Source organism: Psychrobacter sp. HII-4 (assembly GCF_904846595.1).
Lineage (GTDB): Bacteria > Pseudomonadota > Gammaproteobacteria > Pseudomonadales > Moraxellaceae > Psychrobacter > Psychrobacter celer.
Genome location: NZ_CAJHBJ010000020.1, coordinates 1 through 50,822, shown reverse-complemented (window position 1 = coordinate 50,822; position 50,822 = coordinate 1). Strand labels below are relative to the sequence as shown.

Below are 50,822 nucleotides of genomic sequence, written 5' to 3'. Positions count from 1 at the left end.
CTTCATTGACTTCGATATAGTGGCAACCTGCGTTCGCGCATTTATAATCCAGTTGCCGCTTAATCTCAAACCAACCAGCATCATAGACGGATTTGGCCAGTTTGGATGAAGTGAATGATGTTGATTTGATTTTACCAACAACGATTAAGCTGTTGGCTTTGACTAATTTATTGGTGAATTTATGGATCAAATCTTGACGGGTATTTTTGATCTTGGCGTGTATCGCACGGACTCGCTTTTTGTTTTTAGCTCTTTGGGCAATGGCCAGTTTTTCGGCGTATTGATGGGTGACTTTGATTTGTAGCTGATCGCCATTACTACTGACTGCTGAATCCTTGCAGCCTAAATCAATACCGACTTGGCCAGTACCGCACTTAGTCTTTGGAAACTCTTTGACGGTGACACAGGCGTACCAGTGACCCCGTGCGTCTTGCACCAACTCACAAGTGTTGATGTTGTAGAGGGCTAGGTTATAGCTATCCCACAGATCAATGATTAGCTTTTCACCCTTAGCAAGGCTTAGCTGAATAGTAGATTTAAGGCTTTTCTTGCCTGACTGACGGGTTGCTAAGTGCTTAATCGCGGTCTTTTTAAAGGGAATCCAGCCCAAGCTTCTTCTCTTGGCTTTTGGGTTGTTGGTGCGCCAGTTGAGTTTGGCTTTGTTAAACTGTTTTCGGCTTTTGGCGTGAACCTCACTAATCGCTTGCAGGGTTTGACTGTGCAAGTTTAAATACTCGCCACTGCCTTTGGTATAAGTAGCCAAGTCATAAGCTGAAAAGAATTGACCTGTACGCTTAAGATGTTTAAAACTTAGCTCATTGACGTAATTCCAGACAAAATTAACTGCACCAGCCAAGATATTGAGCTGAGTGGCGTGTTTGTCTTTGATGCGTAGTTTGAGCGTTTTCATGGATTAATTATGATATTAATGCAGCTGGGTATCAAGGCATTCGCAATATTGTACGACAATAGCTGACGCCTGATATCCACGCCCTAGAAGGACGTGGTTTTACGGCGCTGGATGATAAAGTAGCCGCTCGCATAGGGTGCCCCTCACGCACCCTACTCACTATCCTTTATTTATCAGTTTATTAACCCACCTTATCCCACATTTTACTCAAACGCTTAGGTGACACCGCCATACGAGTTTTCATCGGTTGGGCAAACAGTTGAATGCGATACTCCTCGACCATCCAGCGATATTCACTGATGGCCGCATCGCTGGCACGGTTTGCCAGTCGCTCCATGTGCACATCGAGCGCATAAACACCGTCGAGATCAGCCTCGAGGTTGTGCTCCAGACGTTCGATACGAATCTCTAGCGCCTCAAGATAGCGCGGATACTGCTGCCACTGACTGTAATCCATCCGATAAACAAAATCAGACAAATGCAAGTCCTCAAGCTGGTCTTCGATATCATCGATAGACTCGCCAAATATCTCCCGATCCAGCATGAGTAAGCTCTGACGAATACGTTGCCAGCGCGTATAGACGTTTTTGAGGGTTTTGATGACACTCTGACCCGTCAATAAAAAATTGCTAACCACAGCCTCGAGCGTCTTTGCATACTCCTCTGTGGTAAAGGGTAGCTCTTCGCTCAGTTCAACTGCCACATCATCGGCGCTCTCAGGCAAATCCTCACTATGATCAAATAAGACATAATGCTCCTCAAGCGTGGCATCAAGTGTCGCATCAATCACAATGGTCTTTAGGGCTTCCATATCACCCAGCGGGGCAAAGGCCAATTTAAATATCTTATCGATTTGACTGGTCAGCTGCTTTCTTTTGGCACCCAGCTTGCCTTTGATCAAAGTCAAAACCCCGATACGATGCGCCTGCAGTGCGGCATTGACATCAGTGTATTGATGAATCGATACCGCCTCACCCGCCTCATCTGCGACCAAGGCAGCAAATTGCTTCATCACTACGCCTGCGCTATGATGGTTTTTACTAAAGGCAAAGTGCTCAGGGAAGTCCGTGTGTGCGCCTTGCTGCTCATTGACCGCTTGACGGGTCTCTTGAGCATGACGAATCTGTAGCGTTTGTAGGTCGCGTCCTTTTTCGATGATGCGATTTTTGTCATCGACCACACAGATTTGTGGCTGCAAATAACGATCAATGCTGGCCGGATTAAAGCTCGCTTCGCTCACCGACATAATGCCGCGGCGGTGTAGCGCTTGACACAGCTGCTTGAGCAGCCCCTGTCCGCCTTCGGGCTGTAGCTCATCAAAGAGACTGTCTGCCGTGTCAGGAATCGGTACGATCTGCCGGCGGATGTCTTTTGGTAATGATTTTAGTAGTTGTAACACCAGCTCATAGCGCCAACCGGGCACGCCCCACAGCAGCTCAATGGCATCAAGCTGCGGCAATGCGACAAGCGGCACGCGAATGGTCACGCCATCGTCATCGCTTGATGGATCAAAGACATAACGTAGCGGCAGCTTTAAATCACCCAGCTTCCACACTTCTGGGAAGTCGCCTGTGGTCGGCGCTTGACTGTTGAGCACGTCATCATCGGTAAAAAACAGATATTTACTATCATTTTTTTCTACCTCAGCGCGCCAGTCCTCAAAGGCTTTGCGACTAGCGACATGCTCAGGGATTTTTTTGTCATAAAACTGATACAGCGCCTCTTCGTCGACGAGTAAATCGCGGCGACGCAATTTGTCTTCGATACGCTCAACATGGGCGATTTTGTCCATATTGTGCTGCAAAAACGGCGCTTGCCGACCCAAATTACCCGTTACTAAACCGTCACGGATAAATATCTCCCGCGACTCTGCCAAATTGACCTGCTCATAGTTAGTCAGCTGCTTACTAACAATAATCAGCCCAAACAAACTAATCTGCGCGTAAGCTTTAACGCGGCCTGTCTTTTTGGACCAATGCGGCTCAAAATAATGGTACTTCAGTAAGTTGCCCGCCGCGGAGATGATCCACTCAGGTTCAATCTTGGCAACAGTACGCATAAACACTTGCGAGGTCTCAACCATCTCAAAGGCCATGACCCAAGGCGGTACTTGTTTAAACACAGTACTGGCTGGGAATATTTTGGCTTTTTGCTGGCGTGCTGCTAAGTACTCACCGCGATTTTCTGTCTTATGCGCGATGGTCGAGAGCAGCCCCGTCAATAGTGCACGATGCAGATTGGCATATTTGACCGCTTTGACCTCCTCATCTTCCACACTGGTAGGGTCACTACTACCCGCCCCTTTTTTACCGCCTTTATCATCTGCAAGATTAAGATCCGTGACCATCTGCAGCAACTGCCGATGAGTCTGACTCCATTCACGCACGCGCGGGAAGCTCAGATAATGTTTTTTGGCAAACTGTTTGCGCTGATTACCAGATAATTTATTGCCGTCTTCGCCTTTTTCAAACAGCGCTTTCCATAGACTTAAATAAAACAAAAAGTCAGAATCATCTTGACGAAACTCAGCATGCTTTTGATCCGCTTGCTGGCGTTTATTGGCGGGGCGCTCGCGCGGATCTTGTACGGCAAGAGCGGCGACAACAATGAGCATCTCACGGATACAATCAAAGTCGCTACCTGCCACCAGCATACGTGCCAGCCTTGGATCGATAGGCATACGCGCCATCTTTTGCCCGATACGAGTCAGACGCAGATGATCCAAAGTTTGTTTGCGTTTGGGTAGGTTAGCTTTGTCATTTTTGGCGGTAATTGCGCCAAGCTCGTCAAGCAATTTATGACCATCAGTCACCAAACGGCTATCGGGCGGCTCGATAAATTCAAAACTCTGGACGCTACCTAAACGCAGGTTTGCCATCTGCAATATAACGGATGCAAGATTGGTTCGCAGTATCTCAGGCTCGGTAAACTCAGGGCGACCGCTAAAGTCCTCCTCAGAATACAGACGAATACAAACGCCCGGTGCAACACGACCACAGCGACCTTTACGCTGATTGGCAGCCGCTTGTGAGATCGCTTCAATCGGCAAACGCTGTACGCGCGAGCGATAAGAGTAGCGTGATATGCGCGCAAAGCCCAAGTCAATCACGTAGCGAATACCGGGTACCGTTAGAGCGGTCTCGGCAACGTTAGTGGCGATGACGATACGGCGTCCGCGACCAGAGGGCTGAAAGATGCGCTGCTGCTCTTCATAAGTTTGACGTGCAAACAGCGGTAGCACTTCGGTATGCTTAGGTCCATGACGAACCAGTACATCTTGCAGTTCTCGAATCTCAGCTTCGGTTGCGGCAAAGATTAATATATCTGCTTGATCGGCATGGCCTTTGCTTTGTGCGTCGGTGAAGCACTCATCCACTGCGGCAACGACTGCTCGCGGTAGATTCTCTTCGAAGTCGTCATAGCTGTCGTCATCTGAGCTAGTTACTGGCTCATCAGTGAGCGGACGATAACGCACTTCAACGGGGAAGCTGCGACCCTCAACGTTAAAAATCGGCGCAGGGACTTTTCGTTTGAGCTTGTTATCATAATGACTAAAGTACTCGCTAAAACGCTGGGTGTCGAGTGTCGCTGAGGTAATAATGACTTTGAGATCAGGGCGTTTGGGTAGCAGTTTTTTTAGATAACCCATAATAAAATCAATGTTTAGACTACGCTCATGCGCCTCATCGATGATGATAGTATCGTATTTACTCAAAAATCGATCATGACCGAGTTCGGCCAATAAGATACCATCGGTCATCAGCTTCACGACCGATTGCGCTGATCCTTGCTCATTAAAGCGAATCTTAAAGCTAACTGTATGACCAAGCTGCTCGCCAAGCTCCTCGGCGATACGGTTGGCCACACTACGTGCTGCGAGCCTACGCGGTTGGGTATGCCCTATTTGCCCTGTGATGCCGCGACCTGCCAGCATCGCAAGCTTCGGCAATTGCGTGGTTTTACCAGACCCTGTCTCACCTGCGACGATGATGACTTGGTTGTCAATGATGGCTTGCACGATGTCATCAGCGCGCTGACTGACAGGCAAATCTAGGTTTAAGGTGGCTGGCAAATTGTCTGGGATACTATCGATACGCGCTTGCACCGCTTGCTGTGAGCGGGTTTTTATTTTTTCGTATTGCGCCCGCTTTTTGCTCAGGATGTCTGCCGCTTTAGGCGAGTCATTTTTGTTAGCGTTGCTATTGGCTGCTTTGTTTTTGGTCACAGCGGCTCGTGCCAGCTCGCGCTCCAAACGCCCAAGGTAGTAGCTGTCTTTGGCAAGGACGGGTAGATCAGAAGTATCGACTTGACTCATCGTACCGGTAGCGGCCTGCGCTGCTGTACTTTTGACATCTAATTGAGAGGGGGTGTTTGTTTGCGGTTTAATGTGTTGCGACTTTTCAGTTTGATTCGGCATATTTGCTTAGGCTATTTATTATTTAAAAGTGCTTAGATTATGAGGGTTATGCAGGTACGATTCAAGCGGCTTGTCGTACTTGCCTAGCCTTCAGAATAACTTACTCAATTTGCCGCTTGCCGATTATTGATACTATGTTGAGGTGAAAAACAAAAACCCGATGTCCAATAGTCATGGAAACATCGGGTTTTGTCTGTACTGGTATGTCTTAGTCGGACATATTTGAGGCTATATTAAGAAAAAATACGCCCACAATCCAACAACGACGGTGGCAATGATGTTGAGTATTACCCCTGTGCGGACCATCTCAGATTGTTTGATCAACCCAGTACCAAAAACAATGGCGTTTGGCGGTGTCGCAACAGGTAGCATAAAGGCACAAGATGCGCCAATACCGATGACCAGCACCAGCACCTCATGCGGCAGACCCATTTGCTCAGCAATTGCTGCAAATACTGGCACCAGCAGCGCAGCTGACGCGGTGTTTGAGGCAAACTCAGTCAAAAAGATAATAAAGGCTGACACCGCAATCATCACCAAGATCAGCGGCGCAGAAGACAGCGCACTTGCCACCGTCTCACCCAGCACCAATGATGCGCCCGATACTTTTAAGATCGTCGATAGCGCAATACCGCCACCAAACAGCATGAGCACACCCCAATCGGTATTGTCCGAGACTTGCTTCCATGATACCAGACCCAGACTGACCACCGCGGCGGCGGCTGACAAAGCAATGATAGCATCGGTATCAGTGATATCGAGCGCTGCACCAATTTTTTTAGAAAATATCCAGCTAAAGGCAGTGATAATAAAGACGATAATCGTCACAACTCGCGGCTTGTTCCACGCGATTGGCGCTTCATCGAGTACAGTGATTGTGCGGTTGAGGTTGGGTTTTAAAAACACATACATCGCCCCCAAGAGCAGCGGCAATAACATTACCATCATGGGTACACCAAACTTCATCCAATCTACAAAGGCGATGTTGAGCGCTTTTGCCGCAATAGCATTAGGCGGCGAGCCCACGATAGTACCCAAGCCCCCAAGGCTGGCTGAGTATGCGATACCCAGCAGCACAAAAACAAAAGTGCCGCGGTCTTTTTCGCGATCCACTTGCGTGAGAATACCCAGCGCCAGTGGCAGCATCATCGCCGCTGTAGCAGTATTAGATATCCACATCGACAAAAACGCGGTCACGGCAAATATCAAAAACACCGCCGTACTCAGCTTACCACCTGACATCGACAAGATCTTTAGGGCGATTTTTTTGTCTAGCTGTTGTACATGTAAGGCGGCCGCCAGTGCAAAACCACCAAAAAACAAATAAATAGTCGGGCTGGCAAAGCTTTGTAAGCCAATCTTGGCATCAAACTCAGGTATGCCAACCAGCGCCCCGACCACGACGACCAGCAAGGCGGTGATAGTCACGTGTACTGCCTCTGTCAACCACAGCACACCGATAAAAAACAGCACCGCAAGGCCTTTATTGGCATTGACTTCAAAGGGTAAAACGTTATAGATAATCATAGCGATAATGGCGGCGATGGCGACCACTATCAGCCCTTTACCCGTCCCCTTCGGAAAGGTGTCGGTAAATAAATACTCGTTGCCATCATCAGGAAGATGGCTGTCTAGTTTTTGCTTTGACATAAAATGTCCTTATTGATCCAAAGACAGTGTAAAAAAAACCCTAAAGATAAACCAAAGAGAGAGTATAAATTGTGATAACTGGCGGGTTATCAGCAAAAAACAGGCTGTCATCATAGCAGATATATCGTAAAAAACGCGCCTGACAAAGCACTTGATTGACCTGTATCAATACTCGTTTATAAGAATGCTTTAAACTCAATTACTTATCTAAGCAACATTTTTCGTCATCGATGTCGCTGCTAGCAAATACCGTTTTGCCAAGTAGCAAGGATCATGCGCTTTAGTTATGAGTCTTTAGTTACAAACCACCAGTTACACATCGTCACTAAACACACGTACACACTATATGTACAACACCACCATGCTCTTTCATACTAGGCCATGTCTTCAATCAAATTGACAATAACTATTAGGAGCATTTCATGACAGATGACAATAAAACAAACTCGACCACAAAAATGGCTCGTAAAGATATCAATCAAGATGGCCTTGACGAAAAAGACCAGCAGCGTACCGACGACTCTGCTCTAGACATGATGCAAGGCATGCATGAGCACGAAGATCATAACGAAGAAAGCGATAAGTAATTCGCTGGTTTTTCAAATATGTTTCTAGTTTCAATATAAGCGCATTGCCGTTGACAATGCGCTATTTATGTATTGTTTGCTATAAGCGCTCATTGGAATGATGAGCGCTTTCTTTTATGAGCACGTGTCCTAGACTTTTTCTTAAGATACGCTCTTTTTTTAGTTTATCTTTATTTTAATTATCTTTTCTCCGGCAAGCGGTCTGAGACATAGTTATAAATAAACGCCGCGCTAAGTACGATGCTAATGGGTACAAACAGTGCATCATAACCGACCTTTGCAAATAAAAACGCCCCAAGCGCACTACCACCACAAAAGCAGTACCAGATAATCGCTTGAAACCCTAAGGTAGGCTTGCTGATGGCACGACCTGCCAGCCAGTTTCCGATGGCCGCACCCATATCTGAGGTAAGACCTGTCAAATGAGTCGTGCGAATGACTGCCCCACTATAAGTCGCTACCATGGCATTTTGTAAACCGCAGGCCATCGCTGCCGCCAGTTGCCCTAAGTAGTCATGCTGCTGATATAGCCAATAACTGAGCAGCAGTAGTGCCGCCTCGATATATAACGCGCGGCCATAACGTCGCCCAAGCTTTAGGGACGTCTGCCCGATCACATAACCGCTTAATATTGCACCTGCCAAAAACGACAGTAGCAGCGCCCCGATATACAAGATACTACGAGCATCCATGTAAGCGATCGCAGCGGCAAACAGACTCACATTACCCGTGACGTGCGAGACAGAAAGACGAGCAAAGCCCATCAGCGCCGCTGTATTGACGCAGCCGGCACTAAACGCTAAAATCGCGCCGCCCCATAATATCCACTTTGGTAGTTTGGTGATCATATTTGTCGTTTTATGGCTTAGGGCCAAAAAGCCTTTATTATAACCAAAAAAGACAGCCCATAGGCTGCCTTCTGTCTTTGCTAAATAATATCACTGAATATAGTTAGCTGAATGTAAAACTGTTATGGATTTAAACGCGCTACTGGTATAAATTTTTACTTGCGTGCTGCGTTCCCAGAGGCTGCGCAAAATTCATCCCAGTAGCGCTATGACATTTTTAGAGTGTATCGACTATATGTCAGATCACGCACTTATCTTGAGCGGCTACTTTGACTCATCAGCCATCATTAGCTGCTCGCTGATGGCCACGGTATTAAACCCAGCATCCACAAACATAATTTCACCGGTGATACCTGAAGCCCATGGTGATAGCAAGAACAACGCTGCGTTACCGACCTCTGTTTGGGTGATATTGCGTTGTAGCGGCGCTATCTTTTCGCTGATATCGAGCATTTTTCTAAAAGATTTGATACCGCTGGCGGCCAGCGTACGGATAGGCCCTGCTGATATAGCGTTGACACGGATGCCTTCACCGCCCATCGATGTCGCTAGATAACGCACACTGGCCTCCAAGCTTGCCTTGGCCATTCCCATGACATTATAGTTTGGCAATACTGAGATACTACCTTCATAAGTCAGTGTCAGCATCGAGCCATGACGCATGGCCAGTAGCGACCGCGCCTCTTTGGCCAATGCTACAAAACTGTAGCTTGAGATATCGTGCGCGATTTGACTGCCCTCACGAGTGGTGGCGCTAACAAAATCGCCATCGAGCTGATCCATTGGCGCAAAGCCAATAGCATGTACGACGCCATCGATACCATCGCCCCAATGTGCGGTGATTTGCTCAAAGCAAGCGGCGATAGAGTCATCTGAGGCGACATCACACTCTAACACCAAGTCTGCCTCAAATGCTTCGGCTGCCATATCTACCCGTTTTTTGATTTTCTCATTTGGATAAGTCAAAATCAATGAAGCGCCTTCACGGTGCAACGCTTCTGCGATCGCCCATGCGATAGAGAGTTTACTTGCGATGCCAGTTACGACAAATCGTTGTCCTTGCAGTAGCATAATATTTCCTTTTGAATCGTTCGAGAGTATAAATGCTCATTATAAGTATGATAAAAAGATGACTCATTATACACGAATTGATTTAAGTAAACAGTCGTAAACTGTAATTACTGATACAGATGCTGGTATCCTCTATGTTATGGTGATGCCTGATGTCGATAAAACGCGCAACTCTGGCCACAGTAGTATGAAGTTAAGCCTTTTTCAAGTATAATCACAGCCCTTCCCAGCTTGCACAATTTTTATAAAAATCCCTTACAACCCTTGCTCGTAATCGAGTGCTTGTAACTGAGGATTTAGCGTTAAGCTACACCCACATTTTGGATGGCTGCCAAACTTATGAGTAATACCCCCATCATCACTCCAGATTATAAAGAAAATATCGACTCTTATCGTCAATTGATTGACTCAACTGGCGAAGACTTAAATCGCCCAGGCTTACTAGACACGCCTGCGCGAGCAGCAAAGGCGTTTTCTTATTTGACGCAAGGCTATCATCAAAGCTTAGAAGAAGTCGTCAATGACGCGGTATTCCCATCGACCAATCGCGAGCTTGTATTGGTGCAAAACATCGAGTTTTACTCGCTGTGTGAGCATCATATGCTACCGTTTCATGGCGTGGCGCATATCGGTTATTTACCAAATGGTCATGTGCTGGGTCTGTCAAAGTTTGCGCGCATCGTCGATATGTTTGCTCGCCGCTTGCAAATCCAAGAAAACCTAAGCGAGCAAGTCGCCCAAACCATCATGGATGTGACAGGGTGTCGCGGGGTAGCTGTGGTAATGGATGCCTCACATATGTGTATGATGATGCGCGGCGTCAACAAACAGCAGTCAACCACCCGTAGTACCGCCATGCTGGGTGAGTATCTTCACGACAATCAAGCACGTAATGAATTTTTGGACGCGGTGCCCAAGCGTCGGCCGGCGTTTTAATATCGCAAGCAATCAAGCCTAACATCTAAACCCAGATAAACGCCCAAACAAAACCCAAAAAGGATACTGCGTTCAGTATCCTTTTTTGTCACTTTTCGTCAGCCTTAGACGCTCGGCTGCATCTGAGCGATCCAGTCGCCGTGCAAGCCTGTGCTTTAAACAAGAGCGCCCTAAGCGACCGCATTCGCCGTCTTGGCAGCAGCACTATGCTGTTCACTGGCGTGTTTGATCCTTGTTAAGATGTCTTTGATTTCGGCAGGTGACAGATAGGTCGGCACCGCATAAGTATCACTGACTTCTTTTGCCGCCGCTTTTGCGATGTCATCAAAATCACTGCTTTGCATGCCTCTTACCGCTGGGTCGATGTGTAAGCTAGCAATCAAGTCGCGCACTTGCGCGATTAGATGATCGGCGATCTCAGCATCACTATTACCAGCGTTGCCTTGCCTGATCATTCCTGTCTGCTTGGCCAGCTTGGCCAGTCTTTTTTTGCTTGCTTGACGATTGACGTCTAGCACATAAGGCAAGACGATGGCATTGGCACGACCATGAGGAATACCATAATACGCCCCTAGCTGGTGCGCGATGGCATGGACATAGCCAAGACCCGCTTTGTTAAAGGCGATACCGCCATAATGTGCAGCTATCCCCATCTCTTCGCGAGCCTGCAGGTCTTCCCCATTTTCATAGGCGATTGGCAGATACTGCATCACCGCTTTGGTGGCAGAAGCGGCATAATAGTCGGTCTCAACGCTAGCATTAGCGCTCATCCACGCCTCTAAGGCATGCGTCAAAACGTCAATACCAGTATCCGCAGTGATATGCTTAGGCATCCCTTTCATAATCACAGGATCGATAGCGGCTGCTAGGGGTACCATTCTGGGGTCAATCGACAGCGCTTTTTGGTGAGTGTTGTCATCAGACACCACCGCACCTAGGGTCGCCTCTGAACCAGTACCAGCAGTGGTAGGAATACAATAAAGCGGTACAGAGGGCTTTTTAGCTTTTAAAAGGCCGATTAATTGCTCAGGCTGGCATTTATTACCTTGGGCCATGGCGATCATTTTGGCCGCATCGATGACCGAACCGCCGCCGATAGCAATGATCGAATCGCACTTGGCGGCGACAGATTGGCGCAATCCTTCTTTAACCACAGCAAACGTTGGGTCTGGCGTGATACCATCATAGATATGGTAGCGGATATTTTTCTCATCCAGATAGTCGGTGACTTTGGCAGGGATGCCCAGCTTATTAAGCACAGCATCTGTGACGATAAAGACATGAGCGTTGCCTTCATTTATCAGCATATCGCACAGCTCCTCACATGAGGTCTCACCGATAAACAACATCGGTCTTCTAATCGGCACAACATAAGAAAATGCTTTTAGCACTTTGGCACGAGTCTTGGCGACCGCCAGATAGCCTGCATGCTGTAAACCATTGGTATTGATCAATTGAGAGAGACGACTTGGGTGTTTCATGGGTACAAAAATCCTTTTTTATGATGTCTTTAAACCATGCCAGATACCCTATCACTGCTGTATCAAGCAAACGACTGTTTAAATTTATTGTACCACTGCCGTTTTTGTGATGTCGCATTTACTGTGAACTGCCTTGTTCTATTTTTCACGTTATTCTGCTTTTTACGTTGTCATATTGTCACACCATCACGGCCAAACCTGTCGCAAACGCGCTTAGCCGCTATCCTTAGCCAGCCAGTGCTCGTTGTCTCGTCCAAAAAACCAAATCATCACTATAGGTGCCAAAATAATTAGCCAAATACCATAAAAGGTCAAAAACCCCGATAAGTCATGTTCACTTAAACGGCTATAAAAACCATGAGCCGCCGCCGCTACGGCAATGACATAGACCAAGTCAAACAATAGCTCAAGCGTGGTCGAAGGCCTGTTTGGCTCATTCATTGGTATCACGCGCTCGAATGGGTTTTATTTTGAGCCTACTTATCATCTATGGTGTTCCAGGTTTTATAAATTCGTATAGTTATTTTATTCTGACTGCTTAGACTAAAGCATACTCGCCTGCAATAATTGCTTGGCATACGGATGCTTTGGATTATCAAAACTAGCTTCGGTCGCTCCAGACTCGATGCACGTGCCTTCTTTTAGTACCATAATATGCTGGCATAAAGCGCGCACAACCTTTAGATCATGACTGATAAACACGTAACTGATGTGCAATTTTTCTTGAATTTCCCGTAGCAAATTGACCACCGTAACCTGCGTGGTGCTATCAAGTGCAGACGTTGGCTCATCAAGTATCAATAAACTTGGCTGCATCACAAGCGCACGAGCAAGCGCCACTCGCTGACGCTGACCGCCTGATAGCTCATGCGGATAACGTTGGGCAAACTCAGCAGGCAGGTGCACGGTCGCCAGACTATCCAGCACCGCCTGCTGACGGGCGACCTTAGACACGCCTTGTACCAACAGCCCTTCTTCAACTATCTGCATCACCGTCATACGCGGATTGATACTGGCAAAGGGGTCTTGAAATACCATCTGAATCTGCGAACGGAATTTTCGCAGCTCACTCCTAGACAGTACCGCGATATCTTGGCCGTTCACCAAAATCTGACCACTGATGCGTGCTTGATGACTTAGTAATTGACTCAGCGCCAGGGCAATGGTGGTTTTGCCAGAGCCGGACTCGCCAACGATGCCGAGCGCCTGCCCTTTTTGCAGCGTCATATCGACGTTTTTTACTGCATCAAACCAGCGCTTGACGCCGCCAAACAGACTTTTTTCAACCGGAAACTGTACTTGTAAATGACTGACTTGCAATACGGTTGGCCGCTGACTTTCATTCTCAGATAGATCTAATGCTTGCCCAAAGTCTTGCTCGATAAGGGTGCGAGTATAGTCAGCTGCTGGCTGATTAAACACCTCGGCAGTCTTCCCCTGCTCAATCGTTTGACCTTGGCGCATGACGATGACGTTATCGCTATAGCGTTTGACCAAATTAAGATCATGGCTGATGAGTATCATCGCCATCTGATGCTGCCGCTTGAGACTATCTAGCAGCTCAAGAATCTCATGCTGCAGAGTGACATCCAGCGCAGTGGTCGGCTCATCAGCGATTAAGATATCAGGCTGCTGCGCCAATGCCATGGCGATCATTACCCGCTGGCGTTGGCCACCTGACAACTCATGTGGATAGCGATGCAGCTTGTCAGCAGGGTTAGTGATATTGACATCACTTAGCAAAGCGATGCTCCTGTCTTGCCAGTGCTTTTTGGGTACGCCGCTTAGACGCAACGACTCGGCAATTTGCTTAGCAACGGTGTGCAGCGGGTTTAGCGCTGTCATCGGCTCTTGAAACACCATGGCGATGCGCTGACCACGGATAGCGCGCAGCGCTGCATCACGTGTTTTATGATTACTTATCGGCAATGTCGTCATTTCTGCCGCGTCTGCCAACTGCACTTCACCTGTGACGCTCAAGCTATTTGGCAGCAAGCCCAACAGTGCAAGACTGGCGATCGACTTACCAGAGCCTGACTCGCCGACGATAGCCAATGTCTCCCCTTGTCGCAGCTCGTACGTTAGCTTATCGACCAAAACGATATCTGCGTCAGTGACGATACTAAGTTTATCTACTACCAGCATGAGCTTGTTTTGTGTATTGCTATGATTGTCACCTAAAAGGCTGCTTTGCTCAGTAGTAGTTATCATATTGGCGTTTATCATCTTATCAGTTGTCATATCACGAGCGCCTCGGATCAAAGGCATCACGCAACGCTTCGCCAATAAAGATGAGCAAGGATAAGATAAAAGTCAGACTAAAAAATCCTGATAAAGCCAGCCAAGGCGCATCAAGGTTGTTTTTGCCTTGTACCATCAGCTCGCCAAGTGACGGCGAGCCAGGCGGTAAGCCATACCCTAAAAAATCTAGCGCGGTTAAGGCAATGATATTGGCCGTTAGGATAAACGGCAACTGCGATAAGCTAGAGGCCAAGGCATTGGGCAAGATGTGCCTCATCATAATGCGGCTGTCCGACACCCCAAGGTTACGAGCAGCGCGGACATAATCAAAGTTACGCGCCCGTAAAAACTCGGCGCGTACCAAACCAACCAATCCCATCCAGCCAAATAGCAGCATCATGGCAAACAGCATAAAGATGCTGGGACTAAACAAGCTGACCAAAATAATAATCATAAACAGCTGCGGCATCCCGCCCCACACTTCCATAAAGCGCTGCCCTGCCAAATCTACCCAGCCACCGTAATAGCCTTGTATCGCCCCTACAATAATACCAATCATCGCCCCCGCCAGCGTCAAAGCGATACCAAATAACAACGACACCCGCATGCCATAAAGTATGCGCGCCAGCACATCACGACCCAAATCATCCGTACCCAGCCAGTTTTGGCTATTGGGCGGCGCAGGATAAGGCAGACCCAGCGCAACATTTGGCGTCTGATCAGCAAAGGGAATGGGCGGCATCACATAAAAGCCTTGCTCATTAATCAGCGTTTGCACCGCAGGGTCTTTATAATTGGTTTCGGTCTCAAACACACCGCCAAACGTCGTCTCAGGATAGGCCTTTAGCACGGGAAAATAGTAATCGCCTTGATACTGCACCAGTAGCGGCTTGTCATTGGCAATAACGTTAGCGGCCATACAGAGGATGAACACTAAGCTGAAAATAATAAGAGAGATTAAACCTAAGCGATTACTACGAAAGCGATCGAGCCGCGCCTGCCAAATCGGATTTAGGCGTTTGGCTTTTGATTTAGTTAAAGCAGGTGGCGGCGTAGCAGTAGAATAATTAGACATTAGCGACCCTCAAAATCAATACGAGGGTCTATCAGATGATAGCTCAGATCACTGATAAGCTGTAATAGTAGACCAACTAAGGTAAAGATAAACAGCGTGCCAAATATCACTGGATAATCACGCTGTTGAATGGCCTCAAAGCCAAGCAGTCCTAAACCATCGAGTTTAAAGATGATTTCAATAAGAAAATTACCGGCAAAGAAAATCCCAACGATGGCCGCGGGGATACCAGCGATAATAATCAGCATCGCGTTACGAAACACATGACCGTACAGTACTTGACGCGCGCCTAAGCCTTTGGCACGTGCGGTGAGCACATACTGCTTACCCAGCTCCTCTAAAAAGCTAAACTTGGTCAAATAAGTCAAGCCGGCAAAACCGCCAACGGTACTTGCTAATAGCGGCAGTGCCAAATGCCAAAAGTAGTCTTTCACTTTACCCAAAGTACTTAACTGATCAAAATTCTCGGAGGTCAGTCCCTGCAGCGGAAAGATATTCCAGTAGCTGCCACCCGCAAAAAACACCAACAGTATGACGGCAAATACAAACACAGGTATCGCATGGCCAATAGCGAGTAGCATAGCAGTGGCTTTATCAATCCCCGAGCCGTGATGCATGGCTTTGTAGATGCCAAGTGGGATAGCAATCATATATATCAGCAGCGTACTCCACAGCCCAAGCGAGATAGATACTGGCAGCTTTTCTATAATCAGATCGGTCACTGTCTGGCCCTTAAAAAACGACTCACCAAAATCTAACTGGGCGTAGTTCTTTAGCATCAGCCAAAAGCGCTCAGGCGCTGACTTATCAAAGCCATATTGCGCATTGATTGCGGCCACCATCTCCTCAGATAGGCCGCGCGTGCCTTGGTAGGTACTATCATTGCCGCCTGCACTACCCGCGCCGATACTGCCGCCGAGCGCATTGTCTTTTGCGCCTTGCTCAATCAATGCCAGCTGCTGCTCTACAGGACCGCCTGGCGCCGCTTGTACAATCACAAAGTTCGCCAACAATATCAAAAATAGCGTCGGTAATATCAGCAGCAATCTTTTTAAGATATAACGACCCATATGTCAGCTTCCTAAAATAATTAGAAGTTGTTTTTCAGCTCACGTAGCGCGGCAAATACCGTCAGTGACTTATCATCATCGATCGCCATCTTGGCCTTGACACCTGCGATCACACTCGGCTCTTGTGTGCGCAAAAACACATTAACAGTGCGCTCATGCGCTAAGGTCACCGGCAATGTTGGGGTGCCTTGGGCGGTTTTTTCTTCTGCTTGCGCCAATGCTTGCTGCATCGCTTCATTAGCAGGCTCGATAGAGAGACCAAAGCGTAGATTGCTGGCAGTATATTCATGCGCTGGATACAGCAGTGTCTCGGCAGGCAGTCCGTTTAAACGCTTAAAACTCTCATGCAGCTGCTCTATCGTTCCTGTAAACACGCGGCCGCAGCCAGCACTAAACAAGGTATCTCCGCAAAAACAATGCTTTTGACCATCGATATCTAAGACATAAGCCACGTGACTTGCCGTATGACCCGACACGTCCCATACTTGCGCCGCGCAGCCCCAGGCACTGACCGTGCTACCATCCTTGATGGTCTGGTCTTCATCGACCGTATGCTCGCCATGGGCCACCAGATGCGTCATCGGATAAGACTCTTGTAGCTCTGCCACACCGCCGATATGATCATGATGATGGTGGGTGGTCCAGATAGACGTCAGCTCCAGCTCATTGTCTTCTAGATAAGCAACGACAGGCTCAGCTTGACCCGGATCAATGACGATGGCTTGCTTGTTATTTTCATTAATGAGCGCCCAGATATAGTTGTCATTAAACGCTTTAATCGGGTGAATACGAATACTCATATCAAATCCTTACCAGTAGTTATAGGTGTTGCTTATCTTTTTATTCAAGTATTGAGAATGGCTATTTTTGATAAACGATACATTAGATATTGGGTGCCCAAGCCATCGTTTATTTTTTCAAGTAGTTATTAACGCGCGCTTCGGCTGCTTTATCCACCCACCAGTAGTCGATTCCGACTGCATTGGTCGGCAGTGTGCCATTATGGCGATACTGATTCCAGTAGGCAACATTGGTACTAGATTTGCCATATAGCGGGACCATATAGTGACCTGCGCGTAGCAGACGATCAAGGACGTGCGTATATAAGACAATCTCGTCACGACTTTCGGCGTCGCCTAATTGCTCTATCACCTCATCTATCGCCGCGTTTTTGATACCTGCCGTGTTTCGGTTGCCCGTCTCATCGGCAGCGCTACTACCCCAAAACCCTACTTGCTCAGCACCAGGCGATAAGCTTTGGGCAAATACATCGACCACCATATCATAATCAAAACGGCGCATTCGCTCGTAATATTGTGGGCCATCGACTTGCCGCAAGGTCGCATCGAACCCTAGGCGCTTGAGATTACGAATATAAGGCAGCAATACACGCCCCATGGTCTCGCCCGTCATCAACATCTCAATCCGAGCACGCTTGCCATTAGGCTGATATAGCTGCATATCGTCATAATAAAAACCCGCATCGAGCAATAGCTGTCTGGCTTGTAATAACCCTTCGCGATTGAAGCCACTAGCATCGCTGGTGGGAAGTTGCCATCTCGCCAATACTGCACGGCGCTGAATCGGCTCAAGTGTCGGCAGTAGTGGTTTTAGCACCCGCATCTCGGTAGGCGATGGCATGCCCGTAGCGGCAAGCTCCGAGCCATGAAAAAAGCTTTGCAGGCGCTCATACTGCCCATGAAACAGTGTCTTATTCATCCATTCAAAATCATAAGCGGCGCTCAGTGCTTGGCGCACGCGAATGTCTTGAAACAATGGCCGGCGCAAATTCATCACCAGTGCCTGCATAGGTACTGGGTTTTGACTACTGATAGTTTCTTTTTTAATGAGCCCTGCTTTTACCGCTGGGAAGCGATAACCGGTCGCCCAGTTAGAGGCTTTATTTTCTGGGCGAAAGCGATATTGTCCAGACTTAAACCCTTCAAAGGCAATCTCATCACTTTGGTAATAGACAAACTTAATCCTATCAAAGTTATAGCGACCGCGATTGACCATCAAATCTCGCCCCCAGTAATTGGGATCACGAACATAGCTCACCGAGCGTCCCGCATCGACGCGGCCAAGCTTATAAGGCCCACTGCCCATGAGCGGCGTTAGGCTGATTTTTTCAAAGTCGGTATCGATAGAGGATTTGGCAAACACTGGAAACTGTCCGACTGTTAATAGAATCTCTTTATTATCATCGGAAGTAAAGACAAACTTGACTCGCCGCTTATCGACAATTTGGATGTCTTTGATGTCTCCCAAATAGCTACGAATATACATCGGGCCTTTATTTAATATGGCGTCATAAGTGGCTTTGACATCGGCGCTAGTGACCTCTGTGCCATCCCAAAAACGCGCCGCAGGGTTAATATGATAGATAATCCAGCTGGTGTCCTCAGGGTCGTAGGTAACTTTGCTGGCCAGCTGCGGATACATGGTAAAGGCTTCATCTAATGATCCGGTCATCAACGTGTCGTACAGATAATCGGTACCGACCATCGCCACCCCCGTGGTCATCCATTTATTGGCCGCATTAAAGGTGCCGCGCGCATCGAGTGACAGCGTGCCGCCTTTGGGCGCATTTGGATTGGCATAGGGCATATATGGGGCGTCGGCATATTCAGTGGTGCTATTATGACCAAGCGCTGTCGTGGTGACAGGCGCTGCCATAGCTATCGGCAGCCAGCCGATGACCAGAGCAAACAAAACGGTTTTTGGCAGCGCTTTTTTGGGCATCATGGGGTATCAACAGACCTCTTTACTTACCGTACCTATCATCGAAAAAACGTGAGCACTATAGCCATAACACGTAAAAACCACTGCCAAGCTCTGCCCTCGAAAAATTTTATCATAACAAACTTAGGTTTTTTCACCTAATGATTTGCTGGATTGATGTCGTCATGCTCGAGGCTTTTTTGATAATACAGCGCAGTGATGAGGTGGGTTTACATCAGTAGAGGCACGGTTTTAGGTATACAGTAGGTTTGCCCAGCGGTTTTTTGACTGACAATAAAAACGCCTGCACATAAAAAAGACGCCGCTTATAAAAGTGGCGTCTTTTTTGTCTTTTAGTGTTTGCGTGATAGCGTTTGAACTATAGCGATCGCTTGATTAAGCATGCTTTTTTTCAAAGGCAATCATAAAATCCACCAGCTGCTGTACCCAATCAAGCGGTACGGCATTATAAATACTAGCGCGCATACCACCGACATCGCGGTGACCTTTTAGGTTCAATAGTCCTGCGGCCTCTGACTCTTCTAAAAACACCTTATCCAGACTGCTGTCTGCCAAGGTAAAAGGCACGTTCATGATAGAGCGATGCTCAGGGGCAACGGGGTTGTTATAAAAACTGCTGTCGTCAATGGTTTTATAGAGCAAGTCGGCTTTTTGCTGGTTGATCTTGCCGATCGCAGCCACGCCGCCCTGCGCCTCTAACCAATCAAACACCAATCCTGCCAAGTACCATGAGTACGTCGCTGGGGTGTTTGACATCGACGCTTTTTCGACTTGGTGCTCATAGTTCATAAGCATAGGGCACCACTCACTGGCACGGCCAAGCAAGTCTTCACGGATGATGACAATGATAAGACCTGCCGGACCGATGTTTTTTTGGGCGCCGGCGTAAATCATGCCAAACTTTGACACATCTATCGGCTGCGACAAAATGCAAGAAGACATATCGGCAATAATAGGCGCGTCGACTTGTGGTGGCTCAAATATCTGTAGACCGTGAATGGTTTCGTTGGCACAGTAGTGAAAATACGCCGCATTGTCGCTTAGGTTCCACTCGCTTTGGGCTGGCACATCAGTAAAATTACTGTCTTTGCCAGTAGCGACCTCATTGACTGCGCCCAACCCCAATGTTTCATAGCGTTTGGCTTCTTTGACCGCTTTACCTGACCAAGCGCCCGTCGTTAGATAGTCACCGCGCCCACCATTTAATAAATTCAGAGGAATCGCCGAAAACTGTAAGCTGGCACCGCCTTGCAAAAACAGCACTTTATAGTTATCTGGGATCTCCATCAATGCCCGTAACTTGCTCTCAGCCTTTTCTGTGATAGCGACATAGTCTTTACTACGATGGCTCATCTCCATCACTGAAAGGCCGCGCCCTTGCCAGTCAAGCAGCTCGCTTTGTGCACGCTCTAAGACGGTGGTGGGCATGGTCGCAGGACCCGCACAGAAGTTTGGCAGACGATGCGCGGCAGCGTTTGGATTGGTAGAAGCGTTGGATGTGTGAATGGATTCTGGGGTTGTAGACATGGTTATTATCCTAAATTGATGAGGTCATCATTGTTGGTTAACAGCTAAGCTGATTAACGATTAAAGCGCCTAGGGCGAATTTTTAAAGGCATTGTCAGTCTGGCAGTTTTCTTATTATCTCAAATGCTCAGTTATGTTTATTTACGAGACAGACTTTGCTATCTGTTGCCAAAACTGCCGCTTCAGACGGCTATCGGCGAGCATTTCATCCAAAGTTGGGAGCGTAGTTAGGGCAGGATGCGTCAGCCCGTTAGGCAAAGCCGTCAAAGCTGCCACTTGCACATCTTCACTACGCCCAATCTTAAAAACATAGCCTGCTAAGCTGGCATTGGCAAGCTCGGCGGTATCCATGCCCGCACAGATCGGAAACGCCGTGGTCTCACAAGTCATCGATAACGCTTGGGTGATGTTTTGCCACAGCTTTTGGCTGTCCCCGCTGAGGGTTTGCATGTCCACCAGTATGACCCAGTTGCCGTAGCGTCCACCTTGTAAACTAAACGGCAACACCTTTTTGTTGCTCTCATCAGCATATTTATCTGCTGATGCATGTATCGCTGATGGCGCAGCAGTGGTTGTTTTTACGGCGTCAACGAGTGGTGCCACCACCTGCGCGACGGTTGGTAGAGCAGGCTCGCCATCCAAATAAGCATCATCGTGATAAGAAGACGTATCGCTCGTGTCTAAATGATTTGACGAGCCATCATCGACGCGGTGGGGATGGCGGTCATTGACGGGGCTTTGGGTATTCCACGCTGCATCGCTGTCGCTAACATCGCTGACAGGACTGCGCTGCGAAGAGGCAAGAGAGACGCTAGGACTTGAGAGGTTTGACGGACTTTCGCTAATGGCGGGGATATCAGCCATGCTTAGCGTCGCAGCACCTGGGCGCACCCACTGATTAATACCCATCATCGCTAGGATTTGGCGCTGCTGCACACGGCGCTGTAGTACAATTTGCGGATCTTGGATATCACTCATGCGGTTCTGCTGTCTTATTTTTTAATTGAAAGCGGGCGATGTTAAAAAAGCTGGCGAACGCCTAACCAATGCTCTGCCAGCATCATCAGGCAGTCGTATTCATCTTGACTGATTATCGTATCGTGTAACATGACAGTATGCAATGTACTTAGCCATCGTCGATACTCATTATAATCTATTTGGCCGCTATCCTGTTGTCTCTTGCCACAATTATTATCTTCCGCCTTATGAGTACTCGCTGTATCAGCATGGTCCGCGTGATACGCTGGCACCATACAGACCACCGCTAACAGCTGGCTACTATTTAAGTGGGATGCGGTCATTAATAGCCACTGTAGATTTGCATCGCTGACGGCATTTAAGTCAATATCAATCAAACGGGCATGCCGCCTCACATCCACAATGTAGTGTGCAGCACTCTCCCATGCTGGCAGCCTATGGCGATGGGCGTTTTTGGACAGCCGATACGCCAGTAGTATCAGCACCGACCTCCTCACGGTATCCAGACCAGAAAACACCTGACCTGATGGGTCAAGCTGCGCGCCTATATCCTCCATACCCGCCTGCAATAGCGTCTGCCAGCCGGACGGCTTATCGGTATTTTTGTCATTTAACACCGCAAAAAGCGTTGGCAATAACCGCTGTAAATGTAGTGCTTGCCATAATGACACGATAGACACTTCTTGTGGCTTGGTGCATGCCACTTGATCAGATACTGATAATGGTGTATCTGTGCCAGACACAAGGTCTGCTGAGATATTCTGAGCAAAGTCGAAGGTCAAATCCACTGCCAGCTGGCGAGCAAAAAGCTGTAGTAAACCGCACTGATAGCGAGCGAGCATGATACGGCTGCTTTGTTGCTGCTGATAATGCTGATGGGCGTGGTGGTCATAACTGCGCTCGTTTTGCAGGCGCTGTGCGTTAATTGTCTGTGCCGATAAGTCTTGCTGATGCAGCTGCTTTATCGCAAAAACCAGCACCGCACTGTCTAAGCGCCGATCCAAATTGGCCACCGCTGTCAGCAGTTTAGCATCTATCGTATGCGGTAAGATGGGCAGGTTGTTACGACTGTCATGATTGCTATCTACAGTGGATGCTGCGCTTTCCTCGCCTTGATCTTGTTGCGTATTACTTTGCGATACTTCATCCCCGATAATCCCCTCCCAAACGTCGTGCAAATCATATTTCATCGTCGTCGTCAGCAAGCGCCGTTGATGGCATAACATGATGGCTTCAATCAAAGCTTGCGCGCCCAATGGGTGATGACTGTGATCCAGCACGTACTGCGGCAGGCAAACCTGATGCAAATCGTCGCTATCGATCCATGGTTTTTTTGGTAAATCGCTATCGGGTTTTGCCATCCATGGCTTTAGTAGCTGACAGGCACCTACATCCTCTGCTGATACTTGCAAGCGGCCATCAATCACGACATCTTCTTTTATGGTAAAGGGCAGCCCCGACTCTGCCTCTAAGGCATTATTAGGCTCATTGATCAAAACATCGACATTTTCTTTGATGTTTTCTTCAGCATTTTTGTCTTTTTTGGTGGCAGTAGCAGGGAGGTTATTAACAATTGGTTTTTTATCTTTACTTAGGCTATTTGCTTGGACTTCGCCCCAATCACCTAGGCGACGCTGCGCATATATCTGTTTTATTTTTTGCTGGTTTAAGCGTTTTTCACGGGCAACTTGCACAGCAAAGTCATGATAGGCTTTGGCATTGACGGCACTCATGCGCTCGCTTAAGCTTGGGTGGGTAGCAAACCACGATACATCCCCTAAGTCCGCGCCGCTACTGGCAAAGAAAAAATGACTCAGACCATTGATATCAGCGATGTTGGTTAAGCGTGAGCCTACTGTGTCTTGATGAATCGCTTTTAGAGTCTCTATAATCGCCGGCGAACGGGTCAACTGTACGCTGGTGGCGTCGGCGAGCAATTCACGCTCACGGTTGAAGCTGTGTTTGATCAACTGAGCGCTGGCCATACTCGAAAAGCTCAGCCCATGTAACAGCAGTGTCCACACGCTGCGCGGCGCGTGCCGATCAATGATAGGATGATTCAGCCGGCGCGACTGAGACTGCGTCAATGATAGCGGTTTGTGCGACTGGGCCTGCCAGTACGACACCCATTCGCGATGCGTGGTAAAGCTTGCCGTCTGCGCCTCGGTACGACGTGCATGACTGTCGATGCTACGCTGCGGCATCAAAGCGCTTTGACTAACGCTGCTATCAATAGAGCCAGCATAGCGATTGTCACTTATCAAGCGATTGCTGTTATGACTGATAGGATCGCTCCAATCATACAGTATCTGTAGTCCTGCTAGCACCACCATCAGCTGTAGGTTAAATGTCGCATCACCATGTAATATATGACCGTACTCATGGCCGATCAGTCCATATAATGCTTCATCAGAGAGCTTGTCTAACGCACCCTGCGTCACGACCAATACCATGTCTTGACTATGGCGGCCAGCGACAAAACCATTGATACCTTGCTCATCAGGCAGCACGTACAATATCGGCATATCCAGCCCCGATGCAATAGCCAGCTGCTGCGCGATTTCGTAGTAGCGGCGATAGACAGGAGGGAAATCTCGCTCATCACGCACTGCGATCTGACGGTCACTAAAGCGGACTTTTTTGGCCGCAGTATGCTGCTGAGCCACCCCTTGACTGTGCTCCCACGCATCCTGACTGCTATCAACAAACAAACGAACCGCCCCCACGCGTTGAGCAATCGCGCGGCCACCCGCTCTGAGGCGGCGATACTCTACAAAACTACCAGCAACAAAACTCGCTATGATCCAAACGATGACCAAAACCAACGCCCAGTAGTAAATACCCCCTGTAAATATCGTCAACAACAACCACACAACTCCGAGAGCCACTGCTATATGAGCCAAGACGATCAAAAAAAACAGCCCATAAAGTAACAGACTGCGGCGCGTGCGTATCCGCTGCTGAGCAAAAAAATCCATCCGCTTATCTCAAATTGGCGACACTTTTTGTGCTTTTACTTGGTATCTCAAGTCATATCTACAACAGGGGCTTTGGCAATGGCGTCTCTATCTGCAAAGACCAGTGGGCTGAGCGGACGAAATCCAAAAGTGCTGCTGACAAGATTGTTTGGAAACACCTCACGGTCATTATTATAAAACATCACGCTATCGTTATAGTGCTGACGGGCAAAGCCTATACGGTTTTCGGTATTGGTCAGCTCATCCATCAGCTCTTTAATCATGCTATCCGCTTTTAGCTCAGGATATGCCTCCACCACCGCTGAGAGTTGCCCCAAAGCTTTAGACAGCATACCTTCTGCTTTGGCAAACAACGCCATATGCTCAAGCGACTCTGGCTGATGATGCGTAGAGTTTTGTAGGCTTTGGGCGTGATTACGGGCGCTAATCACACGGCTTAAGGTTTCTTCTTCATGCGTCAGATAACGCTTGGCGGCCTCAACCAAGTTTGGAATCAAGTCATGACGACGCTTGAGCTGGACATCTATCTGCGCAAAACCATTTTTTGCTTGATTGCGCGCGCGTACCAATTTATTAAATATCGACACCCCAAACACGACCAGTAGTACCATGAATATAATCAGTAGCCAAATAAACATCTTCATAAGCAAATCCCAATGTGTCTAGAGTATTAATAATACGTTAATACCTTGTATTTTAGCTTAAATTTATTCATGAAGCGCTAGCATCGGGCAATTTTTAGATAAAAAAAAGCCCTTTATGATAAAGGACTGAATATCGAAAACTGCTTTTGATGTTTTATAATTTTGATGTACTAGAGAGGCATAGAGATAGGTATTAAGCAAAACAGGCTGTGACTGGACAATGATAAAGACGAATATCAAATTTTAGGCAAAAAAAAGCGACTCCGTCAGCACATCCTCGGCACACATTGTATCTACTACCGTTGCTACCTTCCGGTCCTGGCGGGATTCATAGTACAATGTTGCGAGGCTACCAACGGAGCCACCAGAGCAGATTATACAAGATTTTTTTAGTATTACAACCCCTATCTCAAAACTGTTTGTTTTAATCGAAAAATAAGTCTGTAACCTAGCTCACAAAATTCTCACAGCAACTTATACAGATTTTGCTATTTTAGTGAATGAAGTTGTACACATATCAACACTTAAAAATAAGAGGTACAACCTCCTTTGTAAATACCTTTTGAAATTATTCATATGAATACCCTTAACATTGATTTAGGAGATAACCATGAAAAATACTCTATTGAATAAACTGGCCATCGCTTCTGGTACTGCTTGTTTAATGACAGCCATGATGGGTAGCGCGCATGCCGAGCCGACAGGCTATGATCAGCTGAGCTTTCAAACCGAAGTCAAAGAAGAGGTGCAAAATGACGAAGTACGCGCCAGCATGTACAAAAAAGCCCAAGCCAGTACCTCAAAAGCCTTGGCTACCACGCTCAACACATCTATTAATAATGCCATGAAAATCGCTAAGCGCTACCCGAGCGTGACGGTCAGCACCGGACAGCAGCGCACCTATCCGCGATATGATAAAAACGACAAAATCATTGGCTGGACGGGGCAAGCCAGTATCGATCTAAAAAGCACCGACTTTGCGGCTACCAGCCAGCTAATTGCTGATTTGCAAGAAACGCTAGTGATGGATAACCTAAACTTTGGCGTCTCTGACAGCAAAAAAGACGCACTAGAGCAAAAGCTGATGACCGAAGCGTCTCGCGCTTTTCAGCAGCAGGCCAAAAACCTAACGCGCGCTTGGAATGCACGCGGCTACCGTGTGGTCACGGTCAATCTAAACACAGGAAACAACTACCCTCGTCCAATGTATGGCAGCATGAATATGAAAGCAGAAGCCGCCGATGCCTCAGTACCTAGTCAGAGTTTTGAATCGGGCAATAGCACCATCTCTGTCACCGCCAACGGCACCATCGAGCTGACCAAATAGCTTTTGCGCCATAAAGACAGTTGTTAGTAAAAAACTTTATAAGTACCTAACTAACTATCAAAGGATATCAAGGGCAGCCACTTATCGTAGTGACTGCCCTTTTTTGTATGCTATTAGGGTATGGCGCTTATTTTGTAAAAGCATCATTAGTTTTAGGCTGTGCATTTTGAACCGTTTGTAGACTGCCATCCTTTTGCCGCAGTTTTAACAGCAGTTTTTGATGCCATGGTAGATTTTGGTAGGCTAAGCGCTGCTGCGCGATTTTTTTATTGTTTTGGAGGGTTTGAGTGTTTTGAATCACATGTACCGTACGGGCTGTTTCTTTGAGCATCTGTCCTTTCTCATTTTGTATGACTGCCTTTATATTATGCGCGCCGGGCATAATATCGACAGTGGCGATGGAAGCACTTAACCCTTGTGCAACCTCACTACCATCCAGATAAATATGGACTCCATCACCTGCCTGCAAGGCAGGCATCACCTGTACGCGCACCTCAATACTTTGAACAGGACGGCGATATGCGCGAATCTCGCTAGGCTCGGCGATCATAAGCTGATAGCTCACTGCCTTGCGCGCCTTATCTGTGCTATTGGCCGTGCTCACAGGCGCAGATGACGAGGTCGCCTCGCCAGTCACCTGACCAATCGTGTCTCTACCAGTAGAAACAGCCGTCTGACTGACGGTTTTGTCCGTCTGCTGTTCATAGTTTTGTGGCCGATCGGTAAAGGTGACTTGTCCCGTCTTTTCATCGACTACTTTATAGATGGTTGCTGCGTGACTGGTAGGCACTGCGATAGGTACTGTGATACTCACTGAAAGTACGGTCAGCGCTGTCAGCAAACCGAAACATTTGGCTTTTATGCCTCTGGTCTTCAGAGTACTGGACTTTAGAGCGCTGATTGTTACATCAGCGTCTTTTATATGAGTGTTTTTTATATGAGCAAGGATAAATGTCGTCATGGTTAAGCCACCTAATCAGTCTGATACTTCCTATTATGCGGTATTTGCGTGATGAAATCAGTAGCGATGTTTTATTCATTTATCGGGTGGCGTACTTTTTATTTTTACGCATAAAAAAAACCAGCTAAGACAAGCTTAACTGGTGTTTTGATGTTATTTTACATTTAGCTTAAATTCAGTGTTTTGAGTACGCAGCTGATTAGCAGCTGTAGTACATGTCAAACTCAACAGGATGCACAGTTACGTTCAGACGTTGTACTTCTTCTTCTTTCAAAGCAATAAACGCTTCTAGCATGTCTTTGGTGAACACATCACCTTTTAACAAAAACTCGTGGTCGTCTTTTAGCGCCTGTAGTGCAACATCCAAGCTCTCTGCAACCGTTGGAATTTGTGCTTCTTCTTCTGGTGGCAAGTCATACAAGTTCTTGTCAGCCGCTTCGCCTGGATGCATCTTGTTTTGGATACCGTCAAGACCTGCCATCAATAGCGCAGCAAATGCTAAGTATGGGTTAGCTGTTGGATCTGGGAAACGCGCTTCGACGCGTACTGCTTTTGGACTGCTCACGTGCGGAATACGGATAGACGCTGAACGGTTTGATGCAGAATACGCAAGCTTGATAGGTGCTTCGTAATGCGGTACCAGACGCTTGTAACTGTTCGTTGATGGGTTGGTAATCGCGTTCAATGCACGAGCGTGCTTGATGATACCACCAATGAAGTACAATGCGGTCTCAGACAAACCAGCATACTCATCACCAGAGAACGTGTTTACGCCATCTTTTGAGATTGACATATGCACGTGCATACCTGAACCGTTGTCACCAACGATAGGCTTTGGCATAAAGGTCGCTGTTTTACCAAACTGGTGCGCCACGTTATGGACAACATATTTCAACTGCTGAACCTCATCCGCTTTACGTACCATCGTGTTAAACGCTACACCGATTTCAGACTGGCAAGACGCCACTTCGTGGTGATGAACTTCTACGCGGCCTTCGCCAACGATTTCTTCGATACGCTCACACATCACAGAACGCATGTCATGCGAGCTGTCGATTGGTGGTACTGGGAAGTAACCGCCCTTAACGCGTGGACGATGCGCCATGTTGCCCCACTCGTATGTCTCGTTGGTGGACCATGCCGCTTCTTCAGCGGTAATCTTATGGCTCACGCCAGACATATCAACTGACCACTTAACATCATCAAATACAAAAAACTCTGGCTCAGGACCGAAATAAGCCGTGTCACCAATGCCAGTAGACTTCAAATACTCTTCTGCGCGGCGAGCAATAGAACGTGGATCACGATCGTAGCCTTGCAGCGTTGATGGCTCGATGATATCGCAGGTCACGACGACTGTAACGGCATCAAAGAACGGATCGATAAAAGCCGTTTCAGGGTCAGGACGTAGGATCATATCTGAGGCTTCAATGCCCTTCCAGCCAGCGATAGATGAACCATCAAACATTTTGCCGTCTTCTAGCACTTCTTCGTCGATGGTAGAGGCAGGAAAACTGATGTGTTGCTCTTTACCGCGAGTATCGGTAAAGCGAAAGTCAACCCATTTAGCATTAGATGATTTGATAAGATCCAATAATTTATCCGACATAAATAGTCTCCGTTGTGTTGATTAGATATTTGCAATATAAACTGTTTTAACGCTATTTTAACAACATATGACTGACAATGTTGCTTTGTTCAAATGCTGGCTGATTATTATTAATAAACAGTGATAGACAGCAGTAGCTGATAAAGAAGCAGCTCATCATCAACCCTCATACTGTCCGCTGACAATAATAATGCAACTGCTGTGCCAAGTTGCCTAGCGCATGACAGTGCAGCAAATCCATCGGCAGCCAAATAGTAAATAAATACAGATATTTAGCGTGTTTTTGCCAATGCGTGATAAAGATATCTTCTTGGGCGATCACCACCATATGATGATTTAGCGCATCCACTAGTGTCTTTAATGCACCAAATTAGCTCATACAATGGTGCAACCTGTCTCTTCAATGCTCTTTTTTGGGGCAAATCACCTGTCTGGTCAGCACTGCACCCTGTTTTAACTCAATCGACTATATCAGAGTGAGTCGATTTTTGATACATTGCCTCATGTTAATAAAAAGGGGTTTTTATCCAGCGTTGCCGTAAAACCACCCACTTCAGGGGGTGGCTATAAGGCAACTTAAGTAGTTATGCTTGCGCAAAGAAAGCTGTTTAGTGTGGCATATTTTGCTGTTCGATATACTGGCGGATAATCTCAACTGGAGCACCCCCGCAGCTACCTGCAAAGTAACTGGGTGACCACAACGCACTGCCCCATAACTGCTTAGAGATAGATGGATATTGCTTTTTGCGAATAAGCCGACTAGAAACGCCTTTTAAACTATTAACCAAGCTTGAGATAGCCACCTTAGGCGGATAATTCACCATCAAACGCCACAAGCTCGGCTTCAAGCTTGTTGCACACATCAGCAAAGATAACTTCAAGGTCATCAAGAACTTGTTTGGTGAAAACTGCCCGTCGATACTTAGCGACAAAGAGCAACTGCACATGCAAATTAAAGACAACGTGTCTACCACGTCTTAAGTCATTTTCTATTAAGTAGACCAATATGGAATAAAAGAGAATATCAGTATAAACTATAGTCGATACACTCTAAAAATGTCATAGCGCTACTGGGATGCTATTTTTAAACGTAGGTTGCGCAGCCTCTGGGAACGCAGCACGCAAGTAAAATTTATACCAGTAGCGCGTTTAAATCCATAACAGTTTTACATTCAGCTAACTATAACCTCATGAAAACACTCAAGCTACGCATCAAAGACAAACACGTAAACCAGCTAAACAAAATAGCTGGGAGTGTTAACTATGCGTGGAACTATGTTAATGACTTAAGTTACAAACACCTACAAAAGGCTGGTAAATTTTTTTCAGCCTACGACCTAAACGAATATACCAAAGGCAGTGGTGAACTATTAGGCTTACACTCACAAACTCTGCAAGCCATAAACGAAACTCATGCCAAATCTCGTAAGCAGTTTAAAAAAGCCAAACTAAATTGGCGAACCAACCGACCCGATGCCAAGCGAAAAAGTTTAGGTTGGATTCCTTTTAAAAAGTCAGCAATCAAACATCTGCACACCAGACAAACGGGAAACAAAGCACTTAAATCAACCATTCAGCTATCGCTCTCTAAAGGTCAAAAGCTCATCATAGATGTATTCGATAGCTACAACCTAAGTCTATATCAAATCAACACGCTCGAGATAGTGCAAGACAGCCGTAATCATTGGTATGCCTGCATCACCGTTAAAGACTTTCCTAAGCAGATAAGCGGCAAAGGTAGTGTAGGCATAGATTTAGGCTTAAAAGAGTCTGCTACCACCTCAAACGGTGACAAGCTGACAACCAAACAAACGCAAAAGTGGGCGAAAAAGCTCGCTGTTGCTCAACGAGCGAAAAACAAACAGCGTGTCAAAGCAATACACGCCAAAATCAAAAATTCAAGGTTAGATGCAATTCATAAATTCACCACCAAGCTTGTTAAAGACAATGCTTTGATTGTGGTTGGTGATGTTAAATCACGCTCATTCACAAGTAAGAAAACCAACCTAGCTAAATCAACATACGATGCAGGATGGTTTGAACTCAAAAGACAACTGGAATATAAATGCAAGTATGCAGGTTGTCAGCTTGAGATAGTAAATGAGAGTTTCACTACCCAGACCTGTTCGCACTGTCGCAAAATAAGCGATAGTAGCTTGAGCGGTAGAGCAGGTCTTGGAATCAGAGGATGGAGGTGTGCTGAGTGTGGCACATGGCATGATAGAGATATTAATGCCGCTAAGAACATCCTTGCGGTCGGGCTTGACCGTCTTGCAGAAGGAATCCCCTCACTTTAGGGAGGGGAGGAAGTCAAATAAAACTAACTATAAGCGGTAATACAGAAAATCCGTGATAAATCTGCTGGCTGTTGTGCTGCGTTTGATAGCACGCAAAATAGTGGTAAGATAACGGCGGACGATAAAAACTGTAACAATCCTATAAGCTGGCGCACGCTCAACCATACAGCAAACAAGCATGTAGCAAAAAAGGAAAAAACGACCACAGCTGTCGTTCTACATCTACAAAAGCAAGACTTATAAAGCTAAGATTTATAAAAAAGCCAAACCAACTAAGTTGATACCCACATGATTTTGATGATCGATAATTACGACAGCTTTACGTACAATATTGTACAGTACTTCGGTGAACTACAGCAGGATATCACCGTCTGGCGTAACGATGAGATCAGTCTCCAGCAGATCCAAGCCCTCGCACCAGATGCGATCGTAATTGGCCCTGGCCCGTGTACCCCTGACCAAGCGGGTATTTCTTTGCAAGTTATCGATGCCTTTAAGGGCGTCATACCTATCTTGGGCATCTGTCTTGGCCATCAAGCCATTGGACAGGCTTTTGGGGCGCAGATCATCAAGGCAGGCGCGGTCATGCATGGCCGCCTATCTGCGGTATATCATAACGACCAAGGCGTATTTTTTGGCCTGCCAGCACCCGTGCAAGTCACCCGCTATCACTCACTGGTGATTGACCAAGCCAGCTTACCTGAGTGCCTAGAGATGACTGCTTGGACTCAACATAGTAATGGTAGCATCGAGGAGATCATGGGCGTTCGTCATACTGCCTACGCCATTGAAGGCGTGCAGTTTCATCCAGAGTCCATCCTAAGCCAAGCAGGCTATCAGCTGCTCAATAATTTTTTGCACACTCATGGTTTGGCAGTACTGCCTACAGATGCCTTACCGCAAGTCGGTTAACGTCCGTTCGGTTTAAGACTGTTTGGCGGCAATTTATTTGCCAATTTACTGACAATGCTGATGATAAATAATCTATAACGCCCACGCCTTTTAACCCTTATTTATAAAAATACTAAGCGAGAGAACAATGAGCACAATAAAAACAGAGGATACCACCACCCCAGATCATATCGCTCAGCTGTCTGATGAGCAGACGCACAAACTCCTGACCACCGCATTGGCGAGAATTTTTCAGCACATTGACCTAACCTTTGATGAGATGTATCAAGTCATGCTGATTATCATGCAGGGTCGATGTAGTGATGCCATGATGGGTGCGATTTTGACGGGTCTGCGCATGAAAGGCGAGTCCATCGACGAGATTACCGCATCGGCCAGCGCCATGCGTGACTTAGCAGCCAACATTACACCGGCAGACTGCCACTATCTGGTCGATATCGTCGGTACGGGCGGTGATGGTGCCAATTTGTTTAACGTCTCTACCGCTTCAGCCTTGGTCGCAGCAGCGGCAGGGGCACAAGTGGCCAAACATGGTAACCGCGGCGTGTCGACCAAATCTGGCAGCTCCGATTTGCTTGAACAAGCAGGGATCAGCTTGACACTCAGCCCAGAGCAGGCCAAGCAATGCATAGAAAATCAAGGCATTGGCTTTTTATTTGCGCCCAATCACCACAGCGCTATGCGCTATGCCAACCCCGTACGCCGTGAGCTAAAAGCGCGGACGATATTTAATATTCTGGGGCCATTGACCAACCCAGCTGGCGTGCCCAATCTGGTCATTGGCGTCTTTACCGCAGCGCTGTGTGAGCCTATCGCTAAGGTGATGAAAAATCTAGGGGCGCGTCACGTCATGGTGGTCGGTGCCAAAGACGGCCTAGATGAAATCAGCTTGGCCACTTCTACGACGGTCGCTGAGCTAAAAGACGGCACGGTCACAGTCTTTGAGATGAGACCAGAAGACGCGGGGGTCGAATCGCAAACCCTCATCGGTCTGGATGTTGACTCCCCTAAAGAGAGTCTGGAGCTGATACGCGCCGCCCTGTCGGGTACAGACACTCATGATCGCGCGGTGCTCAAGGCTCGTGATATGATTGCACTCAATGCAGGCGCGGCCATTTATACGGCAGGGCTGGCCAGCAACTATCCAAATGGTGTTAGCCGCGCTCAAAAGGTCATTCAAAACGGTGATGCCTTGACCAAGCTTGAGTCTTTGGCACAATATACTCAGCAGCTGGCGCAAAACACTTAAGTTTTTCATACAGCCATCGCCCACTGACTTTTGCCCTTTTACCTTTAGATATATTCGGACACCAGCATGACCCATACAGACATACCTTCAGTATTACAGCGCATCGTTGCGACCAAACACCTTGAGGTAAAAGCGGCTCGTGAGGCGCTATCTCTAGATGACTTAAAAGCCAAGGTACTGGCCAATCAGCAGCCGCGGCGTGGCTTTGCTCAGGCACTACGAGCGGCCAGCACCAGCGAGAGCGGCATCGGTATCATCGCCGAGATTAAAAAAGCCTCGCCTTCTAAAGGCATCATCAATCATAACTTTGCTCCCGCATTGTTCGCCCAGCAATATGAGCAGGCGGGTGCCAGTTGTCTGTCTGTCCTCACCGATCGCGAGTACTTTCAGGGAGAAGATAGTTACCTTGAGGCGGCGGCCAATGCCGCCACTTTGCCGCTACTGCGGAAAGACTTTATGGTCGATGTGTATCAGATTTATCAATCCTACTTGCTGGGTGCAGACTGTATCTTACTGATTATGGCGTGTCTTGATGATGCGCAAGCACGGCAGCTGCATGCGCTGAGTATCGATCTGGGTATGGATGTGTTGATTGAAGTCCATACCAAAACCGAGCTTGAGCGCGCCCTCCAGCTGCCTCGTAGTGTCCACAACATCTATGGCATCAATAATCGCGATTTAAATACATTCGCTGTCGATCTACAAACCACGCTTGAGTTAAAAAACACCTTAATCAAATCATTGGCCGCTGACGCCGACAGCCATGGACAACAGCCACTTATCGTGACTGAAAGTGGGATTCATAGCAGTGCTGATATTCGCCTGATGCTAAACAACGACATTCAGCACTTTTTGATCGGTGAGCAGTTTATGAAAACCGAGCATCCTGGACAAGCGTTACAATCCTTACTTGCAGGCGTCGCAGCAGACGCGTAAAGTAACTAAAAAATGCCACAGTACCCATTACCAACTACCTTTTCATCAACCAACGATACCTTAACTGTTATGTCAAACTCTCTATTTTCTAAAGAAATGCAAGATCAGCTCAAAGAGCTAAAAGGCCAGCTGAGTAAAGGCCGTGATACCAACTCACCTGAGGGCGAAAACCAAAAGCCGACTGAGCCTGTATCGCTGCCGACGCAAAAACAAGTCAAAAAAACGGTCAAACAACTAGACAGTGAGCATATCGACGACGACAAAGTGCTGTTTATGCAAGCGATGCATGGCGTCACTCAGCTCGAAGACAAAAACGTGCGCTCCCCTGTCACCAATACCAGAGCTGGCAAACCTGATGCCACGACTCTATCAAAACGTGCCGCCGCGCAAGGCAGTGAAAGCAGCGATCTAAGCGCCGGCTTATCAGACATGCAAGCCTTGCTCAATCCTGTGGCAAGCGAAGCATACTTATCGTACAAACAGCCAACCCTACAAAACAAAATATTTGATCAACTAAAAAAAGGCAAACTGCGCTGGTATGATGCCGTAGACATCCATGGCTGTACCATCGAAGAAGCCCGCACCGCGATGACCCAACTACTCAGCCAAGCCAAAGCCAACAGCGAAACTGTGGTCAAAATCGTCCATGGCAAAGGCTCTGAGGCCATCCTAAAAACCTGTGTGAATGGCTGGCTCCGTCAACTGCCTGAAGTACTGGCGTTTTGCTCGGCCTCACCAAAAGATGGCGGCAATGGTGCGGTACTAGTACTGCTAAAAAAAACAAAAGGCGCGAGTGAATAAGCCTTAAAGCAAAGCAAAAAAAAGACTGCCCAACAAGCAGTCTTTTTTTATAGATGATGTGCTTTTTAGAAGATAGTGCGCCTTATAACTTCGATGAGAGTAAATAACGATGAGCATACAGACCCTTGACACCCCTGAGCAGCTAGCAGCAAATATCGATGCGTTGATAGCAATCGAGCCGAGATTTGCGCCGGTCTACGAGCAAGTGGGCTTACCCAGTCTGCGGCACAATACTGGCGGCTTTATGCAATTGATGCGAGCGATGGTCGGCCAGCAGTTATCTGTCGCTGCGGCAGCCAGTATTTGGCAGCGCTTGCTTGAGACTGGCTTGACCACTCCTAGCATGATTCAGCACGCAAGCGATGACGCGCTCAGAGCCCAAGGCTTATCTAAACAAAAAATTCGCTATATTCGCTCTTTGGTTGCGCATGATATAGACTTTGATAGGCTAAAAACCCTACCAGATGAGGCAGTAATAAACATTCTAACCACCGTCACAGGTATCGGGCGCTGGACGGCTGAGATGTACTTATTGTTTTCTTTACAGCGCGCTGACATCCTTGCTGTTGATGACTTGGCGATCAAAGTTGCCGCCATGACACTGCTGGACTTGCCTGAGCGTCCCACCCCAAAACGACTCCACTCTCTAACGCAGCATTGGTCACCTTACCGTAGCACAGCCAGCCTATTGCTTTGGTCGTATTATGGGCAGCTGCGTAATAAGACCGCTGTGCCTATCTAAGAACCCATGATTTACCATCATCATTGCAGAAAATATTTTTTATAACACTTATAGTTTCTATAGCGACTATAGCAATGCCACGCCTTATATGGCTGTCTTTTTAGGGCTGGTTCCATATTGACAAGCCAAACTTGCGTTTGGTGTGCTTAAACTTCCTCTTTTTTAGCGCATGGCCTTTTTCTCTGAGCGCCTTGATGCCATGTTGTTTTTTGGTCGCCGTGTCGTCAGGTGACGCGGCAGTCTTTTTATCTTTGCTGGCTCTATGGTCTTTATCCAGATCTATGTTGTAGGCATCATCATGATGTTTATCTTGTTTTTTATCCATGTCGTCGCGAGCAGGCTGGGCGCTACCATCTGTCCTATTAGCCATGTCGTCATCTTTTGACGCGTTACTTGCAGACTCGTCATTATCAGATTTTTGCTCGCTGTTTGCTTTAGACGACGCAACATCGGTTTGATTGACTATCAGCTGCTGCGTAGGCAGTGCATGCTCGACGTCGTATTTTTTGACCTGAGTTAATATATCAACGAGCACGACGTTTTGCTTATCATAAAACTCCATCACGTTATTGGCGTTGATATAGGCTTGCAGCTGAATCACATAACAATCTTGGCGCAGCTCTAAGATATTGACCTGATTCCATTCTTGGTTGGTCAAATAATGCTCATTTAAAAACTCATCTAAGTCTTTGACCATCTTAAAGACCACATCGATATCAGCGGTACGCTTAATATACAGCTGATGAAAAAACCGAAACATATCACGCGAGGTAAAGTTTTCGATTTGCATCGAAGAAAAATCACCGTTTGGCACAGTGACGATGGTACGCGTCAAGGTGCGCACGCGTGATGAGCGAATACCGATATCGATGACCGTGCCTTCATACGTGCCAAATTTACAATAATCCCCTATGCGTACGGGAGAATCTGCGACCACCACCACACTACCGACGAGGTTTTCGATGGTCTTTTGCGCACCAAGCGCCAATGCCAGACCACCGACCCCTAGTGCGGCAATCCCTGTGGTCAAATCAAACCCTAAATTACCAAAGATGACAATCACCGCAAAGATGAGCAGCAACGCTTTGACGACTTTTCGTAGCAGCCCTAAGATAGAGACACGCTCGGTATAGTTTTTCTTATAGCTTAAATTGACCGCGCGGGTAAATATCGCATCAATAACGCGCAGTAACAACCAAGTCAATGCCAACCACGAGGCGATATCAGCAAAACGATTGACCGGCTCTCGCAGCGTCACCGAGACGCCAGCATAGACCATCACCTCAGACAGTATCAGCGCCATAATGACCACAGAGAGTGGCAGTACCACTTTGTTTGGCAAAGGTAGCGGGACGCCGCGTACTCGCGGATAGGCGATTCGCAAAAGATGATACAGTAGCCAAACTAAAATATAAGTAAAGACAAAACTGCTGACGATCATCGTCAGCGCCGCCACTAAGTCCGCCATCTGATAGCCAAACAGCTTTTTGCCTTCCAATGAGTCAACTGTATAGCGCGACACCAACGTCGGCTCGGTGTTTTCTATCACTTCGGGTACCGAGCTCAGTGTCTCACTAGAGAACTGCCAATACTGTTCGCCTTGCTTAGACAGCACTCTCTCAAGCACCAACGGGACGCTTGTTTCTCCGACATTGATGACCCCGACGTTTTCTTGGCTCGGCGGCAGCTGATCGGTTAAATTGCCTTCTGGGGTATTGTTGATCTGCAAATCAGGCTGAAAACGGCCGCCAGCATCTAATGCTTGCTTAAACTGACGCACGACCGTGGTGGGATTTTCTGACTTAGACAAATTAAGGTAATTGCTCGCCAGCAGGTAGTCGTTTTCGCTCAGCGCCTTAATAAACCCTTGTACCGTATGGCGCGGTGTGTCGCGCCCAAACGAATCTGGTATAGGCGTGCTCGCCGACTCTTCACTGCCAGTCGTGCCATTTACGCCAAGCGTTGTCGTTTCTGCAGCAAAGGACGCTGTGGGCAGCAGTACGCTCATCGCAATGATAAGCAAAAACATCATAGTGATAAACGGGGTTTTTAGGCTGGTAGACAATATATCTGGAGCCTGACGAAAAGTCAGACGGTGCTTAATAGACAAAACAAACCTCTTAGCTTGATGAGTGGCACAAAAAGGGCAGATAAAACCCTTACTATCATAACAATTATTTATCACAGCAGTGCTTTTGATTGCATGTTTTTGTAGATGGCTGCCGTCAGATTTATTTAGGCGTTTTGCTTTACCGCTCCGACCATGAGCGTTATTCAACCTACCTTGAGGAAAGATTAGGTTAAAGTAGTTTATAAAGGGATAATTTTTGTAGATAATGAGCGCAGTTTTGCCTATTTATTTTTTTTTGTAATTTTTGACACCTTTTACGTCTTAATAGTTATTTCTTATTTCTATATTTTTTAATTTGATTACTTTGGAATCGACCATGTTTTTATCACGTTCATCTTCACGTACCTATCTTCGCCTAAGTATTTTAAGCGCGCTTGGTTTGCTTGCCGCCAACACCGCGATGGCAGTGACCCCTGAGACAACCAGCATTGATAACGGTGAGATGCCACAGGTTGAGCTTGATAAAATTGTCGTGACAGCGACGCGTACGCCGACCAAAACCAGTAATGTGGTCGCCCAAACCCGTGTGATCGATAGCGAGACGCTACAGCGTTATAAGGGTCAGACCGTGGTCGATGTATTAAAGAATCAGCCTGGTATTAATATCACACAAAGTGGCGGCATGGGCACAGCCAGTAATTTTTATATGCGCGGCTTTGATAGCAAGCAAGTCTTGGTGATTATCGATGGGATACGTTATGGCTCTATCTCTTTAGGTAGTCCATCTCTGAACTTGTTGGCCGCAGACCAAATCGACCGCATCGAAGTTTTGTATGGTGCGTCAGGCTCTAGCATCTACGGCTCTGACGCCATGGGCGGCGTTATCCAGATTTTTACCAAAGGCAATAACGTAGAGCAATCCAATGTTTCTACAACTGTGGGTTATGGTAGTAACAATCACTACCAAGTCGGCATCACAGGTCAACTGAAAAATGACACGTCATCCTTGAGCTTGGGTGTCAGTCGTAACGAAACAGATGGCTTTAACGCCATTGCCAACTCTGACTCTTATGATTTCAACGCAGACGATGATGGCTTTAAATCTACCAATGCCAGCCTAGCATTGCAGCATAAACTATCAGACTCGCTAAGCGCGGGAATAAGTGCCTTGTATACCGACTCTACCACTGATATTGACTCCGCAGGCAACGCCTTTCCAAATGCCTATTCAGACCAAAAAAACGGCAGTGCCAATGCTTATCTTCAATACAAAACGCCTTTGACAGTCAGCAAGCTTAGCTACGGTCAAAGTATCGACAAATCGACTACTCATGACGCCAATTCTATTGATTATCAAAAAGGCAGTCAGTACGACACCACGCAAGAGCAGGCACGTTTAGAGACCAGTATCAACGCGCAACCTGGTACTGTGATTGTTGGCGCAGAATGGTTGTCACAACAGCTAGACGCCTCAGATGTTTTAGATTTTTCAGGTTATCCTGATCCAGCTGTGCAAACCCCTTATAACCCTGAGGACAGAACGGTCAAAAGTGCCTTTGTTGGTTATCAGCTGGCAGACACTTATTATGACGTGCAAGCCAACTACCGCGTGGATGACAACTCACAGTATGGTCATGAAAGCACCTACAATCTAGGAGCGGCGATACGCCCTTTGGCTGGCATGCGAATCGGTGCCAACTATGCGACCGGATTTCGCGCCCCGACATTCAATGATCTATACTATCCTGGTTATAGTAATCCTGACTTAAAGCCTGAAACCAGTAAAAATACTGAAGTATTTGTTGAATACGTAAATGATGTCCAAACGTCACGATTGACAGGCTATTACACCGATGCAGAAGACCTGATTTCTAGTGCAGCAAATATCAGTGAAGCGAAAATCAAGGGGTTGAGCCTGACCTCCGACTGGAATATGAATGCCTTTATATTTGGTCTCGGTTATGACTACTTGGATGCCAAAGACAAAACGACAAATAGCGCAAGCTATAATCAACAGCTTGCCTATCGCCCTAAAAACAGCGGTATGGTTTATGTGGGCTATCAGCAACCGATGTTCGATGTTCGCCTCGAAGCCAAACATACCGATGATAGGTTGACAGCGGAAAACAATAAACTTGATAGCTATACCTTGCTTAATTTGAGCGGCGCGGTTTATATCACTCCTAATCTTCGTGCCAACTTGCGAGTAGACAATATTACTGATGAGGATTATACCCTAGCCAGCCAATTCGGTAATGAATACGCCACAGAAGGCACCAGCTACTTCGGCTCACTTACCTACGATTGGTACTAATTACGATTGGTGCTAATACTGACACGAAACTTAAATTGTAAACAAATCAAGGTCACCCAGCGGTGGCCTTTTTTATGACGACAACACTTACGATTTTCCGCAGCCAATAGGTGACAATCACAGACTCATCTATTACAATAACCCTCCCGAGAGGTGTTGCGCCATAATCATCGATCACTGCATCTAGGCTTTATTGCTAGGCACATCAAGCATTATGTTAGGCTCGGTTAACTGTTTGCAGCATTTTTGCTTATTAACAGCGCAAATAACGGCACCTGCGTTTTTATTCTTTTTATCAATCATTGACCACTGATAGGAGCATATTATGGACGCAGTGTCTACCACCCCATCTGCCCATACCATCGACCCTTCCTTTACTGACTATAAAGTCGCTGACATCAGTCTGGCTGACTATGGCCGCCGCGAAATCACCCTTGCCGAAGCTGAAATGCCTGCATTGATGGGTCTACGTCGTCGCTATCAAGACGAGCAGCCACTCAAAGGCGCCAAAATCGCCGGCTGTATTCATATGACCATTCAGACCGCAGTGCTTATCGAAACACTCGTTGCGCTAGGTGCAGAAGTACGCTGGACCTCATGTAATATTTTTTCGACCCAAGACCACGCAGCGGCAGCAATCGCGGCGGCTGGCATTCCTGTGTTTGCTTGGAAGGGCGAAACTGAAGAAGAGTACGAGTGGTGCCTCCGTCAACAAGTACATATCGGCGGCGAAGCATCAGGCGAGCTTTGGGATGCCAACTTGATCTTAGATGATGGCGGCGACCTTACTGCGTTGATTCACCATGAATACCCACAGATGCTCGATAGCATCCATGGTATCTCAGAAGAGACCACCACAGGTGTGCATCGTTTGATCGAAATGCTAGGCAAAGGCACGCTAAAAGTACCGGCTATCAACGTCAACGACGCGGTGACCAAATCAAAAAATGACAACAAATACGGCTGCCGTCATAGCTTAAATGACGCCATCAAACGCGCAACCGATATGTTCCTTGCAGGTCGCCGCGCGCTAGTCATTGGTTATGGTGATGTGGGCAAAGGCTCAACCCAAAGCCTACGCCAAGAAGGCATGATCGTACGTATCTCAGAAGTCGATCCTATCTGTGCGATGCAGGCCTGTATGGATGGCTATGAAGTATTGTCTCCGTACATCGATGGCGACAACACCGGCGGCGCAGACAGCATCAACAAGCGGTTGCTAGCCGACACTGATTTGATCGTCACAACGACAGGTAACTATCATGTCTGTGACAGACACATGCTCGCAGCATTAAAGCCTGGTGCGGTCGTCTGTAATATCGGTCACTTCGACACCGAAATCGACACGCAATTTATGCGTGACAACTGGCGCTGGGTTGAGATCAAACCACAAGTACATCAAGTGTTCCGCTCAGATGACGAAAACGACTATCTGATTTTGCTTGCCGAAGGTCGCTTAGTAAACCTAGGTAACGCAACCGGTCACCCGTCACGCGTGATGGACGGCTCGTTTGCCAACCAAGTCTTGGCGCAAATGTACTTGTTTGAAGAAAAATTCGCTGATTTGCCAATGGATGCACGCGCGGACAACTTGTACGTCAAAGTACTACCAAAAAAACTCGACGAAGAAGTCGCAGCAGCGATGGTTGCAGGCTTTAACGGTACCTTGACGAAGCTGACCGAAAAGCAAGCCGAGTATCTAGGCGTTCCTGTCGAAGGCCCGTTTAAGCCTGACGCTTATAAATACTAAGGAGCGCGACTGTGAGTAAGCCTGCTTTTTCTTTTGAGTTTTTCCCTGCCAAAACTGAGCAAGGGGGTCAAAAGCTACTAAACACCTATGACGAGCTAAACAAACTGGCACCAAGCTACTTTTCAGTAACTTACGGTGCGGGTGGCTCGACACGTAGCCGTACGCTAGACATCGTACAGACCTTATGTGCGCGCGGCGATACTGATATTGCGCCGCACATGTCGTGTATCGGTGATGATAAGGTCGAAATCGCAGGCCTGCTCGATCACTATAAAGCATTGGGCATCAAGCGTCTGGTGGCGCTACGCGGCGATTTGCCCTCAGGTCAGGTCGGTATGGGTGAGCTGCCATTTGCATTAGATTTGGTCAAGTTCATTCGTGAGCATTCAGGCGAGCACTTTCGTATCGAGGTCGCCGCCTACCCTGAGATGCATCCGCAAGCGCGTAGCTTTGAGTTTGATGTCGACAACTTAGTCAACAAGTACCAAGCAGGTGCCAACGCGGCGATTACTCAGTTTTTTTATAATGCTGATAGCTACTTATACTTGCGTGATACGTTAGAAAAACGCGGTATCGACACGGTCGCACAGCCATTAATCGCTGGTATCATGCCGATCACCAACTCTAGTAACCTGATACGCTTTGCTGATAGCTGCGGCGCTGATATTCCACGTTATGTGCGAAAGCGATTAGCGGATTTTGGCGATGACAGCAAATCTATTCGCGAGTTTGGTTTTGATGTGGTGTATCGCTTATGTGAGCGCTTAATGAGCGCAGGCGTGCCAGCCATGCATTTTTATAGCATGAACAAAGTTGAACCAAATAAACGCTTGGTTGAAGCATTAGGACTTACTGTTTAATACTTGATAATCTTGATAATTAAGCAAGTATATAATGAATTTATAACTAACTGGCGCTCTTCGGAGTGCCAGTTTTTTTATTGGAAAACTTTATCTACTGGACATTCATGTATCAAAAAAAACATTTCATCTTAATGTATTTTTTAAATTTTTCTTCCTATATGATAATGTCGTTTATCCGTTGAGCGCTGTTATCTAGCAGTAATTATCATAAAAAGAATGCCTTTCGTGGCATCAAGTGATATTCTATTGGGTCAATAATAACTGCTCACAATCAAATAATAGGAATAAGACCAAGTGCGACGTTTTTTTTATGCCAGTAGTAACACTAAGGACACACCCTATCCGCCATTGAGCACGGTTGCGATTGGTGCCAGCATCGAATTGACTGACAGTATCGTTCATCACTGGTGCCGTGTACTACGCGCAAATATCGGCGATGAAGGGGTGTTGTTTGATGGTTTTGGCGGTGAGTATCACGTACAGCTTCAAAGCATCAGTAAAAAACACGCCACGGTGGCGGTGTTGGCTCACAGCACAGATGAACGTACGGCGCCTATTCTCAGCCAGATTGGTCTGGTGATGAGCCGCGGCGAGCGTATGGATTATGCCATTCAAAAGTCCACCGAGCTTGGGGTGACGGCGATTCAATTGCTCACCAGCCATCATGGCGAGGTCAATCTAAAACCTGCGCAAGTAGAGAAAAAGCTGGCGCACTGGCAGCAAGTGGCAATAGCGGCCTGTGAGCAGTGCGGACTTAATCGGCCACCACTCATCCTTACACCCATGTCTATCACTGATTGGCTGATACAGCCGTCGCGTAGCGCGCCACACCTCGCCGTCAGTCCTTTGGTCGCCGAGCTAAGCCAAGACCATTACTACCAAGCACTGCAGCAGCCAGCCGATTTACGCTTGCAGCTTAGCGTGCCAGCAGTAGGACAACCTGCGATGCCAGAGGCGTTATTGCCAGTACTAAAACAAGCGGCGCCTTATATTGAGTTGCTTATTGGCCCTGAAGGCGGTCTTAGCGATGAGGAGTGCAAGTGGGCGGCGGATGCAGGCTTTGCACCTTGGCAAATTGGCGCAAGGGTACTGCGCACCGAAACAGCGCCTGTGGTTGCTTTGGCGACTTTGCACGCATTGACTTTATAACACAAGCACTCGGCTCGCTCATTATTATGATGACAAACCGACTAATTATTCACCTTTGCCATGATGATTTCGATGATGACTACTTTTGCTCCCATCCCCATTGCCGACAAGCAGCTACTGCTGACCAAACTGTGTGAGCAATGCGATGATGCTATTTTCATTTTAGATGAAAACCTACGCTATTTGTCGGTCAATGCCAGTTATGAGCTTATCATCGGCTATAGCGAGTCTTTTTTGCTGGGTCGGCCGCTTGGAGTCTATGCCGCTGATTTTTTGTCAGAGGAAGAAAGAGGCGTTTTGGCGCAAATCACCAACCAACTTGATAGTAGCGGCTTTTATGAAAGTGATTTTTCGATGGCCAACCGTTATGGTGAGATACTACAGTGCCATATCACGTATCGCAAGGTGGCCATGGAGGCCAAGACTTATTATATCGGTCTGATTCGCGATATGTCTTCTGCGGCCAAAGACCGAAAGCAGCTGACCCATCTGCTCAATTACGATCAGCTGACCGGCCTGCCCAACCGTAAGGTTTTTTTGAGCCAGACCAGTGATTTGCTGCTCGACAGCTATCAAGAGGTGATCATCGTCCGTCTCAATATCGATCGGTATCGTAGTCTTGCAAGCCTATTGGGTCCTGATGGTATCAATCATTTAATCAAAAGCTTTGTGGCTCGTCTCAAGGCGCTAGAGTTGGGCTGTTTACGCTGCTTTTCGCACTTTGGCGGCGATGATTTTGCGTTGTTATTTGAATGCAATGATGCCAATATGGTGCGTCATCAGTTAGATAAGCTCATGCAGATGTGTGAGCGGCCTTTTTCGATCGATAAGGACACCAAAGCCGACGCCAATATCTATTGTCATATCTCCGTCGGTGTCAGCTATTTCCCGCAAAACGACACCGAGCTGACAGGGCTTTTGACCAAAGCTGAAAAAGCCTTGCATTATGTCAAGCAGCAAGGCGGCGACGATATCTGCTGGTACAATGCGGCGATCGAAGAAGCCACCGCTGGCAGTTTACAGTTAGAGGCTGAGTTAAGAGAGGCCACCACCGCAGGCCAGTTTATTCCCTATTATCAGCCAAAATTCGACTTGGCGACGGGTCATATTACCGGCTTTGAAGCGTTGGTACGCTGGCAACACCCCACCCGCGGCCTTCTCAAACCTGCGCATTTTATCAACGCCATCCTCACTCATAAGCTCTCGTTTGAGCTGTTTTCTCAAATGGCGATAAAAATCGCGGCGCAATTGGCCAATTGGCAGCAGCAAGGGTTTCATCAACATATTTGTATCAACGCGGATGCTGCCGAATTTAGCCACCCTGATTTTTTTGAGATGGTCAGTAGCCTGTTGGTAGAGTACGGTATCTCGGCCCATCAGCTACATATCGAAGTCACCGAGTCGTCTTTGATACAACGCCATGACAATGTCAAAAAACAACTAGCTCTGCTAAAAGATCTGGGTATTTGTATTGCCTTAGACGACTTTGGCACCGGCTATGCATCCTTGAGTTATTTACAAGAATACCCGTTCGATTTTATCAAAGTCGATAAAAGCTTTATCTCAAACATTGAGTCGGATCGCACCCAGTATGCCATTGTCAAAGCCATCTTAGACTTGGCTGCGGCGTTAGATATGCAAGTGGTCGCCGAAGGAATCGAGACTGAGGCGCAGCGCGATCGGTTGCTGGCGATGGGCTGCCAGTATGGTCAAGGCTATTGGTTTGGAAAACCCGTGCCCGCCGAGGTCGCCACCGACATGCTCATCAAACAGTCAACCACCAAATAATATAAGCAAATACCGGCGGCTATGATTGATTTTATCGTATCGGCAACATCAGTATTTTCATACGGTTATTACTCCGTGTCTTTTGCGTCTACCGCTGATTGCATAACCGATGCAAGGCAGGTTCATGACTTATCAGTCCTGTCACCAAACTTGTATAATCACCGATGAACGCCTATCTTTTATAGCGAATTTGTTGGAATATATTAAGTCTCAAACCGACTCTGACAATCACCATTCTTTTCAATACCATTTTATGTCATCGCGCACGTAGTCTATCTGTATGGCAGCCTATTATTTATTTGTGCTTGTCAACTTACTGTAGTGAGCCTACCGACTATCGTAATCTATAGACTGTGCCTGCTGACATGTTAAAAAGGACAGGAAGTTATGCAATACAAAGCGCCCTTACGTGACATTCAATTCGTGATGCATGAGCTACTCGATAGCGAAAACCACTACAAAACGTTGCCTGCATTTCAAGAGGCTGATCGTGAGTTGATGGACAGCCTATTTGAGATGGCGGCAAGCTTTGCCGAAAACGAGCTATCACCTTTGAATCAAAGCGGCGATGCAGAAGGCTGTAAGTTTGACAACGGTACTGTGACCACACCCACAGGCTTTAAAGAAGCTTATAAGCAGTACTGTGAGCTTGGCTTCCCAGCGCTATCAGCTGAAGAAGAGTTTGGTGGTCAAAACATGCCGTTCTCACTATCAACGGTCATCAATGAGATGGTCGGTACGGCTAACTGGTCATTTTCTATGTATCCTGGCCTATCGCATGGCGCAATTCAAACCATCGAGCACCATGGCACTGATGAGCAAAAACAAACTTACCTAGAAAAAATGGTCACCGGCGAATGGTCAGGCACCATGTGCTTGACCGAAGCCCACGCGGGCTCTGACTTGGGTATTATCCGTACCAAAGCTGAGCCAAATGATGACGGTACTTATAGCATCACCGGTCAAAAAATCTTCATCTCAGCAGGCGAGCACGACCTCACTGACAACATCATTCATATCGTTCTAGCCCGTCTACCAGGCGCGCCTGCTGGCACCAAAGGCATCTCACTGTTTATCGTACCTAAAGTGTTGGTCAATGAAGACAATAGCCTTGGCGAAAACAACAACGTCGTCTGTGGCTCTATTGAGCACAAAATGGGTATCAAAGCTTCAGCGACTTGCGTGATGAACTTTGATGGTGCAAAAGGCTACTTGATTGGTCCAGAAAACCGCGGTCTACAGTGTATGTTTACCTTTATGAACGTCGCTCGTATCGGTACAGCAGTTCAAGGCTTGACCGCAGCAGAATATGCGTTCCAAGGCTCATTAACCTATGCCAAAGACCGCCTAGCGATGCGCTCACTATCAGGTGCCAAAGCGCCAGAAAAAGTCGCTGACCCAATCATCGTTCATCCAGCGGTTCGCAACATGCTGTTGACCGAAAAAGCCTTTGCTGAAGGCGGTCGTGCGCTGGTTTATTACCTCTCACACTTTGCGGATACTGTGGCAAAAGGCGAAGGCGATGACCTGAAGTTTGCTGACCAAATGTTGTCACTATTGACACCGATTGCTAAAGCATTCTTGACTGAAACTGGTCTAGAAGCGGCTAACCATGGCGTACAGGTCTATGGCGGTCACGGCTTTATCAGTGAGTGGGGTATGGAGCAAAACGTCCGTGACACGCGTATCGCTTGCCTCTACGAAGGCACCACAGAAATCCAAGCACTCGACCTACTCGGCCGTAAAGTCTTGGGCTCGCAAGGTAAAATGCTGGCCAACTTTGTCAACATCATTCAGACGTTCTGCCAAGAGCACAAAGACAATGACGAGATGGGTCAGTTCATCCGCCCGCTTGCCAAACATGTCAAAGAATGGGGTGATCTAACATCACGTATTGGGATGCAAGCCACTGAAAACCCAGACGCTGTTGGCGCTGCCGCGGTTGATTACATGTACTTTAGTGGTTATGTAACTTTGGCTTATTTATGGGCGCGTATGGCATTGGTTGCTCAAACCGCTATTGCCGACGGCACTGGCGAAAAAGCATTCTATGATGCCAAGGTTAAAACGGCTCAATTCTATTTCACTAAACTACTACCACGTACCACGACCTATGTACAGCGCATCAGCACAGGCGTTGAGCCATACATGAGCATGGATGTGGATCAATTTGCGTTTTAATAGTGTTTTTGTAGTATTTTGACGACAGCACACTATACCTATATCGGCAACATACCAAAGTGTGTTGCCGATTTTGTTGGTCAATTATATTTTGGTGTACGCATAATTCACGAAGAAACACACCCGCTCATAGGCTTATTTGTTAAACTTTGCTTAGCCGTTGCTTTGATTATGAGTCGCGCAGATGACCTCAAAAAGCAATCCATACGTTTGGCACTTCTTATTTTCATCGCTCCAACTTTTATTTATTTGAACCAAAGGAATGTTTATGGCTGTTTATAATGCCCCTCTTAATGACATGCGCTTTATCTTAAACGATGTATTTAACGCGCCTGAGTTTTGGCAAAATAACGAAAACCTAGCTCATGTCGATACCGAAACCGTCGATATGATTTTAGAAGAAATGGCAAAACTGTCAAAAAACGTTTTGTTGCCTATCAACCGTAGCGGTGATGAAGAAGGCGCAACCTTTGAGGGTGATGGCGTTGTCACCACGCCTACTGGTTTTAAAGAAGCTTATAAGCAGTATGCCGAGTCAGGCTGGGTGGGCTTGAGTGGTAATGCTGAGTACGGCGGTCAAGGTTTTCCAAAGATGGTCACCATGCTGACCGAAGAGATGGTATTTACCGCCAACCAATCCTTTGCCCTCTACCCTAACCTAACGGTTGGCGCGACGCTTTGCCTCAACGCGGCGGCGTCTGAAGAGCAAAAACAAACCTATCTAGAAAAAATGTATGCCGGCGAATGGTCGGGCACCATGTGCTTGACTGAGCCACATGCAGGTACTGACCTCGGCATCATCAAAACCAAAGCCGTGCCAAACGATGATGGTAGCTACAATATCTCTGGCACCAAAATCTTTATCACTGGTGGTGAGCATGACCTCACTGACAATATCATTCATTTGGTATTGGCAAAAACCCCCAATGCGCCAGAAGGCTCAAAAGGCATTTCATTATTTGTCGTGCCAAAATTCTTGGTCAATGAAGATGGTAGCTTGGGCGAGCGCAACACCTTAGCGGTTGGCTCTATCGAGCATAAGATGGGTATCAAAGCCTCAGCGACTTGCGTGATGAACTTTGATAACGCCAAAGGCTGGATGGTGGGCGCAGAAAACACCGGCTTATCTTCTATGTTTATCATGATGAACTATGAGCGTGTGACCATGGGTCTACAAGGCCTTGGTGGCTCTGAGCTGGCTTATCAAAACGCAGCATTATACGCCAATGACCGTGGTCAGGGTCGCAGTGACACCCAAATCCAAAGCCCAGAAAAACCTGCCGATGCCATCATCCATCATGCTGATGTGCGCCGCATGCTGCTAAATGCCAAAGCCAACACAGAAGCGTCACGCTGCTTTGCCATGTATGTCGCCAAAAACCTTGACGAAGAAAAGTTTAGTACTGACCCAGAGGCCGCTCAAGCCGCGGCGGCGCGCGTTGCCCTACTGACGCCAGTTGCCAAAGCCTTCTTAACCGATAAAGCACTAGAAGCCACGGTTGATTGCCAGCAAGTATTTGGCGGTCATGGCTATATCCGCGAATGGGGCATGGAGCAAATTGTCCGTGATACTCGTATCGCGCAGATCTATGAAGGCACCAACGGTATTCAAGCGCTTGACCTACTCGGTCGTAAAGTGGCAAAAAATAACGGCAAATATGTCACTCATTTCTTAGGTGAAGTTCGTGATTTTGTCAACAACATGCAGGCCGAACATGGCATCAAGCAGGCCACCCTAGATGCAGCTGACACCATCGAAGAGCTGACCACCACAGTGCTAAGCAATATCGGCGAGCGTAAGAACGAAATCAATGGCTGCGCGGTTGACTATATGCATGCCTTTGGTTACCTTGCCTACTCGTATATGTTTGCCTTGATGGTCGAGGCCGCCAATGGCAAAGAGGGTGAGTTCTACACCAACAAAGCCAAGCTTGCTGATTATTTCGTTGGCCGTATCTTGCCACGTATCAATGCGCATGCACAAATGGTCAAAGCTGGTAGTGACCCAATGATGAACTTTGATCTTGATTATTTTGATGTGCCTGCCAACTAATCGGTCGCGATTGGCACATTAAAATATATAAAAAAGGGACAGTTAGGTGACTGTCCCTTTTTTTGCCCAAACCATTTGGTCTGTGTTATAGGTCTATGCTATGGAAACCTATGGATATCAAGATATTCGTGAGTGATTTAACGCCGTTTGATAGTATTTAGCCATTTTAGTCCATATCGTCAGCTATCTCCTCAATACGAGCGATATGCTGGTCTGTTATTAGAATATTGACAAGGGTTTTATGAGTCGCTAAACGAGCGTTTTTTTATGATTAAGTCAGTCATTATGAGTTATTCCATTAGGTGATATTGGATTAAAAATAGTGCAGGCCAAACAGCTTTTCTCGAATATTACGACCAGCCTGCCGCGCCAAAGGAGAACAAAAAAATCAATAATTATTGATTATTTCTTTAAGCGGTAGTTATATAGCGATGACTGGTTGATTGTAGTGATGCTACGAGTCGACTTATGTGTTATAATAGCCGTCACTGAAGTGATGATGTAAACTATCTAATTAGTTGAATATAATAATTTAGATTCACTAGGGTGTGTATAGAATTCAAATCAGGGGCAACCAGATAAAGACACAAGCGAGCATTACCGCCGCTGCATAGCTATCTTTGAGCTTATCATATCGCGTGGCAATGCCCCTAAAATGTTTCAA

36 protein-coding genes, 1 other RNA gene and 2 pseudogenes are annotated in these 50,822 nt (G+C 47.1%); 16 read left to right on the top strand and 23 right to left on the bottom strand.

Annotation, left to right across the window (positions count from 1 at the left end):
• The 3 genes from JMX98_RS09830 to JMX98_RS09820 all read right to left on the bottom strand — a co-directional run.
• A partial coding sequence (locus tag JMX98_RS09830) for an RNA-guided endonuclease InsQ/TnpB family protein (RefSeq protein WP_201586235.1) occupies positions 1-910 on the bottom strand: 910 nt, incomplete at its 3' end.
• 181 nt (positions 911-1,091) lie between these two features.
• The gene (gene hrpA, locus JMX98_RS09825) at positions 1,092-5,225 is read right to left on the bottom strand and encodes an ATP-dependent RNA helicase HrpA (RefSeq protein ID WP_201586243.1); all 4,134 of its coding nucleotides are present in this window, start codon (positions 5,223-5,225) and stop codon (positions 1,092-1,094) included.
• 330 nt (positions 5,226-5,555) lie between these two features.
• Positions 5,556-6,977: an SLC13 family permease gene (locus JMX98_RS09820; protein WP_201586234.1), complete on the bottom strand. Its 1,422-nt coding sequence runs from the start codon at positions 6,975-6,977 to the stop codon at positions 5,556-5,558.
• A 422-nt stretch (positions 6,978-7,399) separates the two neighbouring features.
• On the opposite strand from JMX98_RS09820, the gene JMX98_RS09815 reads away from it, so the two are divergent.
• Entirely contained in the window at positions 7,400-7,564 is a 165-nt protein-coding gene (locus tag JMX98_RS09815) for a hypothetical protein (RefSeq protein WP_201586232.1), read from the top strand.
• A gap of 179 nt (positions 7,565-7,743) precedes the next feature.
• Here JMX98_RS09815 and JMX98_RS09810 read toward each other — a convergent pair whose 3' ends face one another.
• Together JMX98_RS09810 and JMX98_RS09805 are read right to left on the bottom strand one after the other, a co-directional pair.
• On the bottom strand, positions 7,744-8,412 hold the full coding sequence (locus JMX98_RS09810; RefSeq protein ID WP_075100886.1) for a YoaK family protein: 669 nt from the start codon (positions 8,410-8,412) through the stop codon (positions 7,744-7,746).
• A 264-nt stretch (positions 8,413-8,676) separates the two neighbouring features.
• Positions 8,677-9,483: an enoyl-ACP reductase gene (locus JMX98_RS09805; protein ID WP_075100887.1), complete on the bottom strand. Its 807-nt coding sequence runs from the start codon at positions 9,481-9,483 to the stop codon at positions 8,677-8,679.
• Between the two features lie 339 nt (positions 9,484-9,822).
• Here JMX98_RS09805 and folE point away from each other — a divergent pair, with 339 nt between their 5' ends.
• Positions 9,823-10,419: a GTP cyclohydrolase I FolE gene (gene folE, locus JMX98_RS09800; protein WP_172953095.1), complete on the top strand. Its 597-nt coding sequence runs from the start codon at positions 9,823-9,825 to the stop codon at positions 10,417-10,419.
• A gap of 170 nt (positions 10,420-10,589) precedes the next feature.
• Here folE and JMX98_RS09795 read toward each other — a convergent pair whose 3' ends face one another.
• From JMX98_RS09795 to ffs, 12 genes are all read right to left on the bottom strand, one after another.
• Positions 10,590-11,900: an iron-containing alcohol dehydrogenase gene (locus JMX98_RS09795; RefSeq protein ID WP_201586230.1), complete on the bottom strand. Its 1,311-nt coding sequence runs from the start codon at positions 11,898-11,900 to the stop codon at positions 10,590-10,592.
• A gap of 213 nt (positions 11,901-12,113) precedes the next feature.
• Complete coding sequence (locus tag JMX98_RS09790; RefSeq protein WP_201586228.1) at positions 12,114-12,341, bottom strand: low temperature requirement protein A; 228 nt, start codon at positions 12,339-12,341, stop codon at positions 12,114-12,116.
• Positions 12,342-12,443: 102 nt separating this feature from the next.
• The gene (locus JMX98_RS09785) at positions 12,444-14,111 is read right to left on the bottom strand and encodes an ABC transporter ATP-binding protein (protein ID WP_413786548.1); all 1,668 of its coding nucleotides are present in this window, start codon (positions 14,109-14,111) and stop codon (positions 12,444-12,446) included.
• Positions 14,112-14,142: 31 nt separating this feature from the next.
• Positions 14,143-15,216, bottom strand: coding sequence for an ABC transporter permease (locus JMX98_RS09780; RefSeq protein WP_201586227.1), 1,074 nt, complete (start codon positions 15,214-15,216; stop codon positions 14,143-14,145).
• The gene (yejB, locus tag JMX98_RS09775; RefSeq protein WP_105245699.1) at positions 15,216-16,286 is read right to left on the bottom strand and encodes a microcin C ABC transporter permease YejB; all 1,071 of its coding nucleotides are present in this window, start codon (positions 16,284-16,286) and stop codon (positions 15,216-15,218) included. The genes JMX98_RS09780 and yejB overlap by 1 nt, the downstream gene beginning before the upstream one ends.
• 20 nt (positions 16,287-16,306) lie before the next feature.
• Positions 16,307-17,086: a hydroxyacylglutathione hydrolase gene (gene gloB / locus JMX98_RS09770; protein WP_201586225.1), complete on the bottom strand. Its 780-nt coding sequence runs from the start codon at positions 17,084-17,086 to the stop codon at positions 16,307-16,309.
• Between the two features lie 109 nt (positions 17,087-17,195).
• Complete coding sequence (locus JMX98_RS09765) at positions 17,196-19,028, bottom strand: extracellular solute-binding protein (RefSeq protein ID WP_201586240.1); 1,833 nt, start codon at positions 19,026-19,028, stop codon at positions 17,196-17,198.
• Between the two features lie 375 nt (positions 19,029-19,403).
• On the bottom strand, positions 19,404-20,456 hold the full coding sequence (serC, locus tag JMX98_RS09760; RefSeq protein ID WP_413786547.1) for a 3-phosphoserine/phosphohydroxythreonine transaminase: 1,053 nt from the start codon (positions 20,454-20,456) through the stop codon (positions 19,404-19,406).
• A gap of 240 nt (positions 20,457-20,696) precedes the next feature.
• Positions 20,697-21,533, bottom strand: a complete 837-nt coding sequence (locus JMX98_RS09755; protein ID WP_201586222.1) for a hypothetical protein — start codon at positions 21,531-21,533, stop codon at positions 20,697-20,699.
• Between the two features lie 41 nt (positions 21,534-21,574).
• Entirely contained in the window at positions 21,575-24,511 is a 2,937-nt protein-coding gene (locus JMX98_RS09750) for a M48 family metalloprotease (protein ID WP_201586220.1), read from the bottom strand.
• A 47-nt stretch (positions 24,512-24,558) separates the two neighbouring features.
• Positions 24,559-25,155 (bottom strand): LemA family protein, encoded by a 597-nt coding sequence (locus JMX98_RS09745; protein ID WP_201586219.1) that lies wholly within the window; start codon positions 25,153-25,155, stop codon positions 24,559-24,561.
• Between the two features lie 261 nt (positions 25,156-25,416).
• Positions 25,417-25,513: signal recognition particle sRNA small type (gene ffs, locus JMX98_RS09740), an RNA gene on the bottom strand.
• A gap of 252 nt (positions 25,514-25,765) precedes the next feature.
• Here ffs and JMX98_RS09735 point away from each other — a divergent pair.
• Positions 25,766-26,482, top strand: coding sequence for an SIMPL domain-containing protein (locus JMX98_RS09735; protein WP_075100897.1), 717 nt, complete (start codon positions 25,766-25,768; stop codon positions 26,480-26,482).
• A 127-nt stretch (positions 26,483-26,609) separates the two neighbouring features.
• On the opposite strand, the gene JMX98_RS09730 is transcribed toward JMX98_RS09735, so the two are convergent.
• From JMX98_RS09730 to tnpA, 4 genes and pseudogenes are all read right to left on the bottom strand, one after another.
• Positions 26,610-27,443, bottom strand: a complete 834-nt coding sequence (locus tag JMX98_RS09730; RefSeq protein WP_201586216.1) for a DUF4124 domain-containing protein — start codon at positions 27,441-27,443, stop codon at positions 26,610-26,612.
• Between the two features lie 199 nt (positions 27,444-27,642).
• Entirely contained in the window at positions 27,643-29,052 is a 1,410-nt protein-coding gene (gene glnA, locus JMX98_RS09725; RefSeq protein ID WP_198336843.1) for a type I glutamate--ammonia ligase, read from the bottom strand.
• 166 nt (positions 29,053-29,218) lie between these two features.
• Positions 29,219-29,401, bottom strand: coding sequence for a hypothetical protein (locus JMX98_RS09720; RefSeq protein WP_201586213.1), 183 nt, complete (start codon positions 29,399-29,401; stop codon positions 29,219-29,221).
• 334 nt (positions 29,402-29,735) lie between these two features.
• A pseudogene (gene tnpA, locus JMX98_RS09715) lies at positions 29,736-29,997 on the bottom strand (IS200/IS605 family transposase); the annotation flags it as partial.
• Positions 29,998-30,242: 245 nt separating this feature from the next.
• On the opposite strand from tnpA, the gene JMX98_RS09710 reads away from it, so the two are divergent.
• The 6 genes from JMX98_RS09710 to JMX98_RS09685 all read left to right on the top strand — a co-directional run bounded on the left by JMX98_RS09710 (position 30,243) and on the right by JMX98_RS09685 (position 35,989).
• Complete coding sequence (locus tag JMX98_RS09710) at positions 30,243-31,349, top strand: RNA-guided endonuclease InsQ/TnpB family protein (RefSeq protein ID WP_201586210.1); 1,107 nt, start codon at positions 30,243-30,245, stop codon at positions 31,347-31,349.
• A gap of 288 nt (positions 31,350-31,637) precedes the next feature.
• A complete protein-coding gene (locus JMX98_RS09705) occupies positions 31,638-32,261 on the top strand; it encodes an anthranilate synthase component II (protein WP_105245670.1) in 624 nt (207 codons plus the stop codon).
• A 127-nt stretch (positions 32,262-32,388) separates the two neighbouring features.
• Positions 32,389-33,510, top strand: coding sequence for an anthranilate phosphoribosyltransferase (trpD, locus tag JMX98_RS09700; protein ID WP_201586208.1), 1,122 nt, complete (start codon positions 32,389-32,391; stop codon positions 33,508-33,510).
• A 66-nt stretch (positions 33,511-33,576) separates the two neighbouring features.
• Positions 33,577-34,446, top strand: coding sequence for an indole-3-glycerol phosphate synthase TrpC (trpC, locus tag JMX98_RS09695; RefSeq protein WP_201586206.1), 870 nt, complete (start codon positions 33,577-33,579; stop codon positions 34,444-34,446).
• Positions 34,447-34,515: 69 nt separating this feature from the next.
• Positions 34,516-35,247 carry a Smr/MutS family protein gene (locus tag JMX98_RS09690; RefSeq protein WP_201586205.1) on the top strand — a complete coding sequence of 244 codons (732 nt, stop codon included), beginning with the start codon at positions 34,516-34,518 and terminating at the stop codon, positions 35,245-35,247.
• A gap of 109 nt (positions 35,248-35,356) precedes the next feature.
• Entirely contained in the window at positions 35,357-35,989 is a 633-nt protein-coding gene (locus JMX98_RS09685) for a DNA-3-methyladenine glycosylase family protein (RefSeq protein ID WP_201586204.1), read from the top strand.
• A 100-nt stretch (positions 35,990-36,089) separates the two neighbouring features.
• Here JMX98_RS09685 and JMX98_RS09680 read toward each other — a convergent pair whose 3' ends face one another.
• On the bottom strand, positions 36,090-38,021 hold the full coding sequence (locus tag JMX98_RS09680) for a mechanosensitive ion channel family protein (protein WP_201586239.1): 1,932 nt from the start codon (positions 38,019-38,021) through the stop codon (positions 36,090-36,092).
• 415 nt (positions 38,022-38,436) lie between these two features.
• On the opposite strand from JMX98_RS09680, the gene JMX98_RS09675 reads away from it, so the two are divergent.
• The 7 genes from JMX98_RS09675 to JMX98_RS09645 all read left to right on the top strand — a co-directional run bounded on the left by JMX98_RS09675 (position 38,437) and on the right by JMX98_RS09645 (position 50,158).
• Positions 38,437-40,374, top strand: coding sequence for a TonB-dependent receptor (locus JMX98_RS09675; protein ID WP_201586203.1), 1,938 nt, complete (start codon positions 38,437-38,439; stop codon positions 40,372-40,374).
• A gap of 325 nt (positions 40,375-40,699) precedes the next feature.
• On the top strand, positions 40,700-42,124 hold the full coding sequence (gene ahcY, locus JMX98_RS09670) for an adenosylhomocysteinase (RefSeq protein WP_201586202.1): 1,425 nt from the start codon (positions 40,700-40,702) through the stop codon (positions 42,122-42,124).
• Positions 42,125-42,135: 11 nt separating this feature from the next.
• Positions 42,136-42,984, top strand: a complete 849-nt coding sequence (locus tag JMX98_RS09665) for a methylenetetrahydrofolate reductase (RefSeq protein WP_201586200.1) — start codon at positions 42,136-42,138, stop codon at positions 42,982-42,984.
• Positions 42,985-43,281: 297 nt separating this feature from the next.
• Positions 43,282-44,136 carry a 16S rRNA (uracil(1498)-N(3))-methyltransferase gene (locus JMX98_RS09660; protein ID WP_201586197.1) on the top strand — a complete coding sequence of 285 codons (855 nt, stop codon included), beginning with the start codon at positions 43,282-43,284 and terminating at the stop codon, positions 44,134-44,136.
• Between the two features lie 72 nt (positions 44,137-44,208).
• Positions 44,209-45,924 carry a putative bifunctional diguanylate cyclase/phosphodiesterase gene (locus JMX98_RS09655; protein WP_227680119.1) on the top strand — a complete coding sequence of 572 codons (1,716 nt, stop codon included), beginning with the start codon at positions 44,209-44,211 and terminating at the stop codon, positions 45,922-45,924.
• Between the two features lie 387 nt (positions 45,925-46,311).
• Positions 46,312-48,105 carry an acyl-CoA dehydrogenase C-terminal domain-containing protein gene (locus JMX98_RS09650; protein ID WP_201586194.1) on the top strand — a complete coding sequence of 598 codons (1,794 nt, stop codon included), beginning with the start codon at positions 46,312-46,314 and terminating at the stop codon, positions 48,103-48,105.
• A 268-nt stretch (positions 48,106-48,373) separates the two neighbouring features.
• Positions 48,374-50,158, top strand: a complete 1,785-nt coding sequence (locus JMX98_RS09645) for an acyl-CoA dehydrogenase C-terminal domain-containing protein (protein ID WP_201586191.1) — start codon at positions 48,374-48,376, stop codon at positions 50,156-50,158.
• A 559-nt stretch (positions 50,159-50,717) separates the two neighbouring features.
• Here JMX98_RS09645 and JMX98_RS09640 read toward each other — a convergent pair.
• Positions 50,718-50,822 (bottom strand): annotated as a pseudogene (locus tag JMX98_RS09640) (IS5/IS1182 family transposase); the annotation flags it as partial.

Bases quoted from the DNA above. Each gene is read 5' to 3' on its own strand.
- hrpA (WP_201586243.1), bottom strand. From the start codon at position 5,225: ATGAGTCAAGTCGATACTTCTGATCTACCCGTCCTTGCCAAAGACAGC.
- JMX98_RS09820 (WP_201586234.1), bottom strand. From the start codon at position 6,977: ATGTCAAAGCAAAAACTAGACAGCCATCTTCCTGATGATGGCAACGAG.
- JMX98_RS09815 (WP_201586232.1), top strand. From the start codon at position 7,400: ATGACAGATGACAATAAAACAAACTCGACCACAAAAATGGCTCGTAAA.
- JMX98_RS09810 (WP_075100886.1), bottom strand. From the start codon at position 8,412: ATGATCACCAAACTACCAAAGTGGATATTATGGGGCGGCGCGATTTTA.
- JMX98_RS09805 (WP_075100887.1), bottom strand. From the start codon at position 9,483: ATGCTACTGCAAGGACAACGATTTGTCGTAACTGGCATCGCAAGTAAA.
- folE (WP_172953095.1), top strand. From the start codon at position 9,823: ATGAGTAATACCCCCATCATCACTCCAGATTATAAAGAAAATATCGAC.
- JMX98_RS09795 (WP_201586230.1), bottom strand. From the start codon at position 11,900: ATGAAACACCCAAGTCGTCTCTCTCAATTGATCAATACCAATGGTTTA.
- JMX98_RS09790 (WP_201586228.1), bottom strand. From the start codon at position 12,341: ATGAATGAGCCAAACAGGCCTTCGACCACGCTTGAGCTATTGTTTGAC.
- JMX98_RS09785 (WP_413786548.1), bottom strand. From the start codon at position 14,111: ATGATAACTACTACTGAGCAAAGCAGCCTTTTAGGTGACAATCATAGC.
- JMX98_RS09780 (WP_201586227.1), bottom strand. From the start codon at position 15,216: ATGTCTAATTATTCTACTGCTACGCCGCCACCTGCTTTAACTAAATCA.
- yejB (WP_105245699.1), bottom strand. From the start codon at position 16,286: ATGGGTCGTTATATCTTAAAAAGATTGCTGCTGATATTACCGACGCTA.
- gloB (WP_201586225.1), bottom strand. From the start codon at position 17,086: ATGAGTATTCGTATTCACCCGATTAAAGCGTTTAATGACAACTATATC.
- JMX98_RS09765 (WP_201586240.1), bottom strand. From the start codon at position 19,028: ATGCCCAAAAAAGCGCTGCCAAAAACCGTTTTGTTTGCTCTGGTCATC.
- serC (WP_413786547.1), bottom strand. From the start codon at position 20,456: ATGCCCACCACCGTCTTAGAGCGTGCACAAAGCGAGCTGCTTGACTGG.
- JMX98_RS09755 (WP_201586222.1), bottom strand. From the start codon at position 21,533: ATGAGTGATATCCAAGATCCGCAAATTGTACTACAGCGCCGTGTGCAG.
- JMX98_RS09750 (WP_201586220.1), bottom strand. From the start codon at position 24,511: ATGGATTTTTTTGCTCAGCAGCGGATACGCACGCGCCGCAGTCTGTTA.
- JMX98_RS09745 (WP_201586219.1), bottom strand. From the start codon at position 25,155: ATGAAGATGTTTATTTGGCTACTGATTATATTCATGGTACTACTGGTC.
- JMX98_RS09735 (WP_075100897.1), top strand. From the start codon at position 25,766: ATGAAAAATACTCTATTGAATAAACTGGCCATCGCTTCTGGTACTGCT.
- JMX98_RS09730 (WP_201586216.1), bottom strand. From the start codon at position 27,443: ATGACGACATTTATCCTTGCTCATATAAAAAACACTCATATAAAAGAC.
- glnA (WP_198336843.1), bottom strand. From the start codon at position 29,052: ATGTCGGATAAATTATTGGATCTTATCAAATCATCTAATGCTAAATGG.
- JMX98_RS09710 (WP_201586210.1), top strand. From the start codon at position 30,243: ATGAAAACACTCAAGCTACGCATCAAAGACAAACACGTAAACCAGCTA.
- JMX98_RS09705 (WP_105245670.1), top strand. From the start codon at position 31,638: ATGATTTTGATGATCGATAATTACGACAGCTTTACGTACAATATTGTA.
- trpD (WP_201586208.1), top strand. From the start codon at position 32,389: ATGAGCACAATAAAAACAGAGGATACCACCACCCCAGATCATATCGCT.
- trpC (WP_201586206.1), top strand. From the start codon at position 33,577: ATGACCCATACAGACATACCTTCAGTATTACAGCGCATCGTTGCGACC.
- JMX98_RS09690 (WP_201586205.1), top strand. From the start codon at position 34,516: ATGTCAAACTCTCTATTTTCTAAAGAAATGCAAGATCAGCTCAAAGAG.
- JMX98_RS09685 (WP_201586204.1), top strand. From the start codon at position 35,357: ATGAGCATACAGACCCTTGACACCCCTGAGCAGCTAGCAGCAAATATC.
- JMX98_RS09680 (WP_201586239.1), bottom strand. From the start codon at position 38,021: ATGATGTTTTTGCTTATCATTGCGATGAGCGTACTGCTGCCCACAGCG.
- JMX98_RS09675 (WP_201586203.1), top strand. From the start codon at position 38,437: ATGTTTTTATCACGTTCATCTTCACGTACCTATCTTCGCCTAAGTATT.
- ahcY (WP_201586202.1), top strand. From the start codon at position 40,700: ATGGACGCAGTGTCTACCACCCCATCTGCCCATACCATCGACCCTTCC.
- JMX98_RS09655 (WP_227680119.1), top strand. From the start codon at position 44,209: ATGATGACTACTTTTGCTCCCATCCCCATTGCCGACAAGCAGCTACTG.
- JMX98_RS09650 (WP_201586194.1), top strand. From the start codon at position 46,312: ATGCAATACAAAGCGCCCTTACGTGACATTCAATTCGTGATGCATGAG.
- JMX98_RS09645 (WP_201586191.1), top strand. From the start codon at position 48,374: ATGGCTGTTTATAATGCCCCTCTTAATGACATGCGCTTTATCTTAAAC.